This window comes from Sphingobacterium bovistauri, assembly GCF_020295405.1.
Taxonomy (GTDB): Bacteria; Bacteroidota; Bacteroidia; order Sphingobacteriales; family Sphingobacteriaceae; genus Sphingobacterium; species Sphingobacterium bovistauri.
Genome location: NZ_JADEYP010000002.1, coordinates 115344 through 173014, shown reverse-complemented (window position 1 = coordinate 173014; position 57671 = coordinate 115344). Strand labels below are relative to the sequence as shown.

Genomic DNA, 57671 nt, shown 5'->3' with positions numbered 1-57671 from the left:
TGAACCTGTTGTTGAGCCTTTGAAAACAAAACCTGCTTGTAATACTTCTTTCCAAGCCTTTCCAGAACCAGCTAAAATACTAACCTCCCAATTTTGTTTTACGAAGTCGTAAATACTTGTTGTATCACCAGCCCATACTAAGAAACTTTGTTCAGCTTGACGAGTGTTATAAATTGGATTGATAGTAGGTTGAACAATTGTAAATAATCCTTCTTTCGCTGATGAATCACCCCAAGACTCTAAATAATTAGGAACAGGAGCAATAGCTTTCAATAAAGAAGCTGTCTCATCTTTACGATCTGCGAATGACAATGTGAATTCAACTTTTTCAATAGCTGATTTTACATCTTCTGCATTAAAGTAATTGTAAACTGGATTACTATTCAAGAATAATGCAACCCCTACTTGACCAGCTTTAGCAGCAGTTAGGAATTGTTGGAATGCAGCATCCGAACCTTGGTATTGTTTAGAGTAGTTATCTAAATCGATAATTGCGCCATAAGCACCTAATTGTGTATTGATAGCATTTACTAATGATTGAATGTTTACATCATTCGCTCCAGCTACTACAACCGCTGCACCTTTAGAAGCAACTAATTCTTTAGCTACTAACTTGATAGCAGTTTGTGCTTTAGCATTAGTAGTACCGCCCGTTACAGATTGACCTGAAATTTCATTGTATAATGAAATCAACACAGCTCCTTCTTCCGAAGGCTTTATAGCGATACGTACATCTGCATTCGACCCAGTCATTGATAAACCAGACTCGAATTGGATATGACGTGACATTTTACCATTTTTCAATGATTTGTAGTCACGATTTTTGATATAATCTTGTGAATGTTCTTCACCTGACAACCACGAACCTAAGAAATCCGCAGCTACTGAAACCACCACTTGTGCCTTACCGAAGTTGTAAGAAGGAATTACAGCTTTGCCAAATGTATTTTTGTTAGCCTCTATAATACCACTATAAGAAACTGGATCTACCTGCACCAAAGTAGCAGTAGGATATTTTGCAGTTAATTTAGCGATAGAAGCTAAAGTTGATGGAGAATTAACTGTAGTCGATACGATAGCAATTTGTTTGCCAGCTTGAGCAGCTTTATTTAAAGCAGCAATTACTGTGCTATCTAATTTAGACCATTCTACATCTTTACCATCTAATTGTGGATTTTGTAATTTAGACATATCGTATAAATCCAACACTGAAGCTGATGTAGTAGCATCAGTACCTTGATTTAATCCGACACCGTTAGGGTTCGCCTCAATAAAAATAGGACGACCTTCGCGAGTTTTTACTAAAATACTTTGTCCGTTGAATGATGAAGCGTAATAGTTAGGAATACCAGGAGTAATTTCCTCTGGCTTAATTACATAAGGAACAGCTTTGTGCACCGGTGTACGGTTACACGCTGCCAATGTAACAGCTCCCAAACCAAAACCTAAAGCCTTTAAGAAATCACGACGTGGAGTTCTTGTACTTAAGCCTGCTTCGTTTAATACATCTTCTACAGGAATAGGCTCAGCAAACTCACTCTTGCTATTCTCAACGAAAGCAGGAGTTTGATTTAACTCTTCTAAACCTTTCCAATATTTTTTATTGCTATCCATTTAAGCTGTATATAAGATTGCGTTTTCCTAATTAATTATTAATAGTGACACTTACCACACTCTAATCCACCGATCATCGCAGCAGTCATCTTCTCTCCTTTTTTCAATTTCTCGTGCGCCTCGATTAACTGATCGTAATATTTATTATCAGTATTAACCTCAGTAGTCTTGTGACAATCCACACACCATTTCATGGTCAATGGAGAATATTGATAAACCTCTTCCATTGTCTCTATAGGACCGTGACAAGTTTGACACTCTAAACCAGCTACACTAACGTGTTGTGAGTGATTGAAATAAGCGAAATCAGGTAAGTTGTGGATTCTAACCCACTCAATAGGACGAGGGTTATTACCGTACTCACGTGTATCTGGATTGTAATCCACCGCACGGTATAATTTCAAGATTTCTGGAGAAATCTCACCATCATAATGATCTGCAGCAGTCACTGTATTATGACAGTTCATACACACGTTTGCCGAAGGAATTGACGCATTCTTTGATTTATATGCACCACCGTGACAATATTGACAATCAATTTGATTCACACCTGCGTGAATTTGATGCGAGAATTTAATAGGTTGGACTGGCTTATATCCAGTATGTACACCTACATTCCACATTGTTTGCCATCCTAAAACAGCCAACAAACCAACAACCATCAAAGCAGTGAAACCAACTAACTTTTTGTTTTTCAAGAATTTCTGAGCAAACCTTACTTTACCAGACTCTTCGTAAGCTTCATTTCGAACCTTAGCAGCTTCAATTGCAGCAGCATTATTAGTGATAACTTTTTCTAAAGTCTTAATTACACGACTCAAGATAACTATCACACCAATAGCCAACAATAAAATTGCTGCAACACCAAGAATCATCAAGTTGTTTGCATCTGAACTAGCAGCAGCACCCTGAGCACCACCTTTATCAGCAGCACCAGCAGCAGCTTTCGCCTCCTCCTCCTTCACATAAGCAATGATACCTTTAATTTGATCATCTGAAAACTGTGTAAAAGCAGGCATTGCTACTTTATTCCATTCTTCAAAAATTTGATTAGCTACAGGATCACCAGAAGCAATCATAGCACCTGAATTTTTAATCCATTTCACCAACCACTCTTCTGAATGTCTTTCTGACATACCCGCTAATGCAGGCCCAGTCATCTTTCTGTCTACTTTGTGACAAGCAGTACAGTTCGCCTTAAATAACGCCGCCCCTTCCTTAGCATCCTGCGCATTCGACGACATCGTAACAGCAAATAACAATACCAAACTAACTGATATTGACTTCGCGAATCTTCCCAATACGGATGAGATATTTCTCATATTTAGCACTTTATACTATTTATTTATGAATATAAAAATTACTTTATGTACTGTTTAAAGGGTTCTCACCCATCAAACAATGCACAAAAGTATAACTTTATAAGCAATCCCTGACAATTTAATGACGCAAATTATCAATTTAAAATCATTCTAAATAACTTCATTTGTTCGTGTTTTAGAGATTTAAAGGCGCTATTCAGATAGTTTACTGTACGTTTATGTATTCTAATAACAATGAAATATCCTTGGAAACTTTTTTTTATTTCGTTTGTCATTTATTTTACATTAAAATACAGATACATTTATGATTTTGTTTCGATTATTTATAATTAAATCACTGGCATTCCTATTTATATTAAATACATCTTGCCAACACCATAAAAAACAAACATCGACATCGTTCAATAAAACTAATATGGACACATCAAACTACAACAAACTAACAGCAGAAGAAGAATACGTCATTTTGCACAAAGGAACTGAGCGACCTTTTACTGGTGAGCTATTAGAAAACAAAGAAAAAGGAACATACCTCTGTAAAAGATGTGATGCACCGCTTTATAGTTCGGAAGATAAATTTGAATCGCATTGTGGATGGCCCAGCTTTGATGATGAAATCCCTGGTGCAATCAGAAAAGAAACTGATGCAGATGGCAGACGTGTAGAAATACTATGCAACAAATGCGGAGGTCATCTAGGTCACGTGTTCACAGGAGAAAGATTCACCGCTAAGAACACTAGACACTGTGTTAATTCTTTATCTATGAAATTTGTTCCAGCAGGAAAATAAACTATCTCGCGATCAATTTACATGGGATAACCACATGCTCATTCTTCTCTAATTTACCATTGATTTGATTGACGAGTAAACGAACAACTTGTTGCGCTATTTCTTGGATGTTCTGAGAAATAGCGGATACGGGCGGATCCACCAAGCCAAAAGCTGAGTTTTCATCAAAAGAGATCAATTTATCTACATTTAATTTATATTCTTTAATTGCTTTAAGACCATTTATAGCCAAATAGTTTGTAGCAAACAGAATAGCATCCAACTTATTAACTGAGATAAAATCATGCAACTGCGAAACAACTTCTTCTTCCTCTAAGGCTGGATTAATTTTTTTGACCAATAAATCCATACCCACATTATCTACCGCTTTCATGTACCCTTCAAGACGCCCCTTCATTTGCGACTGGGTACTTATCGTAGTCACAAATCCTATTCGCTTTGCACTTTTTTGTTCCAATAAATACATTGTGCCCTGATAAGCTCCCTCAACATTCTCTGTCATGACAGTATGTGTATCTACATCGGGCAATGGTCTATCAAACAAAACAACAGGAACAGCACTTTTAATTAAATTATTTATAACATCACTCAACCCTTCTGTAGGTGCAATAATAAATCCATCAATCTGACGATCGTAAAATAATTGAATTAATTCCTTCGCCCGCTTCTCGTCATTTTTCATACTACAGTAGATAATATGGTAACCGTGATCATAAGCGAATTTTTCAATATGATCTGCAATATTTGCAAAAAATGGATTGGAAATATCCTCAACCAAAAGTCCAATACTTTTTGACTTACCAGTTCGAAGACTCTTAGCTAATTGATTGGGCTTATAATCGACTTTCTTTACATAATCCAAAACTCTCTTAGTTAATGCCTCGCTTATTCGCTTTTCTTTTGCCTTACCATTTAGGATAAAAGAAACCGTCGTCACTGAGACACCAAGATTGTTTGCAATATCACTTATAGAAAGTCTTTTTTTCATTTTGCTAATTATTGATCTGTATAGATTCTTCTAAACTAATCAATTCTAACAAATTTTATGAAATAAAATGATGTTATATTTGCTAAAAGGTTTTATCTTACAAAATATTTCATAAACTTAAAATACAAACTCCATTATGAGAACGATATTTAAAACAGTTTTAGCTGTATTTGTATCCATTTCTTCCTCTTCGCTATTTGCGCAACACAAAGATTTCACTCAATTTGTTAATCCATATATTGGATCAGCAGGCCATGGACATGTCTTTGTGGGAGCCAACGTGCCAAATGGCGCGGTACAACTTGGTCCCTCTCAAATCTCACAAACGTGGGACAAATTCAATGGATGGGACTGGTGTAGCGGATACAATTATAAGAGTGAAGAAATATTAGGATTTACACACACACACCTGAGCGGAACTGGAATTGGAGATCTAAATGACATATTAATACTTCCTGCGAACGGAAAACAGCACATTCAACAAGCACCATTCAATAAAATGAATGAAGGCTATGGCTCCAAGATCAGTAAACAAAACGAATCCGTCTCACCTGGCTATTACAAAGTATTATTAGAAGATTATAATATTCTAGCAGAGCTCACTTCATCAGAACGTGTAGGCTATCACAAATACACATTTAATAAGAAAGACAACCCACATCTAGTGATTGATCTATCATTCAAGATGAATTGGGACAAACCAACAGAAACTTATCTAAAGTTAGTCAATGATTCGACGATTGTTGGATATAGATTTTCAACAGGATGGGCAAATGACCAAAAAGTTTACTTCGCTATAAAGTCAAACACAAAATTTAAAAAAGTAGATTTTTATAATGACAGCACTGCAGTTTTAGGGTATCATGTCGCCAAAGGTCAAAATATAAAGGCGATACTCGCTATCGACCCTACAAACCCAGTAGAACTTAAAGTTGGCTTATCCCCCGTTAGTACCAAGAATGCATTAGAAAATATAGCTACCGAAATACCATATTGGGATTTTGAAACAGCAAAGAATAAGGCAAAAGAAAAATGGAATGATGTATTGGGCAAAATAGATTTTAAAGCTGATGACAATACAAAAACTATTTTCTACACCGCATTTTACCACTCTTACTTTGCACCTACAATATTTAGCGATGTCAATGGTGACTATATGGGCACAGATAAGCAAGTATACAACGATAAACAACATCAAAACTACACAGTATTTTCGCTATGGGATACGTATAGAGCGTTACATCCATTAATGACGATCCTAGAAGACAAAAAAAGCAAAGATTTCGTGAGTTCTATGTTAAAGATATATCAACAACAAGGGAAGCTTCCGGTATGGCACCTTTGGGCTAACGAAACCAATACAATGGTCGGTCTACCGGCAATTCCAGTAATTGCAGACGCTATATTAAAAGGTATAATTGATGAAAATGAAATTGAATTAGCCTATGAAGCAATCAAAAGTACTGCAATGGGCCATGATAACGGGCTTAAGTATGTACGCGATTTAAAACATATTCCGATTGAGCATATGGACCATGAATCAGTAGCTTGGGCTTTGGAATACGCTATCGCTGACTTCGGGGCTTATCAAGCAGCTAAGTTTTTAGGGAAAACAACGGATGCAGAATATTTTGAAAAACGCTATAAACTATATGAGCAATATTTTGATCAAGAAATGGGGCATTTTGTCGGCCGTCATGAGAATGGCAATTTCAGAAGACCATTTGACCCATTAATGGCTAAACATAGAGCAAACGATTATTGTGAAGGTAACGCTTGGCAATATACATGGTTAGTGCCTCAGGATGTTCATGGGTTAATTAGCTTATTTGGTGGAGATAAACAATTTTTGAAAAAACTAGATGAATTCATCGCCTTACCAGAGCATCTTGATGACGCATCTCCTGATATCTCTGGGATGATAGGTCAATATGCTCAAGGAAATGAACCTAATCATCATGTACCATACCTCTATGCTTATGCTGGTGAACAATGGAAAGGAGCTGCTTTAGTTCATAAAGCAATGACAAAATATTACACAAACGAACCTGCAGGATTATGTGGCAACGATGATGCTGGTCAAATGAGCGCTTGGTACGTATTCTCATCAATGGGAATTTATCCCGCAAATCCTATGGATGGGAAATATATTTTTGGTTCACCACTCATGGAAGAAGCCTCCATACAATTGCCTAACGGAAAGACCTTCCATATTAAGGTTAAAAACTATGGAAAAAACAATATTTATGTAAACAAAGCTACCTTAAACGGTAAAAATCACTCAAACACTTATATCACACACAACGATATACTAAATGGTGGAGAATTAATTTTTGAGATGTCTGCCAAACCAAACAAAAAGTTTGGTGCAAACAAGACATTTCGTCCTTAAATACTGCCATATTAGCATCGGCACGTTAATTGCCTAATCTTTGGTATAATTAAAAAAACAGAAAGGATTTAATAATGAGTGAATTCAATAATAACATCAGCATCCAAGATATCAACGATAATAATGGTACTGATTATTACAATAACTTTAGACAAAAATTGATAGATGTCGAACAATTCCCGTCTATCTATACATTTAAATTCATTATCCCAACAGATACAGATAAAAAAGCAGAGGTAGAAAAAATATTTGAACATCCAAGTACAAAAATCTCTACAAAAGAGTCTTCAACTGGAAAATACAATTCATTAACCGTTGAAACATTTGTACAGTCTGCTGATGAAGTAATCGACTATTACAAAAAAGTATCAACCATAGAAAAGGTAATTATGCTGTAAAATAAAAATGGCTTTCCAACTGGAAAGCCATTTTTATTTAAAATCACCTCAATGACATTAAGCTTCTACTTCTTCTGAAGCAAATTCTTCATACAGTGCAGAATAACCTTCGTAGTCATCAATAGCATTTGGAGAAAATACACGAATGTTTTGTTCTTCTACGAATTTCAACACATCGGCATTCAAATTCTCATCTGCCTTCACTACGATGTCCGTGTACGTCAATGCACCTTTGTAAACATCGGCATAACTTCCCGACCCATACACTGCTGCATCTTCAGCACTTACATCTTCTTGCGCTGCCATTTCACCATACTTTGATGTTAATGTATCCTGACCGAAGTCAGTATCCTCATTGAATAAGGAATAAAACACTTTTGCATCTTTGAAAGTAGGATCATCGTGATATACTTTTTTCAAGTACATAGGAATCATAGCGGTAAACCAACCATGACAGTGAACTACATCTGGAGACCAGCCTAATTTCTTAACGGTCTCTAATGCACCTTTACAGAAGAACAATGAACGCTCATTGTTATCTTCAAAGAACTTTCCACTTTCATCTCTAAACACTTTCTTGCGTTGGAAATACTCCTCATTATCTAAGAAATAAACCTGCATACGTGCTGCTGGCAATGATGCTACTTTAATGATTAATGGATTATCGTTATTATCCACCACAATATTCATTCCCGACAACCTTATCACCTCGTGTAGACGATTTCTGCGCTCATTAATATTACCAAAACGCGGCATTAGAATTCGGATTTCGAATCCCTTTTCTTGCATCGCTTGTGGTAGTTGGCGTGTTATTTCAGAAATTTTACTTATCTCAAGGAAAGGCGACATCTCGTGGGTAATAAACAATATTTTCGTTTTAGCCATCTCCAATCGTTTTTTTTATTATTTGAATAGTAAAATCGGTCTACAAAGATACGAATAATAAACAAATTTTACAATTCTTTGGAATTTATACCTTTCTAATTACAAATTTATTATGCAATTTTGCCCCCTATTTTAGCCACATAGAAATGGAGATTTTCAATACTAAAAAAGCACTTAGTGAGTACTTAAGCTTAGCACGTAAACAGCACAAGAAAATAGCTTTAACACCTACAATGGGCGCACTTCACGAGGGCCATATCTCTTTAATTTTGGAGGGCAAAAAACATGCTGACATCGTGGTATGTAGCATCTTTGTAAACCCTACACAATTCAACGATCCAAAGGACTTAGAAAAATACCCTAGACCGATAGAAAAAGATATAGAATTACTAAAAAAAGAAGGTTGTGACATTCTTTTTCTTCCATCTGTAGAGGAGATGTACCCTGATGCAAATGAGCAGTGGCACATTGACCTAGGTCGACTAGAACAAATATGGGAGGGTGCTCAACGCCCCGGACATTTCCAAGGCGTAACACAAATAGTATACAAACTATTCAATCTAGTCAATCCTGACGTAGCATGCTTTGGACAAAAAGATTTTCAGCAGGTAATGGTGGTTCAAAAGATGATTGATATCCAAAATTTGAATATTCAACTTATCATCTGTCCCATTATTCGCAGTAATGAGGGATTAGCTTTAAGCTCTAGAAACGCAAGATTATCAGAGGCAGGAAAAGAAAAAGCACTAGTTCTTTTTAGAACACTTACAGCAGTAAAAAAGGGCTTTAACGAACATGTTACATTTGACAATCTTCAACAACTGGCTGAGGAAATGATTACCCAAGAAAGGGAAGTTAAATTGGAATATTTTGCTATAAGCGAGACTAGAACGCTAGAAAGAGCAGAAAAAATTGAAAATGACAAACAATACGTAGCACATGTAGTCGCTTGGATTGAGGGGGTTAGACTTATTGACAACATGCTATTGAACGACTAGTAGGAATATTATTTTTTTAAATATAAAGCGTAACTTTGCAGAATGATGATTGAAGTAATGAAATCCAAAATTCACCGTGTGCGTGTGACACAAGCCGAGTTGAATTATGTTGGAAGTATTACCATCGATGAAGATTTGATGGAAGAAGCAGATATAATTGCAAACGAGAAAGTACAAATTGTTAATAATAATAATGGTGCAAGATTAGAAACTTACGTTATTCCTGGAAAACGTGGTTCAGGGACTATTTGTCTTAATGGTGCAGCAGCTCGATTAGTACAAGTTGGTGATATTGTCATTATCATCTCTTATGCACATATGGAAAGAGAAGAAGCAAAATCACATAGGCCAAGATTGGTGTTTCCAGACGACAACAATAAACTAATAAGATAAATTTTTGTGCTAAATACTATTTCAACATATCGCAGACTCATAGCCGCATTCTTAGCAGCTTGGATGACTGTTATTGTGATCAGTGGGATAGTATTTATGCACAAGGAGGTGACTTCTAAAGGTGAAATAATAACACACATTCACCCTTACGATTTTACCAAACAACAACAGCATCAACACAAAAGTGATTCAGAGATTCATTACTTAGATGTATTGTTTCATGGAAATTTTATCAAAAGTGATTTTATAACTTTTGAAGCACCAATCATCCCTGAATTTACTATTTATCATTCAATAGGCTACGTCAGCTCAACTCAAATAGTAGCCCTATTTTATTCTTTTCTACGTGGACCTCCCACACTTGTTTAATTATTTAACACATTTCGCAGGACCTATACGCTTCTGTGCAACGTATTTATTAAAGTAAATAATTGTAATCCCGTTTCTTCAGACAGGAAATTCCTACATAGTATTTCTCTATTGTTGGATATTGTGATTACCTCATTCTACAAAATAATCATAACAAGAAATTTAAATATGCTACAACTTTTAAAAAGCTGTGCGTTAACATTTGTATTTGTTAGCACGACTTTCATATTACATGCTCAAAATTTATTACAAGGAACTATTACCAATTCAGAAGGCAATTCTATTGAAACTGCAACTGTATCTATAGATGGTACTAAAGTAGCAACATCAACAAATAATGAAGGTAAATTTTCATTACAAGTTCCTTCAGGGAAAAATAAAATCTCTATTCGCGCTGTAGGGTATTTAACGAATAAGAAAGAGATTACTTCATCTGATTTACAGAATGGCTTAGCTGTGACACTTGAATCAGACAACCGCCATTTGGAAGAGGTTGTTGTTTCTGGAACCCTAAAACAGGTTTCTAAACTAGATAGTCCAATCCCTGTAGAAGTATTTACGGCCAAATTCTTTCGATCAAATCCTACTCCTACGATTTTCGAATCGTTGCAAAATATAAACGGCGTACGCCCACAAATCAACTGTAGTGTATGTAATACAGGGGATATCCATATTAATGGTCTTGAGGGCCCTTATACTATGGTGATGATCGATGGTCTACCAATTGTCTCTGGGCTCTCAACGGTATATGGCTTAAACGGTATTCCACAAGCTTTAATTGAACGTGTAGAAATCGTCAAAGGTCCTGCATCAACATTATACGGTAGCGAGGCAGTAGGCGGATTGATTAACATCATTACTAAAAGTCCTGGATCTGCACCAAGATTAAATGTTGAAGCTTTTGGTACATCTTGGCAAGAATATAATTTGGATTTAGGTGGCAAATTTAATGTTGGTACAGCACAATCCTTAATTGGAGCAAACTATTTTAACTATAATAATCCAATTGATAACAATGGAGACAACTTTACTGACGTAACGTTACAAAATAGAATCTCAATATTCAATAAATGGAATTTTGCTCGTAAAGACAACAAACTATTCACTTTAGCAGGACGTTACGTTTATGAAGATCGCTGGGGAGGTGAAATGAATTGGTCTCGTAAATACCGTGGAGGTAACGAAATTTATGGAGAAAGCATCTACACCAAACGTTGGGAAATGATGGGAGCCTATGATTTACCAACTACTGAAAACCTAACATTCACATTCAGTGTTAATGGTCACGATCAAAACAGCGTATATGGTGAAACCAAATATATCGCAAATCAAAAGATTGCATTCGGCCAATTAACATGGCGAAAAGAAATCAAAAATCACGATTTGCTAACAGGTCTAGCATACCGTTACACTTACTATAATGATAACACGACAGCAACTGTAAAAGCCTCAAACACACATTTGCCAGGCTTATTTGTACAAGATGAAATTACATTGCATCCGCAGCATAAATTATTATTAGGTGCTAGATTTGATTATAATTCCATTCACGGAAGTATTTTATCACCACGTGTAAATTATAAATGGAACTCAATTGATAAAACACAAGTACTTCGTCTAGGTATTGGAAATGGTTATCGTGTGGCCAATGTATTCACAGAGGATCACGCTGCATTGACTGGAGCGCGTGATGTGGTATTTGAAGGTGATTTAAAACCAGAAACTTCATGGAACGGAAATATAAATTACGTAAAGAAATTCTACGCTGAAAGTGGTTCTGTATTCTCGATCGATGCAAGTGCATTTTATACCTATTTTGACAACAAAATAATACCTGACTATGAATCAGATGTAAACAAAATCATCTATTCCAACTTAGATGGTCATGCTGTATCTAAAGGTCTATCATTAAACTTAGATTGGGCGCACACAAGTGGTCTAAAAGCAATGATAGGTGCTACGGTGATGGATGTTTACAGCGTAGAAAATGATATCAAAGAATGGCAAATGTTAACTGAAAAAGCAATGGGTACCTGGACGATTGGATACACCATTAAACCTTTAGGTATAAATGTTGACTATACTGGTAATTTGATTGGCGCAATGCGTCTGCCTGTATTGGGAGCAGAAGATACTCGTCCTGACAAATCAGAACCTTGGAGTATCCAAAACATTCAATTATCCAAAAAATTCAACAATGGAATTGAAGTATTTGGAGGTGTTAAAAACTTCTTGAACTGGACACCTACTAAAGGCGGTATAGAGATCATATCTAGAGCACATGATCCATTCGAAAGAATTAATGACCCTAATTTACTACCCTTTGACCCAAGTTACGTTTATGGCCCTAACCAAGGTATCCGTGGATTTTTGGGCTTTAGATATAATATATTTTAACAACAATAAAACTTATGGAAATGAAAAGAATAGTTCGATTTCTACTAATTACCATAGGTATTTGTGCATGGCAAAATAGCCATGCACAAATTATTCCTGATAGCATTGAGCATATTGATAGTCTCATGCTCAAAAGTCCTAGACCAATACTTTTCCTACTGACTACAGATTGGTGTAAATATTGCGCACTCCAAAAGAAACAAATACGTAAAAATCAAAAATTCAAAGACCTTTCTGACAAATTATATTTTATAGAATTTGATGCAGAAAGAAAAGATAAAATTACTTACCAAGGAAAAGAGTATAGTTTCAAGCCCAGCGGGCTAAATGTTGGCACACATGAATTGGCATCAGCATTAAACAAAAGCTCTCAGATTTCATATCCATCTTGGATATTAGTAGATAAAGAATTCAATCCAATATTCAAACAAAACAGCTTATTAAAACCAGATCAAATAAATGATCTATTGGACGCTATAGCATATAGTTTATAAATCTTTTATTACATTATTAAAAATTTCGAGTAGTATTGTAGCAAAATCGAAATACCATCGTTTAATCCTATAAACTATTCAAAATTTTTATGAAATACTTATTTAGCATACTTTCTGTAGCAGCACTATTAGCAACAACATTTACAGCATGTAATAAATCCGACGATTTTGATTACGAAGAATACTATAAGCAACAAGAGCAAGCTGTAGATTCTCTTTTATCTGCTGAAAAACTAAAAATCGAAAACTATGTCGATGAACACTTTGATAATCCAATAGAAGATACTGTATCAATAAAATATTCTTATTTATCTAAAAAGACAGCGAAAAGGGGAATTTGGTATGAGATCTTATCTCAACCGACAGATAATACGTATGAATATAAAGCTACCAGCAGTCAACAATTAACTGTTCCAACTTTAAAACTTAAGTATACTGCTAAATTATTAAATGGAACTGTAGTGCAGTCTGATTTGCAAGGAGGTCAGTATTCATTTTCAAGCAATAGCAACAACTTATTTAATCAAGCTTGGCATTTCGCATTCTTTCCTTATACGGTTAAGTTTAACGCAATTGATGTAAAGATCCATGGATTAGGAGGCTTGACAAAAGATGGTTTGAAAAAAGGAAGTAAAATCAGAGTTATCACCCCTTCTCTATGGGCGTTTGGAGGAACTAAAGTAGGTGATATTCCAGCAAACTCACCTCTTGTTTACGAATTTGAAGTACTAGAAATTCAATAATAAACAAAAAATTAAGGTAATAAATTCACAATTTATTACCTTAATTTTTATATTTTTGGGTTATGAATTTATTAAGACCAATATACTACCTGATTATATCTTCCATCTTTTTCCTTTCATGCGCCAAGGATGAGGTATTATTTGACCCTATTGCTCAATTCGATCTAGAACAGCCGCAAATTAAAACATATGCGAATACCAATTACCCAAATATGATTTATTCGGGTGATACTACTGGTATATGGTATGAAATTGTTAATCCAGGCACACCTGACAGTTACGAATACAAAGTTGTAGATACTATAAATTATTATGGTCAAGCTGTTAAAACACTACGCATGCCAACTATTACTGTTAAGTATGTAGGTAAATTAATAACTGATAATTCTATTTTTGACTCAAATCAAACTGAAGCAGGTTTTATAAGTAATTTAGGCGGATTAATTTCTGCTTGGCAAATTGCATTTGTCCCTAAGAGTGTTGGTGCAATTTCATTTGGTGGTTTAACTACAAAAGGACTTCAAAAAGGAAGTAAAATACGTATAGTAACGCCATCTTATTATGCATATGGCAATCGTGCAGCTGGTAAAATACCCGCAAATTCTCCACTTTTCTTCGAAATAGAAGTTATAAACATAAAATAAACAAAGAAGCCAATCAAATTTGATTGGCTTCTTTGTTTATTTACCTTTATATTTTGACTCTTCCAAAATCTGTTGGGCATCAGTATTCTTTAATAGCTCATTTAAATTTATTTCTGGATTTCTATCCATATACTTTCGTACCATCATCCAACCTATATAGGAACCCAACTTCGGCGCAGATTCATTATTTTCACCCAATTCTGGCGTAAATGGAGCATCAATAAAATATTTTTGTATTCTATTCAAATCTGTATTGTATAAAAGACCTTCTTGCAAAAACCACTTCCAAACATCTGACTCATACTTTTTGGCCCATGATAGCTGCTCTTTAGAATATCCTATTTTCAATTCATCGGCTACATTTTCCAACATCAAATCCATTGCATATAATATCTTACCACTATAAACCATGTGTTGCAAAGCAGTATGCATACTATCGGGAATTGAGTATAAATCTTCTCGTAGGACAGCCTCTACTACTCTCGGTGTAATATTTTCTGGAGTAAATCGCCTAGAAATATACATTGGTATTGATTTTACGAGTGCAGGATAGAATTCCGAATCAGCTCCTAAAAACATATCTAGCCCAATACCTACATAATTCTCTCCTATCGGAGTTTGATAAGCAAATCCACTTACATAAGAAATAAATCTCGGTATATTATATTGAGGAAAGTAATATTTAATGTATTGAAAAGCATTGGAGAGTTCGTCGTTATACTTGTTCATATCTGGATACACCCTATTGACAGCTTTATTGAGATCTACAAAATCCTTTTGTCTAATAATGCTAACCAAATTTTCATACACCAGATTACTATCAGCCAGACTTCCAATCTGAAGCATGTCTTCAATATAATTCTTATAAAAACCACCATACTGACCTTCATAAAGCTTATGTTGTGCAGGTATGTCGTTTAGTTTAGTCGAAGCGAATGCTCTATCAAATCGCTCTATTTGTATATTTACATCTACATCCGATACATCAGGACGGTTTATTGTAGCATTTTCACGACAAGATGATACAGTAAGTATTAAAAAAAAGAAATACTTTTGTAGTGGCTTTAATTTCATCAGTAATACGAAGTTATGGTCATAAATTTAACACTAAAATTATAAGTATGATAAATTTTACTAAAACTACCTTAAAAACGTTAGCAACCCTTGCTACATTGTTTTTTACTTTTCAAGCGAATGCTCAAGATTATTACACTCAATCAAACAGCAATAACTACGGTGAAGAAAAGAACTTCCGTCTAGGTCTTTCTATTAACCCTAACATAGGTTGGTTACGTTATGATGATGACTATGACGCAAGTTCTAAAGTTGGTTTTTCATATGGATTAATCGCAGATTTGGGTTTTGCTAAAAATTATTACTTCTCTACGGGTCTATTAGTAAATTCAATTTCATCAAAAGTAGACTTCCCAGCTTCAGGCATTGATAAATCTGGCATTGATAGAGAAAGTATTCGTTTGCAATATGTAGATATACCTTTGACTATCAAATTAAAAAGTGAAGAAAATGAAACAGGAAGATTCTATGGTCAATTCGGTTTCACAGCGGGATTTAAAGTATCAGGTAAAGAAAAATTAGCTGGAGCCAGCAAAAAAACGGCTATCGACGGTGATGATATCTTCCGCTTAGGACTACAATTGGGTGGCGGTAAAGAGTGGAAACTGTCAGATAATTTAGGTTTAATGACAGGGTTAACTTTTAATAATGGTTTCACAAGAGCTATTAAAGAAGGTAAACCAAAATCATCTTTTGTAGCACTTAATTTAGGTATATTCTTTTAACGAAAACCTATAAAAATTTACAATAAAACGAGGTTAATACGAATTCTATCTTTAAATTCGTATTAACCTCGTTTTATTTGATAAAATCCCTATTATGCAAACAGAAAAAATTATAGATAGAATAGTTACTTGGTTGAAAGATTATGCTCAAAAAGCAAGAGTTAAAGGATTTGTCGTAGGCGTATCTGGTGGCGTTGACTCAGGTGTTGTTTCTACACTTTGCGCGATGACTGGCTTAGAAGTATTAGTCTTGCAGATGCCTATTCGCCAAAAAACTGACCAAGTTGACCGTGCTTCAGAACATATTGAATACTTGAAGGCTAAATTTTCTAATGTAAAGGGAATTAATATAGATTTAACGTCTGCATTCGACGAATTGACCAACATCTTCAATGCAACCCAAGACAACAACATTCCCAATAGAGATTTAGCATTAGCCAACACCCGATCACGCTTACGTATGGTGTCACTTTATTATTATGGACAAATCAACTCATTATTAGTATGTGGAACGGGTAATAAAGTAGAAGACTTTGGTATTGGGTTCTACACTAAATATGGAGATGGAGGCGTAGATCTATCACCGATAGCAGATCTTTATAAAACAGAAGTCTACGCATTAGCTAGGGCACTTGATCTGCCTGAAAGCATCAAAAATGCAATTCCAACAGATGGACTTTGGGATGCTGAGCGAACAGACGAGCAACAAATCGGAGCCACATATCCAGAACTTGAAAAAATACAAAAAGAATACAGCACTAAATCCGAGAGCGACTATAGCGGAAGAGATTTGGAGGTATACAAGATATTTGACCGCATGCACAAAGCTGCTCAACATAAAATTCAACCTATTCCGGTGTGCGATATACCTGAGGAATGGAGATAATTAAAAAATAAATTAAACCTTTTTCTTAAAGCACGGTCATATAGAATATAAGTGGGTATTATCATGAAAAATTTAAGTTTAATATTATCGGCTTTTGCTATCCTTGTGATGACTTCTTGTTCATCCAATAGGTATCATACTACGCGTAAACAAAATTTAGACTTCGGTCAATATAAAACGTATGGATGGTTACCTCCTGTTGATTCCTTATCAAAAGATTATTTCAACAATGATATAGCTAAAGACAATATTATGTCTACAGCCAATCAAGAAATAGAAAGAAGGGGGTTAACCTATACAAAAGACAATCCTGATATTCTATTTCGCTACGTTGCTATCGTCAATAACAAGAGTAGAATGGTATATGGATCCCATCATTATGGTTGGGGAGGCCCATGGGGCTGGTATAGGCCTTGGGGATTCTATGGGATGTACTCACCTTCCTATCCTATCGGAAAAGAAAGAATTCGTTATGGACATATTATACTGGAAGCTATAGATCGAAATGCGAAAAGCGTGGTGTGGCAAGCTCGAGGAACTCACGAAGTAGACAATCCTGAAAAAGCAATCAATGGATTACCAAAATTGATTGAAGGTATCATGAAACAATATCCATTAAAGATAAAATAGAATAAGCTCCAATTATGGAGCTTATTCTATTTTATCTTTCTACACAAACAATTATTTGTTAAATTCTATACATCCCATAATAAACGGACCATTTGCTTTAGCATCATTTTCACGGATTCGTTCATTAACATAATATTCATAACCGCCATCACGATACGGTGTACCCCCTAATCCTGCTACAGCATTACATTGAATCAATGTAAGCGTATTGCCGACATCCTTTATCAATAGTTTATTTTGTATCCCCTTCAGAAGTTTATTCGTTAGTTTTTCGTAATCCTTACCGATATACCCCTTGTTCATAGCTTTAGCATAACTGTAAAGAAACATAGCATTGACAGATGCTTCTTGGTAATTTTTTGGGGCTCTTTGTTTATCTATTACTTGCCACCATAAGCCATCCTTATCTTGATATTTCTGCAAGGACGCAGCTAAATTTTGAATTAATTGAACAATCTCTGCACGACCTTTATGATTTTCTGGAATATAATCTAACACATCCAACATCGCCATAAAATACCAGCCAATACTTCTTCCCCAAAAGTTAGGTGATTGACCTGTGGTTTTATTTGCCCACATTTGATTTTTACTTTCATCCCACGCGTGATAATACAAACCTGATTTGACATCGAAAGTATGCTTAGCCGTTAACAATACATGATTCACTGCATCATCGTAATATTGGGTATCTCCAGTAAATTGACCATATTGTGCAACGAAAGGAGCTGCCATATAGACTCCATCTAGCCAGATTTGATGCGGATAGATTAACTTATGCCAATACCCTCCTTCATGGGTACGTGGATGCCATTTAAGCTGACCCATAAGGGTTTCTATAGCGATTTTATATTTTTCCTTTTTAGTTTTTTCATATAATGGAAACAAAATTTTTCCCGGATTGATATAATCAATATTATACGTTTCGAGCTTATATAAATGAATGTTACCATCATTACGAATTACAGTATCAGCCCATTTCTCGACATAATCAAAATACTTTTGGTCTTGGGTCGCTTCCCAAACTTTTAACATAGCTAAACAAGCTAATCCCTGTCCATAACCGAAATATAGTCTTTTACCATGATCTAATTGCCACGCTTCAGGAAATCTCTTCATCTCAGCATCCGCAAAACGCTGATATAGCTTTTGAGCAAAACAGGATTGGCCAATGAATAATATACTAAGTAATACTATTATAAATCGCATATAATTTAAAATTGAATAGATGATCTAAAAGGAGAAGCTGGTAAACCTGCTCTATTAAATAGATTTACCTGGAAAAAATTGCCCCATCCATATCGTACATACTTCGGTTCTAGAACTTGTACAGCATTAACTACAACTTTGTCTTTGATAATATGAGCAGTTGCTTTGAAATACACACCATTAACTCCTGCAATTTCAAAACCCTTGATTTCATTACCTGAACAATATAAACCATCACCTACATGTTGAAACTCAACCGCTGCCTTGTCCTTTTCAAAATTAACATTGCTAAAGATAGGGCCAGCTTTCTGTATTTTGAATCCATATTGTTCTGCCAACGCCCATTTTGCCAACCGTAGAGCTGGTGTTTTTTTATCTCTAGGATGAATATCCGTTGAATCGCCTACATCTGTGATTACAACTATCCCTGTATTTCTAATTTGGGCATATGTTTGCAACTGCGCCTCTCTAAGTTCTGGAGATTGCTTATAGTGGGGTGCAATTTGAACAAAATAAAACGGAATGTTTCCTTGCCTCCACTCACTTCGCCAAGCTAGAATCATATTTGAAAACACATTAAAATAATCACTTGCACGTACATTATTTGATTCACCTTGATACCAAATAACACCTTTGATTGTATATGGAACTAACGGGCGAATCATGGCAATCCATAATGTAGACAGAGCCTGATTATTATTCGGATTTTTGGGAACCTTAGGTTTAGTAATTTTAGGATCATTAACTTTATTTTTTTCGTAATTATCCAAAGTAACAGTATAAGCTAAAGAATCCTTCTTATAATTATTAAAAAGCTCCTCTTGATGTGTATACAATTGCTTATACAAAGTATTCTGGGACATATATGATTTTGGAGTCCAAGCTTCAGCTTGCGTACCTCCCCAAGTTGATTGAATCAATCCAACTGGATTTTTTAGATTTTTGAATAACTCTTCTCCAAAATAATAAGCAATTGCAGAAAATGATTTTACATTATCAGGCGTCAAAATCTTCCACTCTCCACCGCAATCTTCCAATTCTACGAAAGGAGATAAACTTTGTTTGACATGAAAAATTCGAATTTCAGGGTAATTTGCTTTCTTAATATCTTCATCCGCATTTGGTACACCTGTACGCCAACCTGTGGATTTAGCCATGGGAAAATCCATATTAGATTGCCCTGAAGCTAACCAAACTTCACCTATAAGGATATTTTGGATTATAATAAGTTTATCATCACTTGTAATGGAAATCTGCTGAGCTTTAGAAGACGTCTTAGTTGTTTTTAAAGATAAATTCCATTTTCCATCAGCACTAACTTTTGCTTGATAAGTCTCTTTGGACCATGAAGGCACTATTTTAACTATAGCTCCAGCCTTACCCCAACCCCATATTTTGACTAATGTATCTTGCTGTAAAACAAGATTATTTGATAAAACTGAAGGAAGCCTTAGCCCGGCAAATAATGCCAAGCTAAAGCTTAAGAAAATAAAACTGAAGATGAATTTTAATTTAATGCCTTTCATATTTTACTAATATAAAGGATGCTGTTGACCTCTTAGGCCTGGATTATTGTCAATAAAAGATGTATTTAAAGGAAATAATTCCGACTTATTTTTTTCCAAACCTCTGAAGATATTCTTCACCCAAACAGCAGAGGCTGTTAACTCATTGGCATAGCTTAATGACTCATTACTGTGCATGCGAATAATAGTATAACCTTGGGAAATGAAAGATGATCTCTCTAGTGATGTTGGCTCAGACTTAAAGCTGACGAATTCCAAAGCAACTTTTGGATCTAAAAAGACCTTAGCGTCGGTACGCTTATACGCTCTGTACAAATCTGCATTTGCATATCGTCCTGTGCGAGTAGCTAGATCCATTACCTCTTGTTTTGAGGCTGCTAATTTCTCGGCTAATATACCCCAACGAATAAGATCTGTACGTCTCCATCCTTCAAAGCCTAATTCCAATTTGCGCTCTTGAATGATTGCATTGCGAAAGTCTTGATATGATGAAGCAATAGTACCCACTTTGGATGCATCTCCTTTGAATGCTCTCAAACGAACTCTTTTCAAAGCATCTTTAGCATCTTGCGATGGTGCATTATTAAATTCATTATCCGCCTCAGCAAACATTAACAAAATATCAGAAAAACGCAATTCGATCCAATTGATGTCTCTTCTATTCACAGCTGGACCAGTTTCAGATTTCCAATTCACACGAAATTTTCCAATAGTATTTCCTGAGTACGTATTCATGTGGTATTGGCTCGTTGCAGAAACAGAATAATTCGCTATAGCTACATCTCGGCGTTTGTCACCTTCTTCAAATTCAAAATAATAGGAAGGCAAAGCAATCATTTGCGGAGCTGCTTTAGCATAAAAAGAATTTTGATGTGCAAAAAATCCATTCGTATAGCCTACCTGTGCATTATTTCTATTTAGTCCTTTTTGCGCATATTCTAACATTGACTCCTTATTATACTTGCCATTTACAACATCTCTAAATACAGTTTCGTAATCAATCAAGTCATTTTCTCCTCTATCAATTACAGCTTTTGCAGCATCTCTTGCTATTTTGTATAATTCTTTGACACGAGCCTGATCCGTACGCTGACCTAACTTAACACTAGCAGGAGAATATGTTTCCAAATCCCAACGCAGAGAATATCCTGCAGCATACAATGCTACACGAGCCAAAATGCCGTAGGCTGAGTTTTTATTAAATCGTTCAATTGAGTTTGTACTTTCACTCTTCCAAGGCAATAATTCAATTGCCTTTTGCAAATCAGAAACACATCCATCTAAAATAGTATCACGACTAACACGTGAAGCTGTAAAAGTGCCTGCATCTACTACAGGAATTCGTGGATATGGAACATCCCCAAAGAAACGTACTACGTTCAACATATTCTTAGCGCGAATTGCATATGCTTCTCCTAATATTTGATTCCATTGCGCTCGTTCATTGTCCGCAACATTAGTTTTCCCTTCAATTCCCTTAATAAGCACATTCACCTGCTCTACACCCGAATACATTGATGTATATGTAGAAGTAGGGCTAGTCGCTGGATTATACACATAGTTGGAGACCTGATTTTTGGAATTAGTCTCGCTTTCTATAGAAATACATTCATCCGTACCCATCCCAAATTGGTAATATAATTCATTCGAAAAAGTACTTGTATAAGCTCCTTCCAACGCCATCTCAGCACGTGATACTTGATCAAATATATTTTCACTATTGTATCCGTTTTGTGGGGGTAAATCCAAAAACTTCTCGCATGATGATAACATCAATGTTAAACTAGCACCGTATATAAAAATTAGCTTCTTCATAAATAATTGGATTAAAATGTTAGATTAATACCTGCCACTACACTTTTCGCTCTTGGATAAGCCGAGTTATCTACTCCTCTAGTTAACAAAGATGAAGATGAAGCAACTTCAGGATCATATCCAGAATAATTTGTAAACGTATGAATGTTATTCAATGTCATATATACACGTAATTTGCTTACAAATGCTTTTTTTGAAAGTTCTGTTGGCAGTGTATAACCTAATGTGATATTGTTAACACGAAGGAAAGATGCATCCTCAAGATAATAATCTAAAGCATCGGTAATTGCAATTTTATTAGTCGAGTTCAAGCTCCATATTTGATCTTTGTCATGTTGATTAGGATTTAACTCGGCAAGTCTATTTAAATCTTTCGTTTCTAAACCAGTATTTGGATCAATTAGCGTGAAGCGATTAGCCATGTTTGATAACGAATTTTGATTGGGTAAATAAGGTCCCATATATCTTTGAGTATTCATATTGAAAGCCTTATTGCCATATACAAAATTCAAGAAAATGTTTAAATCGAAATTTTTGTAAACAAATTCATTCGCAAAACCACCAAAGAATTTAGGCTCAGGGTTACCAATCACACCACGATCAGCTGTTGACCATACAGGATTACCATTCGCATCTGTATCACCATTTATTGTTTGGTACTTCACATCACCAGGCTTAACTGAAGTACGATTAGCTCCCTTTAAAGAGGCAACACCAGCTTTTAAAATATATGATCCATCTGAGTTTTGTGTAAAATCATCCGTTGTGTAAACACCATCGTATTTGTAACCATAAAATAATCCTACCGTTTCACCAACTCTAGAAATAAAATCAATTCTAGAGCTTTCGTTAGTTAACATATAATCTGATCCAGCAGAGCCAAACAAATCTTGGATCTTAGCGCGATTAAATGATACATTAAAGTTTGAATTCCATTGAAAACTTTCTTTGCGAATATTATTTGTTCGCAAGACAAACTCCATACCCCTATTCTGTAATGCAGCTACATTTTGGAACTGAAAAGTATATCCTGTAGAGGTCGGGATTGTGGCTTTCATCAAAAGATTTTCTGACTTATTCACATAAAAATCTGCAGATAGATTCACTCTATTATTGAAAAAAGCTAAATCCAATGCGATATTAGACGTTTTGGTTTTTTCCCACACTAAAGCGGGGTTTCCTAAAGTATTACCTGGTGCTAGCCCAACACCTTCTTGGTTGTTGTTTCCAACAACTACTGAACTGTATACCGTATAAAACGCATTGTCGTTAATCTTTTCATTACCTGTCGTACCGTAACCGACTCTCAATTTCAATTGATCAAAGAAGGTATTGTCTTCCATGAAAGATTCTTTGTGAATGTTCCAAGCTGCTGATGCAGATGGGAAGCTACCCCATTGACTCCCTTTTATAAATCTAGACACACCATCCGCACGCATTGTTGCTGTCAAAAGGTATCTATCGTCATAATTGTATAGAGCCCTCGCAAAACCAGATACTAATCCATAACGAGAGATTGAAGTCTCTGCACGCTCTACACGATCCGCTAAGGAAACATCCTTCAGCCCAAAATTACTAGTAGGAAAACCATAATAGGTATGATCAATACCCGAACCATTCGAAGACAAAACCTCATGACCACCCATTAAATTTAGATTGTGGTTACCAAAGGTCTTATTCCAAGAAAGTGTGCTACTGATTTGCCATTGCTTTGCTTCTGCATTTCCGACAGAACCATAAGGGCCTTTATTATTTCTTGCCTGAATAGTGCGGCCATCATCAAAAAAGTCTGAACGTGTCTGTGTCCATTGGTAAGAGCCAGATGTACGGAAAGTAAAATCTTCTAAAAATTTAACTGTAAGACCAGCATTAATATTTGCTGTTCGGTTAGCTCTATTTCTGCTTACCGCATCATTGACAATAATAGGATTGTATATATCATATTGCGAATCCAACATTTGCATTTCTTCAGCAATATCTGTTGTCAATAATTCCTCATTTGTAAAGCGAAGACCTCCAGTTCTAGGTTGTAGAATTGACATTTTTAGCATCCCTCCTAATGAACCTCCTCCTTGAGTTTTAGCATCTTGAAAGAATGAGTTTACATCCAACGAAACACCTTGTGCCAACTGATGATTCAATTTAGCACGTACACTGTTACGTTGGTAGCCAGATTTTGCCAAAATACCATCTTGACCTACATTATTATACGAAAACATAAGTTTAGTTTTGTCTGTTCCACCACTTACATTTACATTATGATTTTGTAATACAGCAGTTCCTCCAAAAACTTCTTCTTGCCAATCAAGTCCAGGATCACTAGCATATTTTTCATTAATCATACTATATACTGTAGAACCAAAATTTGGAGAAGTCGCATCGCCTCCGTACAGATTTGCAAAATGTGTCTGACGCCCAGCTAAAGAAAGGAGTTCATATTGATATTTAACAAAGTCTTCTGTATTTAATAAATCTAATTTCTTCGATAGGCCTTCAAAACTCGCATAACCATTGTAATCAACTATTGTTTTACCTGATTTAGCGGATTTAGTCGTAATAAGAATGACACCATTTGCACCCCGAGAACCGTATATTGCCGAAGCCGACGCATCTTTCAAAACGTCAATACTTTCGATATCATTCACATCGATAATAGAAAGGGCGTTTGGCATCTCAAATCCATCAACTATATACAATGGATTTGTATCACCCGTAATAGATGTCGCCCCACGTACTGTAATATTAATAGGTGCACCTGGCGCACCGCTTTGCGTAACAACGCTTACACCGGAGACTTTACCTGTAAGGGCCTGAGCCACCGTTGTTACAGGCACATCTTTAATTTCATTACCCTTGATCGAACTAACAGCCCCCGTCAAATCACGTTTACGCGCTGTACCATATCCAATCACGACAACCTCATCCAAGCTTTCTTCTACACTAGATAATACTATTCTAATAGCATCATTATTGGAAATTTTGATTGTCTGTGTATTGTACCCGACAAACGTAAAAACTAAGGTTTCACCGATTTTTGCGCCAAGACTAAATTGACCAGAGTTATCGGTTTGTGATTTTTTATTTGATGATTGAACCTGTACGCTGACCCCAGCTATAGGGTTATTTGTTTCATCAACAACAATTCCTTTTCGGATCTCTTGAGCAAAACTCTGGAAAAGGAGAAAAAACGAAAAAAAAGTAATCAAACTACTTCTTCGCATCTGCAAATAACTAAATTTTATCATGGTTTACTTTATTGGTATCGCATAATCCTTATACTAAAACAAATAGTGTAAGGAACAATTAAAATAACTTTACGGCTATCTCCGACCAATTTAAGTAATACCTAAACTTCAAGTATCCTGTTCTATCCTGAACAAGTAAGGCATAATCGATAACTATCTGATTATGCCTTAGAAAAATCATTGTTGTAACAACATAATTACGTTAATCCAATGGATATGCTATATACCAGTTATCTGCGTTCATCAATCGATTTTTGATCTCTTGTTCACGTGCACCATATTTTTTAGAGACAATATCTGCAACTATCGAATTATCGCTCCATCGTTTAGCAATTCTCATCATTGCAAAATACGCTTTTGCCTCACCAGCACTTTCCAGCAAAGTTTCTTCAACAATCACTTTATCCAATGCTTTTTTATAATTCGTCGAATCTTGTTGAGTCTTCAAATCTGCTTTTGAAATATCTTTTGGAAAAACATTACTCATAGCTACACGACGACGAATACCCCAATTTCTGCGTAATGATGCAGCTTGAACTGCCTCACTGAAAGGATATTGCAAATTATTTGGATTCAAATCCTGATATGTACTAATTCCATCATTTAACAATGCTTCAGCTTCTTTGAATTTACCCAAATTATTAAGTGCCTCTATCACGAAGAAATGAACATCCGCATCACGATAAAGAGTCACATGAACATTATTTTTATAAATTTCAGAGACAGCCTCTCGATCCCTAGAATATTTACGAAAAACCCAATCTCCATTTTGTAGTACATATGTATAGTTTTCCCCCCTATACAAATCACCCAGGGTTAATCCATCTGCTCGAACCTGTCTCTTGTAACGATCCATGGCTACTTCAGTAGGTCTTAAATAATATACCGATGGTGCTGTATTCGAAAAGAATTTTATCAAACGATTTGTCTGATTACGTTCGTAATCATAAGGCACAATATTGATTAAAACTCTAGTTCTAGTAATTGGATCTCTTGTGAAAACTTGAACCCATTCTGCATTATAATCATCGCTACTAATTTTATATCGTGCACTTCCATTATCATAAATAAAATTCATACCATTCGTAACTACTTTATCATATTGCTTTGCCCAAAGTTGTAGTTCCATTAATAATGGCAATGGTGATGGACAAATCATATTCCAAACCAAATCCTGCTGATTAGTAGGGATACCCGGAAATAAAATATTGGCCCAATTTGCTTCGTACAATCCATTCACACCTTCTACACCGACCTCCATCAATTGGAGTAGTTTTGGAATCAGTTCATCTAAAGTTACTGTAGGAATAGTATTAATATCAGAAAGTTTCAAATTAGGATTATCAAAATACGCAACCTTTCCGTACAATTTACCTAAGGTAAAATATGTCCACACTTTGAATCGAATTGTACCTGAAAGCAACGCTCTGTAATCAGATTCTTCTATTGCCTTTGGGTTTGCCTTCTTATATGCTACTACCTTGCTGATATAATTATTCGCATTGACAATCAAATCATAATATCCACTGGGGTTAGCAAATTCATTACCCTTTGCCTCTTTAAAATTATAAATATCCCACAATTCCTGTGGTGCATTCTGCGTAGGCTCAAGTAAATCGGAACGTAAATCACTCAAAAATATAGTTTGATCTGCGATAGCTTGCATCTTGGAAGCCACACCTATATATCCTGAATACAATTCATTAGTCTCTTTGACATAGTCGTCATCCAACAACATATCTCTTGTATTTACATCAAAATATTTAGAACAACTAGCTAGCCCAATACTCCCCAATAATAAAAAATGTACTATATATCGTTTCATAAAATTGTCTGCTATAATTTAATATTAACACCTAATCTAAAAGTCCTCGGTAATGCAACTTTACCGTAATCAAGACCAGAGTCTTGAATCTGAGAACTGTATGCTGTTACTGGATCTAAACCAAGATAATTAGACCATGTCATTAGATTTTCACCCGCTACATACCATTCTGAATTTGATAAGAATTTATACTTACTTTTTCCTAATTTGTATGAAGCTATTAGATTATCAAAACGAACATGCGAAGCATCTTCAATCCATCTACTTGAGAATCTACCATTTTCCATCGGATCACCATATTGAACCTTTGGAATATCGGTAATTTGTCCGTCTGTTTGCCATCTATTCAAAGTTGCCAAAGTTTGATTACCATAATTATCTTGCGATTCTAAGTTGCGACGCAGACCATTATACATCATATTACCTTTTGTAAAACTGAAATAACCTTGAATGCCAAAATTCTTATAACGCACACTCAATGAGGCTCCTCCGAAGAAATCAGGAAGATTGCTCCCTATAGCCATTTTATCTGCATTATCGATTACACCATCATTATTAACATCATTGAAAAGTGCATCCCCAGCGTTAAACGATTGATTTCTATAGTCCTTTAAATTATAACTTGATGCGGCAGATTGACTCGCAATTACCCCTTGAAATTCATGACCATAAAAAGCATATGGAGATGAGCCTATAGCATTAACTCGAAAAACACCACCTTCTTGATTATATATTAAAGATTGGTTTCCAACAAGTTTTTCAATCGTACTATTTACTTGAGAAATATTACCTGAAAGATCAATACTCCAATCATCTGTACTCAAGACCGATAATGCTAACTCAGCTTCTAAACCATGATTATTAATTTGTCCGCCATTAACATAGACTTTATCAATACCTGCTATTGGAGATACTGGAAATACATTAAGGAGATCTGATGAAATATTATAGTAGTAACCAAGATTGAAATTCACACGACGATTAAAACCTGAAAAAATCAAATTCGCTTGTAGATTTTGGTTCTTTTCCCATCTGATATCCGAATTTGGAATATTTCCGACAATAATCCCCCCCAGTTGTCTATAGAGTTGACTAGAATAATAGGACTGACCAATCTTTGATGAAAAGCGGCTATTCCCAACATCTGCATATCCGAGCTTAAGGATTAGATTGTTTAAGGATTGGCTATTCTTTAGATTTCCATAATTATGTAGCAAAAATGACACATCCACAGCAGGAAATATACCAAATCGTTCGGCCGTACTGCCCGAAACAGAACTACCATCAACATTTAAGGTCGCGTCAATTTCTATATGATTTTTAATAGTGTAAGATGAAAATGCATACATATTTAACCAATTCCAGGATTCATTATAACCCCAAAACTTCCGACCAGCAGCATTTACATAAGCTAATGTGCGATAGAAATCCGAACTCGTGTTTCTTCCCTGTCCAGCATCATATTCTTCTGATGAAATAAGTGCTTTTGCCCCCACACCAAATCTCCAATTTTCTACATTTAGGAATTTATTATGAGTCAAATTTCCCCCAACGTAAATATTACTATTTCTTCCTGCTCCAGCACGTGCCGTATTCAACGCTACACCGTTCTCCAGTGGGACTACCGTATTATTTGATAACCCAGGAATAAAAACCGTTTGTCTTACATAGTTAGAGAATAATCCAAATGTTCCATTGACGTGTAGATGTTGAGATAATTTATAAGTTAGACGTGTATTCAAAAATATATCGACCATATCTGATGAAACATCTCCTGAATGCAGCAAAGCAATAGGATTAGTTACTCCAAAAGTTCCAATGTTATCAAAATCAGGTAATAAATTATTATCACTATCCTTTTTGTAAGCCGCTAAAACAGGTGCTCGTTGCATTGCAGAAATCAGTGGATTAGTAGCATTCAGCAAGCCTTGTTCCTGTAAACGAGCAGTTGTATAGCTTAATCCTACTGAAGCATTGAAATCAAATTTTGGTCCAAATGCTATTTGAGAATTTAAGCGTGTACTGTAGCGTGTATTTGACGTTTTGTCTAATGCACCATTTTGATCCATAATACCCAACGACAAGTCATACTTTGCAATAGCATCTCCCCCTTTTACGCGCAAATGGTTATCTGTTACAAATGCATTTCTATAAATTAAATCCTGCCAATCTGTATTATTATTGTACAGGTAGTTGTAATGATAATTTGGATCATCTCTTAAAAAAGGAAACCGATTCAGTAGCAAAGACATGTCATCATATTGTGTCATCCCGACATTGCCTATATAGCTTTTGAAATCACTAACCCCTAGCACAGGAATCTTGACATAGTTGTGTGCTATACCATAGCTGCCCTTAAATTCAATTACTGTTTCCATATCCGTAGCGGAAGAAGTCTCCACATAGAGCACTCCATTTGAACTTAATGATCCATACTGAGCTGCCTCTGCACCCTTCAAAAAGCGTACAGATTTAATATCTCCAACATTCAAAAAATTAAGTGCACTTTTTGAATATGAGCCTATTATTGGCGAATTCGTATTGTCTGGTAGGTAGGGCATTCCATCTAGGACGATCAAAGGAGAATTATCAGCTTCAAACGTACGCACTCCTCTAAAATTCATACTTGCGCCTTCCGAGACCATTCCACTTTTATTGGTTACTCTAAGACCTGTAAATTCACCATTTAATAAATTTTCCAAATTGACAGCACCAGATCTAAAATCATAATCTTTGATATAGGAATTATTTTTCTTAGAAAATGTACCCTCAATTATATTGTCGTATTTTGATTTTCCTTCTGCTATAAGTAAGATTTCAAGCGTTGATCGTCCTAATACATCAACTACGGTTTCATAATATCCAGGACTCCACACGCGAATGCTAGAGGGTGTTTCTTTAATATCATTAAATGTAAAAGAACCTTCGGCATTAGTTTGAATACTATGATTAGAATTTATAATTGAAACTACGGCGAATTGAATAGGCTTTTTATCATGAATGCTTACTACTCTTCCCTTAATTGTAGACTGTCCATATACTGGTAATAATCCAAATAAGAAAACTGCAGTTAAAATTATTGTATATAAGCATTTCGCATTATTTCTCATGTGATATATCATAATTTCATTAATAATTATTAGCTGTTGGAACTAGTGTCCAATGGTACGGTTGTAACGTTTCAGTATTTCCGGATGAATACTCAATTTTTATTCTAAAGGATGACATCTGGTCTCCTTCTACTTTCACAATACCGACCAAGCCTCCCCAGCCGTTCCAGTTCGCAGGACTTGTATTTGTATTTCTATCATAGTTCCATGGATTTGACTGGCTTACATTGATACCACCTCGCACTAATTCATCGTTAAAATATACGTTTACATACGGATGAGCTGATGCTCTAAATCCTAAATACAAATTATATTCTCCTGGCGGCACTTCCACCACTTTGTGCTTTGTCTCACCTGTTGGTGTTGTTTCCAACATAATCGCTGTAAAATCAAGTGCTGCTGGTTCTCCATCATTTCGATCCCCCATATACTGTAGTACTCTATATATCCAGCGAAAACCAAGAGTTGCAAAATTCACATTATCTCTATCCACAGGTCCAATTGATGTTACATTATACGCTTTAAATAGCTGTTCCTTTTCATTTGCTGGTACATATTCATAATAATGAAACAACTGCTTGATCATTTTTATATGAACGTTATTTGGGATTTTTAATTTATTTACTTTATAGATACGTCCATTACTCATTCGCATAAAATTTGGATCCACCTGTTGCACATTTGGCTTCCATAATCTACCATACGCAGAAGTAATATCACTAGTTCCATAGTCTTCAATTACTTTATTATAAAAGATGGCTTCCTTTATCCAGCTGTAAGCTATTTGTGAATCAGCTTTCAAAAATTGTTTTCCAAACTGACTATACAATTGTCCTAAATTTTGAAAGCAATCATTCATGACCTCATTGCTCGGTAAAAACATAGTCGCATTGTCAAATTCAGATATAATATTAGCTCGTTGAAAAATAGGATTACTAATTACAAATACAGAATCGTATAATGTATTTCCAGTTCTATCAACACCTATAGGTACACTGTTAGCGATATCAAAAATGGTATCATTCATCGCAAGAATAGTATCTCTAATAATGGAATGACTGTCATCTAGTGATGACACATAATCATAAATACTCACATCAGGTTTTAAGAGTTTGTCTATCTCATGTATAACACCATTCTTACATAACTGATTCCCTTTTACTATGATCCCTTCACTTACTCTGACTTGATCTTGATTAATATCAACAGTAAGATATTTACCATTTAGAGTCATTAATCGTAATCCTGTTTTAAGTTTATTTTCATCAAAAACAAGACTATTTATATGAAATTTCATGATATATTCTTCTTCATAACCAAGAGATGCAAGTTGATTCATTCGATCATTGTTCACTACCCAAACAGTTAATGTTTGATCTCTTGTCAATTCCTTGTCTAGTCCATATTGAACTAATTTTTCTACGAACTTGGAATATTCAGGTTTAGTTTTTAGGTATTCAAGCAATGTTAATGACGATTTAACATCACTGTTTTCAACCAAACTATAGTGATCAGGCCATTTCTTTTGACAGCCTATGATCAAGAACATCATCATAGCAGTCCATATCAAAATAATATTTTTCATAGTTTATGTTCTTTTCTAGTTAATCAATAGGATCAAATTGTAAGTAATCCATCGTGATTAGTTTACCATCCAAAGACAGCACTCTAAATACATGTGAAGTCGTTTCAGGAAATTCTACAGTACCTAAAACCTGTATTTTCTTTGCATCTGCTGAAGTATTAGATATAACCAATCTTGGATATATTTCTTGACTATCCATAATGAATGCGCAAATCCCTGTATTGCTTGTCGCCCTGGGGCTTGGCCACACGTAACTCACTCTGTATTTACCCTTTATAATAGTAGGCGTACGCATCTCAATCCAGCCCGACTCACCCAAAGTAACTCTGAAGTGGTCATAATTAAGGACTCCTGTATAATAAATACCATCTGCAGATCTTGCATTTCGATAAATCAAAACATCAGATCTCATTTCAGGCACGGATTTCCATACTATGCTTGAAAGTTCCGTGGAAGCAAATGTCTTATTATAAGTAGCTCCTAGTGTAGCGCTTTGAAATGATGTTACATTAGCTGCTACATCAGGGTAATTCGTGAATTCCCAAACAACTTTAACACGCTCTGGCACAAATACTGGCATCCAATTATCTACCTCATGCAGTACACCATTTTTTGCAATAATATTGGACTGTATAATATTGATACGATCAGTGGTTTTAGAGTTTTGATTAATAATGATTGCTGAATTACCTTCGGATATTTTCATCAATTCATTCGTAGCCAATGTTTCCATATTCACTGTTGAAGATCCCGCAGGAAACTTACCCAAATCAGCATATGATTTCATCATAGGTAAAATATGGTATGCAACATATTTATATAATGCATTAGTTGGATTCTTGTAATCCGTCCCTATTGTACCACCAACCTTTTGTACCAAATTGTCTAATGAAGTAATACCTTCCTTACCATAAGTTTCGTTAGAAACTACAAATGCTGTATATCTAAATCTTTGTTGATAAGGCTCACCATTCTCATCTACCGCATCGATATAAATTTTATCCAATACTACATCCAACCCTGTTTCTTTTACCGCTTGTGAGAAAATACTATATCTTGATTCTTCAAGCTTCTTAAAAATAGATGCTGTCAATGGCTCTAGTACCTCATCAATACTATGGATGATACCATTGGTTGCTGTCATATCGAACCTGTTGATACGTGAGATTCCATTGAGATATATCGATTCGAGACCTGCATTTCTAAACTCAATGAACAAATTATCATTGGTACTTGTCAAATTATCAATTGCGCCACTCTGAAACTGTGCTAAATCAACTTTTACATCTGGTATTAAGTGATATTTAATCAGGTAGTTTGCATCTTCTTTGGTCATTTGATCAACCGAAGTGATCTGTAATTTTGCTAAGTATTTCTTTACACCTTCATTGATAGGTGCAAAAAATGTATAATTACGATTAAGATTCAACGCACTATACAGATCTGCTTTTCGCAAAATCTCAATAAGCATGGAGTATTTTTGATCAGGATCATTCTCCAGTAATAACGAAATTGGTTTTTCCTCATACGCCATGAAGGTCTTGTCTTCGAATGCATCCGTACATGCAAAAAACAAACTTAAACTTAGTGCAAATACACTTAAGCAAAATAATTGGATTCTATTTCTTAATATTTCCATAGTTATTCTTAATTAAGAGGTGCATAGTATGGATTCTGTACAAGTAGTCTATTGTATTTAATTTCATCTTGATGAATAGGTAAATAATGTGCATTTTCATTCATCAAAATGGATCTTATCACAGGAGCAGAACCTCCTGAGGTCCCTAATAAAACTTCGTTAATTAAATATTCCTTGTGTTCATAAGAGTTTCTTTTAGCAACCCTTAATAGGTCATACCATCTTTTCCCTTCACCTAAAAACTCGCGTGCACGCTCTTTAAGCAAGATGTCTAACATATCTATTTGTGATTCGCTGGTAGACAAAGGTCTTGAAATCTGCGCCCTCGTTCTTACTTCTGTAATCAACTCAAGTGCAGCAGGGTATGAGCTTGTACCTTTCATAATTAGTGCTTCTGCCTTCATCAAATAAACGTCTGCCACACGGTATATTATCCAATTTTGATCACTTTGCGGTCTAGCAACCGTTGTTCCCCCTTCAGCTCCGATATATTTCCATAATTTCAAATCTGAGTTGGAATATGATGAACCAGCGCCTCGTATATCCTCTTGATTTTCTTGAAATAATTGTACTCCATAGGGAGAAATTATCCAATTGTTAGAATTACCAAAAATGGATAAAAAGTTATTTGTTTGATTTTTGGTGACATCAAACTGAACTTCAAATATACTTTCGTTAGAATTACCTGGGTTAAACATCGTAAACCAGTGATTTTTGCCATTCACCATACCTTGAATCAATCCTACTCTACCTGACTCTAGTACTTTATTACAAGCAATAATCGCTTGATCATAATTCTCAGTCCACAGGTACACATCAGCTAACAATGCTTGAATAGCATTGGTAGTAGATCTTCCTTTAGTTTCCCATACAGTTGGCCAAATATCTTTGCTGTTTTGCGAAGCCATATTTAAATCAGAAATAATTTGGGCATATACTTCTTGTTGCGTGGATTTTGCCAACTCATAATTCTGCGAATCATTCATATAAGGCTCCGTAAGAAGCGGAACTTCGCCAAAATTTCGTACCAAATAAAAGTAACTAAATGCGCGCAAATAATAGGCTTCGGATAAGAAGGATTGCATCACCGCTACATTAAATGAAGGATCGCGATCAACCACATCAGGAGCATACTTAATCACCATATTCGAATAATTAATAATCTCGTAAAAGGAAGACCACTTTACCAAACCATTCGATGGTAGTAATGTTAAGTTCTTAAACATAATGAGGTCAGCACTGATGAAGCCTCCTAAGGATAGCGTATTTCCTCTAGCCTCGCCCCATACTATCATCGTATTGACAGATTTCTGTAAGCTCACATATGCAGCACCTAATACCGCTTCAACTTCTTCTTTTGAGGTCCAATACCGATCGGTTATTTGCTCATTGGGTGGTAGTACATCCAGCCACTTTTGGCAAGATGAACTGATCAATATCACCAATGAAAAGCATATATATAGTAGTTTTCTCATATCTTAAATTTTAAAAATTAGCTAATATTCCAAATGCGAAAGTTCGAGGTCTTGGCGTATTGGCATTATCCTTACTTAACATGTATATATTGCTTGATAACGAGACCTCAGGATCTTGACCGGAGTAATTTGTCCATGTGAATAAATCCTGAACAGTTCCGAATACATCAAACTTTGAAACACCAATCCTTTCGATGAAAGATTGTGGTAGTGAATAACGTAGAGATACTTGTTTTAATCGAACGAATGAAGCATCCTCTACAAATCGATCGGATCCCAAATAGTTATAACCTATACCGTATAATGCTCTAGGAATATCTGTTTGATCACCTTGATGTCTCCATCTACGCAACACTGCGGTACTTTGGTTGGCATTACCGTGCATATTCTCCGTATCAATTCGTACTTGGTTAACTACTTTTTGTCCAAATCGACCATGTAAAAATGTAGTCAATGTAACTGCTTTATAGCGAACATCTATACCTCCACCTGTAGTAAATAACGGCATAGCATTTCCTAGATATACTATATCATATTGATTGATGATACCGTTTCCATCCATATCTTGATACTTTGCATCCCCGGCATATGCTTTACGATTACCATTGTACATATATACAGGATCTCCATCCAAATCATAGATCAAGTTATTATCTAAGTCTCGCGCGATAGTCTCTTGTTCATTTTGATAAACACCTAAGTATCTATATCCATAAAATGAACCCAAAGGATTTCCCTCAACTACTTTGGAAGCATAATTTCCATTCCCAAAATTGTAATTCTCAAATTGTAGGTTTTCGGGTAGTTCTAAGATCTCATTTCGATTTCTAGAGAAATTCAAATTGGCACTAAGCTTAAAATCCTTAGATCTGATCAAGTCACCTCTAAATATAACTTCCCATCCCTTATTAACCATTTTCCCAGAGTTAAAGAATCTCATTTCACCAAAACCAGTTGAAGACGGTAATGTAATATCATTCTGCAAAAGATCGGTTGTCAGCCTATTGTATAATTCACCCATCACATGTAAACGATCCTTAAAAAAAGATAGTTCTATACCTAAATCTGTCTGTGTGACTGTTTCCCATTTCAAATTATCCAGCTGAATACGTGTAGGTCGGATTGCTGTCATATCCATATAACCAGGAACTATAGGTTGGAATACGCCCAGATAAGCAAAAGATCCATCTGGCGAGTTACCACTTTGGCCCCAGCTAAATCTCACCTTTGCCAAATCTAAGAATGATAGATTTTTCATAAAGTCTTCCTCACCAAGCTGCCATGCAACTCCGAAAGCGGGAAAACCTTTCCAACGATGTTGTTTTGAAATGTTGGTATTTGCCTCCCAGCGGTATATTGCATTCAAAATATATTTATCTTTCAGCCCGTAATATAAACTAGTAATCGTACCTGCACTACGACTCAATGAATTACCTGACCCCATAGCTGCTACTGCTGATCCTACCGTCGGGTCACTCAATGAAGGAGAGGCATTACCCGAGGTTTCGGAACTGTAGCTGAACGATCTCGATTCATTAGTCTGAAATATTTGTGTAGCAATGATATTATGTATTGAGTTATACGTCTTATTGAAAATAAATTTATTCTCTGTATTCAATGTCAATGCATCGGACATCAAATCTGATCCCCTATTAAAAGATGGATCCGTCCAAATCACACCAGTCACCGACTGTGGTAAAAATTTGTTGTTTTTATTCAATCTTGTTAAAAAACCGAATGTACCTACATACCTTAACCATGGTTGAATATCATATGTCGCTCTGAAACTTACTCGCCCCTGTTCTTCAGTAGTTTCATTAATAGATTCATTGACCATTGCTACAGGATTGTACATTTTGTTATCTGCAAATGAACCCTGAAAATTTATTCTAGGTGTAAAATATTGATCCGTATAATTACCAAATTCATCAATCACATATGGACTCATATTTGGCATTTTGCGCATAGCCATCCCTCGCGGTGCTGAAACTCCAGTACCTGTCCAATTGCTATTTCTTGAAGCTCTTGAATAATTCATATCTGCATTAATATTGAACTTATTAGAGAATTTATAATTCACACTTATTAAGGCACTATATCGAGCACTTTTCATTCCCTTGGTCGTCCCAACATCATTTAGATGTCCTAATGATACACGATATGTAGCCTTGTCACCTCCTCCACTAATCGCCAAAGAATTATCTTCTACATGACCTAATTGTGTGACTTGATCTAACCAATTAGTATTTTGATTATACTCATTAAAATAATTCCAATTCGGATCATATTTTATTTCATTGGTATTGTACAACATATTCAAATATGATGTTGAACTCCAATAACCCAAATCATTAACCGTATTCCATAGCGCATCTTGTATCATCGACACGTACTGCCCACCATCCAGCATAGGAATTGTTTCAGCCTCCTTACGTAAGTTTAATTTTGATGAAAATGAAAATTGTGTTTTCCCCTTCCGACCTTTTTTGGTGGTAAATAATAAAACACCATTCGCACCTCTCGAACCCCAAATGGCTGTCGCTGCAGCATCTTTTAATACTTCAATTGATTCAATGTCGTTAGGTGAAATATTAATCAAAGCACCGAAATCTTCATCGTTGGCGGTCGAGAAATTAAAATCATCTGCTATAGTGGTTGGGTATGGCACACCATCCACTACAATCAGTGGTTCTGAATTTGCATTCAGTGAAGTGGTACCGCGTATACGAATAGAACTTCTTGCTCCTGGATCAGCACTTGTTATGATATCCACATTAGCTAAACGTCCCTGAAGGCCACCTTCAATAGAAGTAACTGTCATACTTTCCAATTGCTTCATCTCAAATCGTTCGGTTGAAGTAACTTGATTTTTATAACTAATCCCCATATCATTACGGGTTTTTGCGGCCTCACTCACTATAGTCACTTCTTCTATAGATTGATGATCCTCTTTCAATGTAATAGACAGCGTATTTTGTCCACTGTAAGGAATCCGAACTGAGCTATACCCTATACAAGCAAATACGATTGTCAACTTTTCTTCATCCGGTAATTCTATTCTATATTGACCTTGATTATCCGTAGAAGCTCCTTTTAGATTTCGGTTTTCCTTATTTTCGACAAAAATTGATGCCCCTAATAGTGGTAGATTCTTTTCACCTCTGACTACTCCTGATAATACTTTTGATTTTTGAGCAAATGCAGCATTGGATATGTATATAAATGATAATAAAATTATTATATGTAGCTTCATTTAATTTACGTTATAATGGTTAATATTCTAACTGCTTATTTCTTAAGTAATCTAGAGATTTTATACACCGCTCCATCGCTAAATAGCTTTGGCAATTCATTTGAAATAGGTATTAGTGTACCATCAATATCTTTTAGTTCTAGATGTGTGGTGCGATCTAATAATTCCAATTTTCTGAATAGATTATAGCCCGTTAGTTTCGTCGTATTCCACACTCCCTGTATTCCAAATCCAGGAAAAGGATAATCGGACAACGAATTATCTGGCACTGATACAAAATAAGATTTAAGGTACTCTGCCAGCTCCGTATTATTTGATGGTATATCACCAGAAGCGATACCATTAAGCACAGTTTGATTGTCTGGAGCAAATAGTATAAATCTATTTCCAAACAAGAATGGTAATGTTCTTCCAACCTCTAAGTGTCCTACACGTGCTAATAGTTTTGAAAATTCTGCATATTGATTTAACGGATTACTAATAGTTTGTGCACCAGTTATTGTACTTTTGATCATTCTAGCGTCAGCTTGCAATGCTAATGAAGTTTCGTATGAATTTCCATTATACCAATCCCCATTTATTCTAGAAATAGTCAAATTCAAATCAGGTGTATTATACGTAGCTGAAGAATGAAGTTTGCCACCTGTCACATACACATACGAATAAGGATTACGTGTTCTGAGCACTTTAGTTCCCGAAAGATTATCAATCTTTCCATACACCATGCTTTCTGAGATCAATATTTCTTGTTGACGCACCGAAAGTGGTACTAGTATCCCATTTTCATTTTCAACCAAAACATTTTCATCACCATATACTAATGGATTACCTTCTGACCAAAACAAATAACTTTCTCCGACAATAGTTCCCTTCAATGTTTCATCCGATGGAATGAACAGGGTAAAGTCAATATTTTGACTAGATAATAGTTGATACAAGCCTGTATTTGCAAGCATATACATAAACATCTTATACTTGGGATTTCTAAAGGCTGGACCTGTCACACTGTTGAACATGTCGGGAACTAGCACTTTATTAAGTCCATAATAAACACCATTTGATGCCATCGCCTTGTCTTGCACATCCACTGTAGGATTAAAGACTATAGGTGTTCCGAAAGAAGTCTTGATATCTGGGTTTTTACCGATTTCAGATGGAAATACAACATTACCTAGGTAAACGTGATTATACATAACCAGCGCAAGAGGCAATAAATCAACATCTTTGATAGAGTTATAATACGGCGAGAAATATTCTTGGTAAAAGTTTTGTATTGCGGTATTACTTGGTGCGAATACATTGTTTGCGCGATAGGCTAACTGTCCTAAATTTGCGTAATCTGGAAATCCACCACCACCATTATATGACCATTCTGATGCGATCGGCGGTAGGGGGCCATGATTAACTATAAACAACGAGTCACCTGCTGCTGCATAATTTAATGAGGTGGGCTCATCATACCAAAATGATTTAAATTTATCGTAAATAGCGATGAAATCACTATACGTATTCTTCTTTGCTAATTCTTGATAAACGGTATTTAAAGGTTCTATCACCCGATCTAATAAATATACATATCCATTATCCGCAGGAATAGCGTATTCATCAACACCAGCATTACTAATGTTAAATCCCTGATTCCCCCTCCATATTCCAGTACCATAGAAATATTCGTAATTAGCCGTTGCGTCTATTCCTTTTGTCGTAAAATGTTGTTGTGAGAAAACAGGTAAAAATCTGTCTTTATGAAATACTTTTTTTGTTCTACCATCAGTTAGATCTACTTCTACTGTAATAGAGTCACTGCTTCTTGAACGGTGCTTGTAGTATAGACCAGCGAAGTTGGGTTCGTAACCCTCGCTACCCTCTGGTTGATAATTTTGTAATCTATCTTTGCCATAAGCATAATAGATTAAATGATATCCAATTAATCTTTTCAAATCCTGTATTGGCATTTGAGCGATTGATGCAATATTCTTTTCTTTCAGATATGTTGAAAATGCTACATCATTTGGTGCAAATACTGTTGTAATTGTCTTGCCATCCAACACCTCTTTGAGGCCTGATTTTTCAATTCCTTCTAAAAAAATAGTATAATTACCCTTTTCATGGAGAATCTCAAATACATTCCCTCTAAGCCAATCAGGCCGCTCATAATTACTAATCAACTCTTTCTTCCCACAAGAATCTAGAGTTATTAGCACAAGTAAATTGAGTATAAATATTAATGTACTTCTCATATAAAATTCTTTATTTATAATTATTTTCCACAATTCGATGATTAAATGATTCGTCTAGGTACTGTTCTTTCTCATTGCTGTTCTCATGCTTATTCGTTTTGTTTTAGGTTGATGTTTTATTTGTCCCCAATAAATTGAGGTATACTTCAATATTCAGGTATCCCTTATTTGACGAATTATTACTTTGCTCTAGTGCGTCCTTAGGATTATTTGGGTCAAGTTTTAGTTTTGTCTCCCAGATGTCGGGAATGCCGTCTTCATCTGTATCTAATAGTGGATTTTGGATATTGACATTTCCCAATCCACCATTAATTAATGGCAAATCACCCTCTTCATTGACTAGGTGTCCACTTTTACCCAAAGACAATAAATCATTAATCATTAATTGATCTACTTCATCCCTTTTTGGCAATAATGCTCCAACATTTTTACTTACATAATCGAAAGCCTCTTTGGCTGTTAGTGTAGTATTAAGACTTGGGTATTCTGTGTACTCACCCTTAGATTTATAATTATCAGGTTCTAATCCTGGATAAAATTCAGCTGTTTTCTGAATCAGGTTGCCATTCAATTTTCCATCATAATTATTATCAAAGTAATTTCCTTCTTCAAAAAGATTAAAAAAAGAATTTCCACGTGAAAATGGTGTGCGAATCGATTTTGGGGTAGATGGACCTGCTATAAAATAGTTGTTAACTATAATTGCCTTAGAAGGCGATTGCGAGTCTGCTAATATATATCCATTTGCAGATATTTGATGGTCAGTGTTTACACGATTAGCATTTCCAAAGTTATATACTACATTATTTACGAATTCATTATTTCCTTTAACTTTTGGATTCCTTGTTTTATTACTGATATAAAGAGATTTTACAATCGAAATTTTTCCGGATGATTGAATCAAACTGCCTGCTGAGTGATTATAAAAATGCAGACCTTGACCAATAATACAATTCTGTAGTGTAATGCGATCAATTTCAGGCCCTTTCTTGTCCCAATTGACAGAAAAAACCTCATCTAGTCCCCAGCAGAATGATATATGGTCCAACATAATATCATGTCCATTAGAAATCCCTGAAGCATCCTCATTCTTAGTAGCTCCTCCATTCTTACCTAGCCTTATGCGTAGATGTCTTGCAATAGTATGATTAGCACCGCTAAAAGAAACAGTACGACCATATAGCACAACACCATCGCCTGGGGCACTATGACCTGCTATGGTCAAATTTGGCGCTATTGTTACTTTATTTTTTAGGTGAATAATTCCCGAAACTCTAAATATTACAAATCTACCTGCCTTACTAACGGCATCTCTGAAAGACCCCTGTCCTGAATCATTTAAATTCGTCACAAAATATACGGAGGGGCTGGAATACCCTCTCGCTCCAAGTGCATATTTCCCAAATCCTTCGGCTTGAGGAAATGCAAGGATTTTCTCTTGAGCATAAGTTGTTATACTACTGATACACAATAATACAACTAAGGCCCAAGAACGCTTACATTCCTGAAAAAGTGTAATGCTCATAATAATAGTTTATAACTGAAGCCATTAGTGCGCTTCATTTGGTTATCTAAATATCAGGAATGTAAATCAATCAACTGCCCTGCTCTATCCTGATATTATTAGTAAAAAAGGCCTTTAAATGAAAAAAAGCCTTTCTTAATAAGAAAGGCTTTTTGCTAGAAAATAAAAACGTTTATTTTACTAATTTAAATATTTCAGTACCTGCTAGAAGCACGCACCCTAATCCATAGTCTTCAAAATCAGGTTGCTTATCAACAGTTACCGGTTGACCATCTTTTGGTTCTTTACCTGTAGACTGCAAATAACCCAAGAAACCATTTGGTTGCAATGACTCTTTGGTAATAGCTTTCCATCCCCTTTCGATAACTGGAAGATAAGTCTTGGCATCCAAATATCCATTGTTCACTCCCCATGCCATGCCATATACAAATAAGGCTGTTCCTGAAGCTTCCTTACCACCATAATTATTCGGATCATGCAAACTCACATTCCAAAAACCATCTGTTCGCTGTAAAGGAACTAATGCTTCGGACATTTTTTTAAAATCATCCAAATATTCACCATAATGTGGATCTGTTTTAGGCAGTTCTTGCAAGACCAATGCTAAGGCCGCTATAACCCATCCATTACCTCTTGACCAATAGCAATCTTCACCATTTGGCTCTTTATATGGTGGAACGAAATCTTTATCTCTCCACCACAATTGATCCTTAGCATTCCATAATCCACCACCCTCGACATATTTACAGTGATGATACATTTTGTACATGTAATCGAAATACTTTGTATCATTATAAGTGACTCCCAATTTCAAGAAGATCGGCATTGCCATTTGAATAGCATCAATCCATGTCCAATCATTAAATCGTCCACTATTGATTACCGAATCAATATTCTTTTTAATTGCATCAATACGTTCTGGTTTTGGATCAATACGATACAAGTCGATATAAGTCATTCCACAGTTTTGATTGTCTGCATGCCTCGTATACACATCTCCACGCACAGGCTTCCAACTGTGCTTTTCACCCCACTCTACTGCATAATCGTAATATCGCTTTTGTTTGTCAATTTTATAAAAAGCCATCAACCCTTCATAATAAACCCCTCTTGTCCAAATATTAGCAGGACGCTCCTTATTCGTTATAATTGTTTTTACTGGATCAGGCCATTTCGCCATGAAATAATCATTAGCGGTACGTAAATCCTTAATAACTTCCTTTTTAGTTGTAAAATTCTGAGCTGACAATGACATTGCACAACAGCCCATACTGATTAGTAATAAAATTCTCTTCATTTTTCGTTACGGCATTTTTTTAAATCCTTCTTTCTTAATTTTCCATGTACCATCTTTCGGAAATCCTGGTGCATCTGAATCTGAGCTATCCCATCCCTCAAGCATCATAGCTACTGTTGTCAATACACCTCCATTACCAGGTAAATAAATCCTTAACCTATCATCTTGGTAATTATGTCCATTCTTCAAATATGTATTTGTTTTGATATCCATAAAAAGAGCATCCAACGCTTTGTTTGGAAGGCCCAAACGTGCAGCATTCATAGCCGTCATAGGAAAATCCCAGCCCCATGTCTCATTCCACAACCACCTATTCCAAACAGTATCCAACGTATTTTTCATGATATTCTTATCCAATTTGGGCGATTCAGGAACCATACCCAATGCTCCCAAGACTGAAGGATGATCTGTCATCCATTTCTCAAATGTATAGGAGTCTTTTGCAGTCTCTGTCGATAAATACACATCACCATGAATTGGTAGAGGAGCTAATTTTTGAATAACTTGATCCCATTTTTCATTTCGAGGCTCACCAAGACGTTCTTTCCAATTTTGAGCTACGCGTAATGCCCAATCCCAATAGGCAACTTCGTAAGGTGGGTTTTTAGTTTCAGCAGCTTTAAAAACTTCTTGAGATGGAATTAAACCAAATCCTAAATCATATTGATCCTTTTCTTTGTTGTAATAAGCAAAATCAGCCATAAATTCTGCCGTCTCATGAATTAGATTTTTGTATTTATTTAAGACTTCAGCATTTGGATTATCGCGGTATAATAATTCAGCCATATAAATCAAATGTGGTTGTTGCCATATTAAAAATGCCGCAACCGATGATGGACTTTCCTCGCCATCATTACTAGACATTTTAATCCAACGGACACCTTTATAACCTTGACGTTCGGCCAATTTCTTTGCTTTATCGAATGTTCTGAAATAATAATCTAGTGTATTTTCCATCAATTCTGGTCTTCCCCACAATGCAAAATGAACCCCATGCCACCAATGCATCTCCGTATGCGGTTTCCCAAACCAACTGTTGAATGTTAAACCTGTCTCTTGGGGCGGATTGTCTCCCAAACATTGTACACGGGTAAGATATTGCGATAAAACTACTCTTCTTTCTAATTCATGTGCTCTAGGATCTGTGCTACCTTCAAAATCAACAGCTGCACCAGATTCCCAATATTTCAACCATCCAGCAGCACTTTCTTCGGCTCCTGCGGCATATAATCCTTTACTATCAAATTTATTTTCCGCCTCAAATTCGAAAGAGAAATCAAATGTATTAATCGATGCAGTAGGCTCTACCACAAAATAATGAGCTTTTGCTTCCGAAATTTTTGCTTCTGAAAAACTTAATGCTGTAAAATATTCCGACCCTTGTAGTGTATGTTTAATAACAGCATTGGAAGAACTTTGTGATACAACTGAAGTCGTATGCAAGCTATCGTTTGTATAGTTTGTTCCTTCGTCCAAGAAAACGCCAGTAGGATATGGATAACGAACAAATAATTTTATACGGTTTTGAGCTATTAGTTCTGATTCTATTTTAACGCCGACTTTATCATAGTTTTGATATGAAGCAGTATTTACAGTAACAGGCACTCCTTCTATCTCAAATTTACTTGTAATAATTCCAGTCCATAAATCTAAAGTTTGCGAAATGTTTGAAATATCTGTTACTTCAGCTTTCTTGCCGTCTTTTAAGTACAACTCTAGTCCCACGTTGCCCATCTGCAATCTATGTGGATTAGCACGAAAATAATCTGTTGCTTCTTTTTGACGTCCCGCTACCTTATGTTGAATACTATATAGAGCATTTCTACCTTCATTGTTGAAATCATAAGATTTCAACGTTTCTTCAAATTTGTAATCCTTCTCATTTTTAAAACTATCCCAAGCCCATTCAGATTGTGTACCTAGAGATACACCAGGTCTATAATGTTCAGGAAATGACTGCATACCAGTGATATCTACTGTATATGCGAATGTTCCATTTCCTACTGTTAAAGTGCTTAGAATATCAGCTTCGTTATTTACTACATTATGTCGTTGGACTACTTTTTTGCGATCAATTTTAGCATCTTGGCAAGATTGCAATGTCAACATGACAAGAGCTAATGAAAATAATCTTATTAATGGGTGTTTTTTCATAGTTTTTGGTTCTTATTATATTATTTGAGCAAAGTCAAAGCCATTAGGCCAACAACAACGTCGTTTGTTTCAGTTATCATTTGTAAAGACTTCAACGTTTTCGAATTGTCCAATGGCAAATCCAAAAGCGTAGCAGCTCCGCCATCAATTGCACGCGAAGAATATCCTTTTATATCATCGTATTTTTGAAGAGATCCTCCTTTATACAATTCTCCAGATTTCAATTTAATACGATACGGTATTTGATCATCAGGAATTTCAAAAGCGTAATTATCATCAAGGAAGTCTTGTTCTATAGGCCACCAATTTGAAGGGTTCTTCAGTTCCAACAAATCCTTAGAACCATCCTGATAATTAACAATAATTTTAGCATTGGTCATTTGTGATTGCATAGGATTAGTAGATCCCGCTACCATTAGATAAGCTTTCTTTGCCTTCCCTGTCAGCTTTACAGTTACTTCAGTAGGATAATTATCCCATTGACTTGTAAATACAATGTTCTTAGTATTCCCCTTTATAGAAAAAGGAATGTCCAAATAACTCAATTGATCATTTTTACGATTTGCCATTAATCCCGTATCATCAATATTTGCTGTAGTCAAAGGGTAACACCAATTTCCGATACCTTGTGTAGGCAATTGCAATGTTGGCACCACTGGCCTTGGAGACTCATACTTTTGTTGAAAAATATTAGACACACGATCATTGTAATAGGTTGATAAGTCTACCGTACTAAACTCTCCTTCTGTCTTCAAATCCCAATTTGAAATAGATACTGATGAAATATATTCATCAGCCTCTAAAGTGAAATTATTTGTTCCCTTTGTAAGCTTATTTGAAGGAATGATAACCATTTCTTTCGCCCCTGCAGGCAAAATTTTGTTTAGCGAAAAATATCTATTGTTGATTTTGACAGATTTAGATAGGTTAGAAGTATTATGTAATGTCATCTCAACATTTCCATTGCTCAATGTATAGTTAAACACAATTGGGTTTACCAAATGAACATTAATAGGGAACCATGAAAATACATTATCCTTTGTCCCTTTAACAAAAAATGTCCCTTTATGCTCTTTGCCTATAAAGCTGAATTTATTACCCTTATAATTTTTAATTATCTTCTGAGGATCAAAAACTTCATTCAAACTAAATCCAGCTGGTAAGCTAATATTCAAATCATCTGAATAAGCATGCTTAATAACATTCTGATCAAATTTTATAACTGATCCTGCGAGCTCTATACTAATCTGAAAATCTTGGTATTTATCCGTTTTAAAAAGAAGGACAGGATTACCAATAGACTGCTCCTTAATAGTCCATGCAACCTCTTTCCCATTGACCAAAACTTTCTTAATAGAAGTTTTATACACTGGTACTTCCAAATGCAATGCGACAGGAGTATTATACTTGGTCTTTATATGATACTTCAGTGTATTATTTTCATTCTTGAAATGATAAGACCAATGTGGTGTATTAAGCTCTGCAAAATTCCATTCCGAAGGAAAACCTGGTTTAATAGAAACATAACCCTCTAATAATTTGGGTAAATAACCAAACAACCCTTCGGTCAATGTACGAGAAGCCACGCCAATAGGATCAGCAAAATCACGATAAAGCTCACCTCTAAACGCATCGTAGTGAGATAATTGATGAAAATTACCAGGGCTAATACCATGATACATACTTTCTATAATATTGCTTTTCCACAGTTGATAAGCATCTTCCTTGCGTCCTGATTGCCAATAAGCTAATGCTGCCTGAAGATTTTCACCTAATGTAACATTATTCACTGACCATGTATATGGTTGCCAATTAGAGGTAGCTAAAGTATAAAGGTTATCATGTTGCTGTCCATGCACATTAATAGGAATTTTTGGCAAGTGATTATTTATATATTGTGTATTCTGATAGCTTTCAAAATCATCCAACATAAACGCATCAGCCACATGGTAAATTGTCCACAACCCTGGTTTATCATGAACTAATTGCTTACCTAACATATCCTGAAATTCAGCAAAATATCCACGATCGGAAAGCCACAATTTGGATTTCATCGCTAATAAAATATCCTTCGCTTCCTTTTCATAAATTGATGGATCTTTACCTATGATTTTAGCAAGCTTTGCTGTCGCAATATTCGCACGGTAATTATATGCTGTTGTGTGGGCTACGCCTCCACCAGAATATTGAAGGCCATCACTAGCCCATATAGCACAGTATGCATCGTACAGACCATTACGTTTGAAATTACGTCTTTCCCAATCCATATGACGCTCTATTGTAGGCCACAATTTTTCAATATATGCCTTGTCGCCTGTGTAATCAAAATGCGTAAATATTTGGTCGAAAAACACCAAATTCATATCATAATGATGGGCAACAGTATTGTTATTTGGATTACGAGAAATATAGCCACTTGAAAACATAGATGTTCCAAGTTCCTCAATATGACGGGCCAAATTTAATGCTGTATCCATCACAACTTTGGCGGACGTTGGCGCTAATACTTGTGAATTTGAATAGCTTGAGAAATGCTCTTTTGCCCTATCGTGCCAGCCCAAAGCATCTGCCGCATAAGCACCGCGCCATGCATTCAAACGCATGCGCCATGCTACAGCACCATGCAGAAATGTAGGACTTTCCCACACCGCATCAGCTGCTAATGCTAGCGTAGACCCAAATGTATTGATAAAGCGATCTGGTGTTTTTAATTGTATACGGTTAGCAATTGCTAATCTTCCACTCTCTGCATTTTTAAATTGTGTAGCTAGGGCAGATTCACCAAGAATACTGTTGGATTTTCCTCTAGAAATACTGATATAAATCGGCTTAGTATTCAATGAATATGAGGCAAAAACTATCGGTGACTTTGTCGTCTTAGCCTCTAGTAACTTTGATTCATCTTGCAGAACTTTTGCATCAGCTTTGAAGATTTCAGGCGTTTCCGAGAAAACACCGTATAGAAATTCTTCTGTCTTTTTTCTGTTGAGGTATTGTAGTTCGAAACTGTTCTTTGTGATGCTGTAATTGTTATTTACACAATACTCTGGTTTTAAATAAAAGTTTGATTCTGGATCTGCCCCAATATCTCCAGCACGGCTGAAAGTAGAACCACTAGCCCCGCCAAATGCTGCGAAGAATTTCACTCCATTAGGAATATTTTGGGACTGTACTTTTACAATCATGCCCTCTTTATCATAATGTGCTAAGACTTGCAATTCAATAGAACCAGTACCTAAAATCGCATCTTTGATGGTATAGGACATACGTCCTGATTGTAGTCTTGTTTCAATATTATCTGCATCTTTTAGTTTTTTTGATCCAGCCTTTCCTTGAATCACAAATTGCAAATTGCCTCCCATCCCTGGCATGTACAATGCAAATTCGGGCAAATCCCCTGCTTCTACTCGAGAACCTAGATTATTCCCATACAGGGCTTTATTAAATCGATATTTTCCATTGACAAGCAAGAAATCACCATTATCTTCCGTATAATGAAGATTTCTTGTGTTTTTCTGCCAATGTTTGGATTGTGCATATACTTGTACTATACAGCTAAAAACAAAAACAGAGCTTAGCAAAAAATTCTTTAACATATTTACTTAATCAAATGATGAATAGGATTTGCCATTAATTTTCACATTTTTCAATGTTACATTCTTAAGATGATCCACTTTGTACGGCTCTTTAACACCATTTATTTTACAATCAATCATCGTAAAATTCGTGACTGGCGAAGATTCATATGCTGCAGATAATACGGCATATTTACCTCCATGAGTTACATCCAATTTCTCAACCCATATATTGCGAATAGTAGGAACGTGATTACCTGGTTTTTCATAGAACATATTGAAACGAACCGCAGCTTCTTTGTATTGTCCAACTTTAGTTTTGTAGAAAAACACATTTTCAATGACACCCCCACGGCTTGAGCTCGTTTTGATACGTAAAGCTCTATCCAGCTCTTTGCTATCCATCGTATTATTTAATGCATAAATATTTCTAGCACCACCACCAATCTCACTTCCTATTACCACTCCACCATGTCCTTCTTTGAACATACAGTTTTCGATAATATGATTTTCAGCTGGGCGACCTATATTACGGCCGTCTTGATCACGTCCTGATTTAATCGCAATACAATCATCACCTGTATCAAAATAGCAATCTCTAATCCATACATTTTTACATGCTTCCGGATTCAGCCCATCATTATTGGGGCCTAGAGTTACTATTTTTACCCTTTCTACCAACACATTTTCGCAAAGTACAGGGTGCAAATTCCACATGGGCGCATTGATTAATTTCACATCAGCGATCCATACATTCTTACATAAATAAGGTTGTACAAAATTTGGTCTTAAGAAATGTCCATCACCATATACACGTTGACGTGGATTTACCTCATCAGCCATTTGTTTATGTAATTTTGCACGAGCAGGCTTTTGTTCACCAGGACGATTTTCATTCCATCCATAGTGACGAGCACCACACCAGTACCACCAGTTATCCATGTCTGCATTACCATCCAATAAGCCCTTACCCGTGATAGCAATATTTTCTTCTTCATATGCATAGATGAATGATGAGTAATTCATACATTCCATTCCCTCCCAACGTGTAAATACGATTGGATAATCTGAACTATCACGACTGAACAACAATGTTGCTCCCTCACTCACGTGTAAGTTTACGTTGCTCTTCAAATAAATAGCGCCAGTCAAATAAACACCTCTAGGCACGATTACACGGCCTCCACCTTCACTATTGCACTTCTCGATAGCTTGACGTATTGCGTCTGTATTTTTAAATACTCCACCATCTTTTGCACCAAAATCAGTAATAGTGTAATCTTTGTTTCTAAATGTTGGGGCTTTGATTAATTTTTTTAATGCCTCCACCTCTTGCAGTGGTTGTTTGGATGAGGTCCAGATTTTTTGCTGTCCAAAAACGGTCAGTGTAACAAAACAAATTAAAGCACTAAAAAAGATTTTTTTCATCATAACTATGTGGGTTTAAATTTTTTGATTATAAAATTTGAAATACAAAAGTAGTAGCAGTATGACCGATACCTCCTTGAGTTGCTCCAAATAAAAATTGTGGTTTGCCGTTATTATTCTTTTGCAAAAGCATCGGTCTTTCTAGTCGACCAAAACGCTTAAGATTTGTCGGGTTCTCTTCTTTGATATAAGCTGCCATGTTGAGATAGGAAACTTTAGGCTCTGTCCATTTTTTACCATCTCTCGAATACATGTACAATCCATATTCATGATTGTAGAAACCCATATCTCGAGCGATCAAATGATATCCTTTATTATCGTTCCAGATGTATGCATCCTCTACCTGAGCATTGTTTGGTCTGTTCGAAAAATCAATAATTGGATTATCAACATCTTTCACAAAAGGACCTAGCGGACTGTCCGATTTTGCCAATCCATACTTTCTATTGCCACGAACGCTTCCAGAAGCTTGTAGGTATTCAGCCGTATTCCAAGATTTATAATACAACCAATACTTATTGTCATTACCTAGCATCACAGCTGGATTAGTCGTACAATGATCATCCCATGCACCTTCAGTACCTGGCATCAATATAGGCTCATCCAATCTTTTCCATGGTCCATTCAAACTATCCGAATAGGCTACCCCGATATGCTTCGTCGAAGTTTTTCCATTACTATTGCCCATGTAGTATAGATAGTATTTACCGTTAAACTCCTTTATCAAGGGGTTATGACATGTCGTACTATCCCAATAGCCAACCCTAGGTGCAATTATAACATCTTGATGTACAAATTCATGTAATGGAGAATCGGCGATGGCATATCCAATTTCCGAACCATTTATCCAGCCGCTCATCCCTTTATCCTTACGCCATCTGGAATAAAATAAATAAACCTTATTATCCTTACCCCATATTGGAGACGAACACCATACGAAATACTCCGGCAAATAAAAAGTACGCCCTATTGGTTTCAGATTAAAGTATGATTGCTTTTCAGAACTAGAGAATCCAAATGCTGTGGATGCACACAATACACCGACTGATACTAGAAATTTTTTCCTAGTAAGCATTGGTTCTTTAAATTCATTAAACATTATTTTATTCAAAATATTTGGTTATCGTTTTTCTAAAATACCAAAACACAATCCCATATGTATCCTGCTGTGTCCTGAAAGAGTACACTAAACAACACTTTAAAGCAGATTTATCTCCACATTGTTACATGAAGCGATATAATACTCAGAATTTTTACCTGAAATTTTTCATAAGGTTTCTGTTGGTAGTATAGGTTATAGACACCAATATATATCCTTTCCTACCATTCTGAAAATAACATCTTAGTTACGCAAAAATGCAGTCTTAATTTTTAACAAAATATCTTATAAATAATAGTAAAATTAATCTCAAGTTCTAGACAATTAGATAAGAGTTTAGCAAAAAACACTACACATTTTTAAGTTTAATTAAACTTTAAAGGCTCATTTTTTGTAATTCATCAAATAATTTAACAACTTTACGTGAACACGTATCGAACACTTATTACTATGTACAAATTATCTTTATCAGTTATATTATTTTTTGTTTCTATTTCTACTTTTGCGCAACTAACCTTACAACAGAAGTTGCAATCTAACCTACCTTTAAACGCTCAATTTCAAGCTTTACTTCTACAATCTCGAAGTCAAGATGCAGATTTCAAAGTAATCCGTAAATCTAATGTTGAGATCATTCAAAAAAATGTAGCGGATTCCATTTCGAAGTACACCAAAGAATTAGCAGCCCTTAAGTCGAATTCTTCATCTTCAGTTCAGCAAGTTCAGTTATTGAAAGATTCTGTAACCAACTTATCTGAAAATCTTAAAATTGAACAATCTAAAACGGATAGTATTTCATTCATGGGAATGAGCTTTGCTAAGCCTGCTTATCATACACTAGTTTGGTCAATCATTGGAGTCTTATCAATAGCATTTTTTATTACTTTGATTACTTTCAGAAAAGCCAAAGTAGATGCAGTAGAACACCAAAAAACTGCAGAAGAAGTTCAAAACGAGTTCCAAGCTTATAAAAAGAAAGCAATGGAAGCTGAACAAAAATTGAAAAGACAATTACTAGACGAACAAATGCGAAGAGATTCGTAGTCTCTAGACTTAACGACTAAAAGCAAAAGCCAACTTAATGTTTAAGTTGGCTTTTGCTTTTAGTGTAACTATTATAATTAATAACCTGGATTTTGCATAGCTTGCTTTTCAGCAGGTGATAATGCTTGACCATTTTCATTCGTGATTGCATCTAGGAAAGATTGCGGAATTGGGCGGTAATAATGAGTATTTGAGTTAAATACTGAATTGCCCCTTACAAAACCATCATTAAATGCTTTCCAACGAGATTCTAATGTTTTAGTACGCACCAAATCTTCCCAACGGTATAATTCACCACATAATTCACGTGTACGCTCATTCAAAATGAAATTTAACATCTTTTGTTCGTTGGTTGTTGCTCCAATTTTATTATATATCGGAACATCTACTGGTGAATTATAGATATCATTTACTGAATTAATGACAAGGTTATTAGTTGTAGCAGCCGTAGTTATAGGCATATCATTATTAGACTCATAATAGGTGTTTTTCGTAAAATAAACAGCACCATTAGCAGAGTAACCACCACCTTTACCTGTTGCATATTGATTATTTAAATAGGCTTGTCCGCCATCAACATGCTTAGTACGATCCTCTCCATCCTTAAATGCTGCACGATTTCTTAATCTATTGATCCAAGTAATAGCATTCGCGTACTGCCCTTCACCTTTACGAACATATGCTTCTGCAACCATCAGAACATCCTCGGCCGAACGTGCCATAATAGCATCACGTGTACCAAATTGAGAAGCAATATTTATACGATAACCATCACGAAATTTAGATAATGCTACATATCTCGAATGAGTACTCGTTCCTTGAGCTAGGAAATATCCATAATTACCGTGTTGACCAACCCAAGCTTGTGATTCGCCTTGAAAATAACGCGCAAATGTATGCGTATTTTGCATTACACCACCTTTAGCAACGGAAGTAAGATCTGTTCCAACCTTTGTATAGCGATTATCTCCTGCATTATTAACAATATACTTAATAGCCAATTCACCTCCTTTAAAACGCTTAGCGCCCTCTACTGTTCCTGGAGGGCCTATTGCCGCCTGCGCAGCTGTCCATGCGGGTGCTGCAGCTGAGTTGTTAGCCCCATACGTCGTAATGAAGGATTTCCAAAAACGCGAGTCATTGACACGATCAAATACATCTAAAGTATAATTTGTCGATCTAGAATATGAAAATTCACGACCTCCAGAAATATCGCGGTTAGTACCTGCCAAATCCTGATATACAGCAGGGTAATACAAGTGTATTTGATTTCCATAACGACCCCAGGTAGCTTGGTCATCAGAAAACTGAGCTGATAATACGACCTCTGTCACTCGTTCATTGGGACTATTAGCCTTTTGGTAATCCCATAGGTCCGTATAGTTATTTACTAAAGGATGCGCGTTCACTACTTCGGTACCATATTTAATTACCGCATCTAGATCCGCACCCACAGAGTTTGTGTTCCAACCACTATACAGTTCACTAGCTCGTGTCAAATGCGCTTTGGCTAAATAATGTGCAGCGGCCCATTTGGTCACACGTCCAAATTCTGTACCTGCTGGCTTTAATAATTTATAAGCTTCTTCCAAATCAGCAATAACTTGAGCAAAGACTTCTTGCTCTGTGTTGCGTTTAAAATAAGTACTTACTCCTTCAGATGGTGTTAATTTTAATGGTACTCCTCCGAATTGCGTAAGTAATTGCAGATAAAAATATCCCCGCATAAAATACCCCTCACCCAATCGAATATCATAATTACTACTTGATTTGTCATAATGGAGCGGTACATTTTGAATTAATGTATTTGCAGATTCGATTCCTGAATACATATTGTCCCATAATGGTGCAATATTAGCCCCTCCATAAGTAACTTCAGATGGATTTAAATCTGTACTGTAACTATTAAAACTTGGTGAGGCGTTATTGGCATCAGTGAATTCATCTACGCCTAGATTGTATAATCCCATTCCCCATGTATAATTAAATTTAAATTTCAATTTAGAATAAACACCGGTCGATAAATCATCCAATCCTTGTTGGGTAGTAAATATATGTGTACTTGGTGGACTTAATTGTTCTTCTTTTAAAAAGTCTTTGCTACAAGACTCTAAAAATGTCATCAAGCTTGCTCCTACAATAGTCGCAATGAGTATGTTATAATTTCTTTTTTTCATTTCTTTCAATTTTATCAATACTATCTACTTCACTACTAAAATCCTACGCTAAGCCCTAATACAAATCCTCTAGTTGTAATAGATGAGCCTATCTGATTTGAATTATTGTTATAATTAGAAAGATCAGTATCTAAGAAATCTATTTTAGAATAAAGCATGGCTGGATTCATTAGTTGCCCATAGATTTTTATAGTATTAGCACCAATCTTTTGAAGCTTTCCTGCTGGAAAATTATATCCAAAACTTACGTTACGAAGCTTAATAAACGATCCATCTTTATAATTCATAGAACTACTGTATGTATCTGCTGCCTCACCATTAGATCCTGGCAAATAGTATTCAGCATCTTCATTTACCTCTGGAATGAAGTAATCAAGTTTACGTTGCATATAACGACCATCCAATGTCGCTGCTCCAGCATTTACTAAGAATCCCCATCTCGAATAAATAAAGAATGAAAGTTCAAAATTTTTGTAATTGAAGGTATTTGATATACCTCCAGACCAATCTGGACGATAAGACCCAATAATTTGTCTATCATTACTAAGATCAATTTTTCCATCAGGAACTCCATCAGGACCACTTATATCTTTTGCACGAATTTGCCCAGGTTTTCTACCAAATTTTGCAGCCTCAGCTTCTTCAGAAGTTTTCCAAATACCATCATATACCAAATCGTAAGCTACAGCCATCTCGCGACCTGTAAACCATAGATTTGCAACATCCTCACTTCTTCCATTACTTAGAGATACAATTTCTCCTCTATCTTTTGACCATGTCAATGAGGTACTCCATTGGAAATCTTCTTTTTGGATATTAACTGTGTTAATTTGAAGATCAACACCCCAACCTTTTGTTTTACCTACATTGGCATTCGTAGAAACATACCCAAGGATAGAAGGAATAGACATTGCTAACAATAAATCATTAGTCTTGGTACTGTAGAAGTCCACGGCACCATTGATTCTGTTATTTAAAAATCCATAATCAACACCAACATTGAATTGTGTCGTACGTTCCCATCCTAAAGCTGGATTTGCCATTTTTTGTGGATTTGCTGCTGAAGGATCGGAAGCTACATACCCTGGAGATGAACTTGTCGTACCCCAATTGTAAAAAATTTGAGTTAACCCACCTTTAGATGCATATGCTCCAATTCCTTGATTACCCACTACTCCCATACCTGCTCTTAATTTCAATGCATTCACAAATGATGCATTTTGCATAAAATTCTCTTTATCTATTCGCCAAGCAAGTGATACAGAAGGAAATGAATCCCACTGATAACCAGGAGCTAATACAGATGATCCATCCCAACGAGTAAAAGCTGTTAGGATATATTTGTCTTTGTATATATAATTCAAACGTGCTAAATAAGACTCTAATTGCGTTTCACGCAAACCTGTACCATAGGATCCATTAAAGCCACCTGAAGCAATATTATACCACAATTCACGGGCACTGTACACATCTGTGGCACGCATGTTTGCATTTTCATAATTAGTTGCAGAAGCAGATTGTAAGAATGTTAATCCTAAACGGTGATCTTCACCAAAATTACGATCGTAAAAGATCAAGTTATCCAATGTCCATGCTAGTGTTCTCTCTGGACTGTATGTAACCGCATTATTTCCATCACCATTGATACCTTCTGCTGCATTTGCTATACCAAGACGGTGATGTCTATACTCTGGTCCGAATTGCACTTTATAGCGTAAGCCTTTCAAAGGGGAAAAAATATTACCCAAATCTATTTGACCAAAGAAGCTTCCAGAAGCAACTAAACTTTCTCTTCGATTAGTATTGTGATCTAATTCATTAATCGGGTTGATAATATTTATATCTCCAGCTGCAGGATTTCTTATGTAATTTCCGTTATCATCATAAGGGACTGTCCATGGTAACATTGCACGAAGCGCATGATAATAATCTCCAGCACCTGTAACAGATTTTGTGAAACTGTAACCGTAATCTTGATTTCCATATGCTAGATTTAAATTAGCCCCCATCGTAAACCATTTTGTAGGTGAGGCTTCAAAACTAATTTTTGAAGTAAATCTCTCATATAATTGACCCGGTTGCGTGGCATCCTGCTTTAAATAACCAAAAGACCCATAGCCTTGAGAAACTTCATTTCCGCCCGAAACACTTAACGTATGTTCTGTTGACAATGCATTTTTTCTGCCCACTTCTGCCCAGTCAAATTCTCCTACTAGACTAGGGTCCCATACTGTATTATTCTCAGTCCATCCCTTTGCAATATTTGCCCATGAAGATGCAACTGATCCCCAACGTGCCAAATCAGCACTGTACGAAGGTATTGTAGACTTTGTTTTTGCCAATCGGGCATAATCAAGCCACTCTGCAGCACTCATATATTCCGTCACATCTATCATCTTTTCAGATGTAGTTGTTCCTGCATAATTCAACGATACTTTACCCTTTTTTCCTTTTTTTGTTGTTACTAGTACCACACCATTTGCTCCACGAGAACCATAGACCGCAGTAGCAGAAGCATCCTTCAAGATATCTATTGTTTCAATATCTGAAGGGTTAATATTTTCGATACCACTACCTTGCAACGGCATACCATCCACAACATACAAGGGGCTATTCGTTGCAGATAACGATCTTAAACCACGAATAGTAATACTTCCTGTTGTACCTGGGCGTTGGTTTGAAGTAATATCCACACCTGCAGTTTTACCCTG

The 57671-nt window shown here is 35.8% G+C and carries 38 protein-coding genes (2 of these 38 cut by a window edge); 14 read left to right on the top strand and 24 right to left on the bottom strand.

The window, feature by feature from the left end:
• Together IPZ78_RS01855 and IPZ78_RS01850 are read right to left on the bottom strand one after the other, a co-directional pair.
• On the bottom strand, positions 1–1614 hold the 5' portion of the coding sequence (locus tag IPZ78_RS01855; protein WP_225551227.1) for a TAT-variant-translocated molybdopterin oxidoreductase. 1392 nt of this gene lie to the left of the window's left edge; 1614 of the gene's 3006 nt are visible here — the first part of the coding sequence; its start codon is at positions 1612–1614; its stop codon lies off the left edge, out of view.
• A 38-nt stretch (positions 1615–1652) separates the two neighbouring features.
• Entirely contained in the window at positions 1653–2936 is a 1284-nt protein-coding gene (locus IPZ78_RS01850) for a cytochrome c3 family protein (RefSeq protein WP_225551226.1), read from the bottom strand.
• Between the two features lie 415 nt (positions 2937–3351).
• On the opposite strand from IPZ78_RS01850, the gene IPZ78_RS01845 reads away from it, so the two are divergent.
• Entirely contained in the window at positions 3352–3726 is a 375-nt protein-coding gene (locus IPZ78_RS01845; RefSeq protein ID WP_317197563.1) for a methionine-R-sulfoxide reductase, read from the top strand.
• A 1-nt stretch (position 3727) separates the two neighbouring features.
• On the opposite strand, the gene IPZ78_RS01840 is transcribed toward IPZ78_RS01845, so the two are convergent.
• Positions 3728–4714 (bottom strand): LacI family DNA-binding transcriptional regulator, encoded by a 987-nt coding sequence (locus tag IPZ78_RS01840; protein WP_225551224.1) that lies wholly within the window; start codon positions 4712–4714, stop codon positions 3728–3730.
• Positions 4715–4850: 136 nt separating this feature from the next.
• Between IPZ78_RS01840 and IPZ78_RS01835 the strand changes: the two genes are divergently transcribed.
• Positions 4851–7106 (top strand): GH92 family glycosyl hydrolase, encoded by a 2256-nt coding sequence (locus IPZ78_RS01835; protein WP_225551223.1) that lies wholly within the window; start codon positions 4851–4853, stop codon positions 7104–7106.
• Positions 7107–7180: 74 nt separating this feature from the next.
• The gene (locus IPZ78_RS01830) at positions 7181–7504 is read left to right on the top strand and encodes a DUF493 domain-containing protein (RefSeq protein ID WP_225551222.1); all 324 of its coding nucleotides are present in this window, start codon (positions 7181–7183) and stop codon (positions 7502–7504) included.
• A 57-nt stretch (positions 7505–7561) separates the two neighbouring features.
• Here the strand turns inward: IPZ78_RS01830 and IPZ78_RS01825 are convergent, their stop codons facing one another.
• Complete coding sequence (locus IPZ78_RS01825) at positions 7562–8389, bottom strand: glycogen/starch synthase (protein ID WP_225551221.1); 828 nt, start codon at positions 8387–8389, stop codon at positions 7562–7564.
• Positions 8390–8535: 146 nt separating this feature from the next.
• Here IPZ78_RS01825 and panC point away from each other — a divergent pair, with 146 nt between their 5' ends.
• The 7 genes from panC (at position 8536) to IPZ78_RS01785 (ending at position 14427) form a co-directional block, all read left to right on the top strand.
• Entirely contained in the window at positions 8536–9387 is an 852-nt protein-coding gene (gene panC / locus IPZ78_RS01820; protein ID WP_225551220.1) for a pantoate--beta-alanine ligase, read from the top strand.
• 42 nt (positions 9388–9429) lie between these two features.
• Entirely contained in the window at positions 9430–9780 is a 351-nt protein-coding gene (panD, locus tag IPZ78_RS01815; RefSeq protein ID WP_225551219.1) for an aspartate 1-decarboxylase, read from the top strand.
• 6 nt (positions 9781–9786) lie between these two features.
• Complete coding sequence (locus IPZ78_RS01810) at positions 9787–10149, top strand: hypothetical protein (RefSeq protein ID WP_225551218.1); 363 nt, start codon at positions 9787–9789, stop codon at positions 10147–10149.
• Between the two features lie 168 nt (positions 10150–10317).
• Entirely contained in the window at positions 10318–12546 is a 2229-nt protein-coding gene (locus IPZ78_RS17220; RefSeq protein ID WP_262903823.1) for a TonB-dependent receptor, read from the top strand.
• Between the two features lie 20 nt (positions 12547–12566).
• A complete protein-coding gene (locus tag IPZ78_RS01795) occupies positions 12567–13040 on the top strand; it encodes a thioredoxin family protein (protein ID WP_225551217.1) in 474 nt (157 codons plus the stop codon).
• Positions 13041–13129: 89 nt separating this feature from the next.
• Entirely contained in the window at positions 13130–13783 is a 654-nt protein-coding gene (locus IPZ78_RS01790; RefSeq protein WP_225551216.1) for an FKBP-type peptidyl-prolyl cis-trans isomerase, read from the top strand.
• A 62-nt stretch (positions 13784–13845) separates the two neighbouring features.
• The gene (locus tag IPZ78_RS01785; RefSeq protein WP_225551215.1) at positions 13846–14427 is read left to right on the top strand and encodes an FKBP-type peptidyl-prolyl cis-trans isomerase; all 582 of its coding nucleotides are present in this window, start codon (positions 13846–13848) and stop codon (positions 14425–14427) included.
• Positions 14428–14463: 36 nt separating this feature from the next.
• Here IPZ78_RS01785 and gldB read toward each other — a convergent pair whose 3' ends face one another.
• The gene (gene gldB / locus IPZ78_RS01780; protein WP_225551214.1) at positions 14464–15501 is read right to left on the bottom strand and encodes a gliding motility lipoprotein GldB; all 1038 of its coding nucleotides are present in this window, start codon (positions 15499–15501) and stop codon (positions 14464–14466) included.
• A gap of 47 nt (positions 15502–15548) precedes the next feature.
• Between gldB and IPZ78_RS01775 the strand changes: the two genes are divergently transcribed.
• The 3 genes from IPZ78_RS01775 to IPZ78_RS01765 all read left to right on the top strand — a co-directional run bounded on the left by IPZ78_RS01775 (position 15549) and on the right by IPZ78_RS01765 (position 17742).
• Positions 15549–16226 (top strand): porin family protein, encoded by a 678-nt coding sequence (locus tag IPZ78_RS01775; protein WP_225551213.1) that lies wholly within the window; start codon positions 15549–15551, stop codon positions 16224–16226.
• A 94-nt stretch (positions 16227–16320) separates the two neighbouring features.
• Complete coding sequence (gene nadE, locus IPZ78_RS01770) at positions 16321–17112, top strand: NAD(+) synthase (RefSeq protein ID WP_225551212.1); 792 nt, start codon at positions 16321–16323, stop codon at positions 17110–17112.
• 63 nt (positions 17113–17175) lie between these two features.
• Entirely contained in the window at positions 17176–17742 is a 567-nt protein-coding gene (locus IPZ78_RS01765) for a DUF4136 domain-containing protein (protein WP_225551211.1), read from the top strand.
• Between the two features lie 51 nt (positions 17743–17793).
• Here the strand turns inward: IPZ78_RS01765 and IPZ78_RS01760 are convergent, their stop codons facing one another.
• The 17 genes from IPZ78_RS01760 to IPZ78_RS01680 all read right to left on the bottom strand — a co-directional run bounded on the left by IPZ78_RS01760 (position 17794) and on the right by IPZ78_RS01680 (position 51715).
• Positions 17794–18948, bottom strand: a complete 1155-nt coding sequence (locus IPZ78_RS01760) for a glycoside hydrolase family 88/105 protein (RefSeq protein ID WP_225551210.1) — start codon at positions 18946–18948, stop codon at positions 17794–17796.
• Positions 18949–18953: 5 nt separating this feature from the next.
• Entirely contained in the window at positions 18954–20474 is a 1521-nt protein-coding gene (locus IPZ78_RS01755) for a sialate O-acetylesterase (protein WP_225551209.1), read from the bottom strand.
• A 6-nt stretch (positions 20475–20480) separates the two neighbouring features.
• The gene (locus IPZ78_RS01750) at positions 20481–22289 is read right to left on the bottom strand and encodes a RagB/SusD family nutrient uptake outer membrane protein (RefSeq protein ID WP_225551208.1); all 1809 of its coding nucleotides are present in this window, start codon (positions 22287–22289) and stop codon (positions 20481–20483) included.
• An 11-nt stretch (positions 22290–22300) separates the two neighbouring features.
• Complete coding sequence (locus IPZ78_RS01745; protein ID WP_225551207.1) at positions 22301–25534, bottom strand: SusC/RagA family TonB-linked outer membrane protein; 3234 nt, start codon at positions 25532–25534, stop codon at positions 22301–22303.
• A gap of 202 nt (positions 25535–25736) precedes the next feature.
• Entirely contained in the window at positions 25737–27359 is a 1623-nt protein-coding gene (locus tag IPZ78_RS01740; protein WP_225551206.1) for a RagB/SusD family nutrient uptake outer membrane protein, read from the bottom strand.
• Positions 27360–27370: 11 nt separating this feature from the next.
• Positions 27371–30469, bottom strand: a complete 3099-nt coding sequence (locus IPZ78_RS01735) for a SusC/RagA family TonB-linked outer membrane protein (protein ID WP_225551205.1) — start codon at positions 30467–30469, stop codon at positions 27371–27373.
• 19 nt (positions 30470–30488) lie between these two features.
• Entirely contained in the window at positions 30489–32054 is a 1566-nt protein-coding gene (locus IPZ78_RS01730) for a fasciclin domain-containing protein (protein WP_225551204.1), read from the bottom strand.
• A 19-nt stretch (positions 32055–32073) separates the two neighbouring features.
• Positions 32074–33693 carry a fasciclin domain-containing protein gene (locus tag IPZ78_RS01725; protein ID WP_225551203.1) on the bottom strand — a complete coding sequence of 540 codons (1620 nt, stop codon included), beginning with the start codon at positions 33691–33693 and terminating at the stop codon, positions 32074–32076.
• Positions 33694–33701: 8 nt separating this feature from the next.
• Positions 33702–35168, bottom strand: coding sequence for a RagB/SusD family nutrient uptake outer membrane protein (locus tag IPZ78_RS01720; RefSeq protein ID WP_225551202.1), 1467 nt, complete (start codon positions 35166–35168; stop codon positions 33702–33704).
• Positions 35169–35178: 10 nt separating this feature from the next.
• On the bottom strand, positions 35179–38421 hold the full coding sequence (locus IPZ78_RS01715) for a SusC/RagA family TonB-linked outer membrane protein (protein WP_225551201.1): 3243 nt from the start codon (positions 38419–38421) through the stop codon (positions 35179–35181).
• A 35-nt stretch (positions 38422–38456) separates the two neighbouring features.
• Complete coding sequence (locus IPZ78_RS01710) at positions 38457–40661, bottom strand: fasciclin domain-containing protein (RefSeq protein ID WP_225551200.1); 2205 nt, start codon at positions 40659–40661, stop codon at positions 38457–38459.
• 103 nt (positions 40662–40764) lie between these two features.
• Positions 40765–42186, bottom strand: coding sequence for a pectate lyase family protein (locus IPZ78_RS01705; RefSeq protein WP_225551199.1), 1422 nt, complete (start codon positions 42184–42186; stop codon positions 40765–40767).
• Positions 42187–42358: 172 nt separating this feature from the next.
• Positions 42359–43483, bottom strand: coding sequence for a glycoside hydrolase family 88/105 protein (locus IPZ78_RS01700; protein WP_225551198.1), 1125 nt, complete (start codon positions 43481–43483; stop codon positions 42359–42361).
• Between the two features lie 6 nt (positions 43484–43489).
• Positions 43490–45637 carry a hypothetical protein gene (locus IPZ78_RS01695; RefSeq protein WP_225551197.1) on the bottom strand — a complete coding sequence of 716 codons (2148 nt, stop codon included), beginning with the start codon at positions 45635–45637 and terminating at the stop codon, positions 43490–43492.
• 20 nt (positions 45638–45657) lie between these two features.
• Positions 45658–49233 carry a DUF4450 domain-containing protein gene (locus IPZ78_RS01690; protein ID WP_225551196.1) on the bottom strand — a complete coding sequence of 1192 codons (3576 nt, stop codon included), beginning with the start codon at positions 49231–49233 and terminating at the stop codon, positions 45658–45660.
• Positions 49234–49239: 6 nt separating this feature from the next.
• Positions 49240–50643: a glycoside hydrolase family 28 protein gene (locus tag IPZ78_RS01685; protein ID WP_225551195.1), complete on the bottom strand. Its 1404-nt coding sequence runs from the start codon at positions 50641–50643 to the stop codon at positions 49240–49242.
• Between the two features lie 25 nt (positions 50644–50668).
• A complete protein-coding gene (locus IPZ78_RS01680) occupies positions 50669–51715 on the bottom strand; it encodes a glycoside hydrolase family protein (protein WP_225551194.1) in 1047 nt (348 codons plus the stop codon).
• 474 nt (positions 51716–52189) lie between these two features.
• Here IPZ78_RS01680 and IPZ78_RS01675 point away from each other — a divergent pair, with 474 nt between their 5' ends.
• Positions 52190–52783 carry a hypothetical protein gene (locus tag IPZ78_RS01675; RefSeq protein ID WP_225551193.1) on the top strand — a complete coding sequence of 198 codons (594 nt, stop codon included), beginning with the start codon at positions 52190–52192 and terminating at the stop codon, positions 52781–52783.
• A 77-nt stretch (positions 52784–52860) separates the two neighbouring features.
• Here IPZ78_RS01675 and IPZ78_RS01670 read toward each other — a convergent pair whose 3' ends face one another.
• Together IPZ78_RS01670 and IPZ78_RS01665 are read right to left on the bottom strand one after the other, a co-directional pair.
• On the bottom strand, positions 52861–54960 hold the full coding sequence (locus IPZ78_RS01670) for a RagB/SusD family nutrient uptake outer membrane protein (RefSeq protein ID WP_225551192.1): 2100 nt from the start codon (positions 54958–54960) through the stop codon (positions 52861–52863).
• 35 nt (positions 54961–54995) lie between these two features.
• A protein-coding gene (locus IPZ78_RS01665) for a SusC/RagA family TonB-linked outer membrane protein (RefSeq protein ID WP_225551191.1) crosses the window boundary here: on the bottom strand, positions 54996–57671 show its 3' portion. It continues 456 nt past the right edge of the window; only the last 2676 of its 3132 coding nucleotides appear in the window; its start codon lies beyond the right edge, outside the window; its stop codon occupies positions 54996–54998.

Excerpts from the sequence above, each read along its gene's own strand:
- IPZ78_RS01795 (WP_225551217.1), top strand. The coding sequence starts at position 12,567 with ATGAAAAGAATAGTTCGATTTCTACTAATTACCATAGGTATTTGTGCA.
- panD (WP_225551219.1), top strand. The coding sequence starts at position 9,430 with ATGATGATTGAAGTAATGAAATCCAAAATTCACCGTGTGCGTGTGACA.
- IPZ78_RS01730 (WP_225551204.1), bottom strand. The coding sequence starts at position 32,054 with ATGAAAAATATTATTTTGATATGGACTGCTATGATGATGTTCTTGATC.
- IPZ78_RS01700 (WP_225551198.1), bottom strand. The coding sequence starts at position 43,483 with ATGAAGAGAATTTTATTACTAATCAGTATGGGCTGTTGTGCAATGTCA.
- IPZ78_RS01785 (WP_225551215.1), top strand. The coding sequence starts at position 13,846 with ATGAATTTATTAAGACCAATATACTACCTGATTATATCTTCCATCTTT.
- IPZ78_RS01695 (WP_225551197.1), bottom strand. The coding sequence starts at position 45,637 with ATGAAAAAACACCCATTAATAAGATTATTTTCATTAGCTCTTGTCATG.
- IPZ78_RS01705 (WP_225551199.1), bottom strand. The coding sequence starts at position 42,186 with ATGAGCATTACACTTTTTCAGGAATGTAAGCGTTCTTGGGCCTTAGTT.
- IPZ78_RS01680 (WP_225551194.1), bottom strand. The coding sequence starts at position 51,715 with ATGCTTACTAGGAAAAAATTTCTAGTATCAGTCGGTGTATTGTGTGCA.
- nadE (WP_225551212.1), top strand. The coding sequence starts at position 16,321 with ATGCAAACAGAAAAAATTATAGATAGAATAGTTACTTGGTTGAAAGAT.
- panC (WP_225551220.1), top strand. The coding sequence starts at position 8,536 with ATGGAGATTTTCAATACTAAAAAAGCACTTAGTGAGTACTTAAGCTTA.
- IPZ78_RS01750 (WP_225551208.1), bottom strand. The coding sequence starts at position 22,289 with ATGAAGAAGCTAATTTTTATATACGGTGCTAGTTTAACATTGATGTTA.
- IPZ78_RS01765 (WP_225551211.1), top strand. The coding sequence starts at position 17,176 with ATGAAAAATTTAAGTTTAATATTATCGGCTTTTGCTATCCTTGTGATG.
- IPZ78_RS01720 (WP_225551202.1), bottom strand. The coding sequence starts at position 35,168 with ATGAGAAAACTACTATATATATGCTTTTCATTGGTGATATTGATCAGT.
- IPZ78_RS01740 (WP_225551206.1), bottom strand. The coding sequence starts at position 27,359 with ATGAAACGATATATAGTACATTTTTTATTATTGGGGAGTATTGGGCTA.
- IPZ78_RS01775 (WP_225551213.1), top strand. The coding sequence starts at position 15,549 with ATGATAAATTTTACTAAAACTACCTTAAAAACGTTAGCAACCCTTGCT.
- IPZ78_RS01675 (WP_225551193.1), top strand. The coding sequence starts at position 52,190 with ATGTACAAATTATCTTTATCAGTTATATTATTTTTTGTTTCTATTTCT.
- IPZ78_RS01790 (WP_225551216.1), top strand. The coding sequence starts at position 13,130 with ATGAAATACTTATTTAGCATACTTTCTGTAGCAGCACTATTAGCAACA.
- gldB (WP_225551214.1), bottom strand. The coding sequence starts at position 15,501 with ATGAAATTAAAGCCACTACAAAAGTATTTCTTTTTTTTAATACTTACT.
- IPZ78_RS01745 (WP_225551207.1), bottom strand. The coding sequence starts at position 25,534 with ATGATAAAATTTAGTTATTTGCAGATGCGAAGAAGTAGTTTGATTACT.
- IPZ78_RS01690 (WP_225551196.1), bottom strand. The coding sequence starts at position 49,233 with ATGTTAAAGAATTTTTTGCTAAGCTCTGTTTTTGTTTTTAGCTGTATA.
- IPZ78_RS01760 (WP_225551210.1), bottom strand. The coding sequence starts at position 18,948 with ATGCGATTTATAATAGTATTACTTAGTATATTATTCATTGGCCAATCC.
- IPZ78_RS01840 (WP_225551224.1), bottom strand. The coding sequence starts at position 4,714 with ATGAAAAAAAGACTTTCTATAAGTGATATTGCAAACAATCTTGGTGTC.
- IPZ78_RS01685 (WP_225551195.1), bottom strand. The coding sequence starts at position 50,643 with ATGATGAAAAAAATCTTTTTTAGTGCTTTAATTTGTTTTGTTACACTG.
- IPZ78_RS01825 (WP_225551221.1), bottom strand. The coding sequence starts at position 8,389 with ATGGCTAAAACGAAAATATTGTTTATTACCCACGAGATGTCGCCTTTC.
- IPZ78_RS01845 (WP_317197563.1), top strand. The coding sequence starts at position 3,352 with ATGGACACATCAAACTACAACAAACTAACAGCAGAAGAAGAATACGTC.
- IPZ78_RS01715 (WP_225551201.1), bottom strand. The coding sequence starts at position 38,421 with ATGAAGCTACATATAATAATTTTATTATCATTTATATACATATCCAAT.
- IPZ78_RS01670 (WP_225551192.1), bottom strand. The coding sequence starts at position 54,960 with ATGAAAAAAAGAAATTATAACATACTCATTGCGACTATTGTAGGAGCA.
- IPZ78_RS01830 (WP_225551222.1), top strand. The coding sequence starts at position 7,181 with ATGAGTGAATTCAATAATAACATCAGCATCCAAGATATCAACGATAAT.
- IPZ78_RS01850 (WP_225551226.1), bottom strand. The coding sequence starts at position 2,936 with ATGAGAAATATCTCATCCGTATTGGGAAGATTCGCGAAGTCAATATCA.
- IPZ78_RS01710 (WP_225551200.1), bottom strand. The coding sequence starts at position 40,661 with ATGAGAAGTACATTAATATTTATACTCAATTTACTTGTGCTAATAACT.
- IPZ78_RS01755 (WP_225551209.1), bottom strand. The coding sequence starts at position 20,474 with ATGAAAGGCATTAAATTAAAATTCATCTTCAGTTTTATTTTCTTAAGC.
- IPZ78_RS01725 (WP_225551203.1), bottom strand. The coding sequence starts at position 33,693 with ATGGAAATATTAAGAAATAGAATCCAATTATTTTGCTTAAGTGTATTT.
- IPZ78_RS01835 (WP_225551223.1), top strand. The coding sequence starts at position 4,851 with ATGAGAACGATATTTAAAACAGTTTTAGCTGTATTTGTATCCATTTCT.
- IPZ78_RS17220 (WP_262903823.1), top strand. The coding sequence starts at position 10,318 with ATGCTACAACTTTTAAAAAGCTGTGCGTTAACATTTGTATTTGTTAGC.
- IPZ78_RS01735 (WP_225551205.1), bottom strand. The coding sequence starts at position 30,469 with ATGAGAAATAATGCGAAATGCTTATATACAATAATTTTAACTGCAGTT.